39 protein-coding genes, 2 tRNA genes and 2 rRNA genes (2 of these 43 only partly in view) are annotated in these 57,671 nt (G+C 49.3%); 17 read left to right on the plus strand and 26 right to left on the minus strand.

What is annotated here, in order from left to right; translation table 11 throughout:
- The 5 genes from DFER_RS20835 to DFER_RS20860 form a co-directional block, all read left to right on the plus strand.
- Positions 1-596: ribosomal RNA gene (locus DFER_RS20835) — 23S ribosomal RNA — on the plus strand; it begins 2,223 nt to the left of the window's first position.
- Between the two features lie 139 nt (positions 597-735).
- Positions 736-847: ribosomal RNA gene (gene rrf, locus DFER_RS20840) — 5S ribosomal RNA — on the plus strand.
- A 440-nt stretch (positions 848-1,287) separates the two neighbouring features.
- The gene (locus tag DFER_RS20850; RefSeq protein WP_015813633.1) at positions 1,288-3,012 is read left to right on the plus strand and encodes a CsgG/HfaB family protein; all 1,725 of its coding nucleotides are present in this window, start codon (positions 1,288-1,290) and stop codon (positions 3,010-3,012) included.
- A 38-nt stretch (positions 3,013-3,050) separates the two neighbouring features.
- Positions 3,051-4,850 carry a C1 family peptidase gene (locus tag DFER_RS20855; RefSeq protein ID WP_015813634.1) on the plus strand — a complete coding sequence of 600 codons (1,800 nt, stop codon included), beginning with the start codon at positions 3,051-3,053 and terminating at the stop codon, positions 4,848-4,850.
- A gap of 52 nt (positions 4,851-4,902) precedes the next feature.
- Positions 4,903-5,487, plus strand: a complete 585-nt coding sequence (locus DFER_RS20860) for a hypothetical protein (RefSeq protein ID WP_041735368.1) — start codon at positions 4,903-4,905, stop codon at positions 5,485-5,487.
- Positions 5,488-5,925: 438 nt separating this feature from the next.
- On the opposite strand, the gene DFER_RS20865 is transcribed toward DFER_RS20860, so the two are convergent.
- The 7 genes from DFER_RS20865 to DFER_RS20895 all read right to left on the minus strand — a co-directional run bounded on the left by DFER_RS20865 (position 5,926) and on the right by DFER_RS20895 (position 11,413).
- Positions 5,926-6,429 carry a hypothetical protein gene (locus tag DFER_RS20865; RefSeq protein WP_015813636.1) on the minus strand — a complete coding sequence of 168 codons (504 nt, stop codon included), beginning with the start codon at positions 6,427-6,429 and terminating at the stop codon, positions 5,926-5,928.
- Positions 6,430-6,442: 13 nt separating this feature from the next.
- Positions 6,443-7,297, minus strand: coding sequence for a nucleotidyl transferase AbiEii/AbiGii toxin family protein (locus tag DFER_RS20870; protein ID WP_015813637.1), 855 nt, complete (start codon positions 7,295-7,297; stop codon positions 6,443-6,445).
- A complete protein-coding gene (locus DFER_RS20875) occupies positions 7,294-7,932 on the minus strand; it encodes a type IV toxin-antitoxin system AbiEi family antitoxin domain-containing protein (protein ID WP_015813638.1) in 639 nt (212 codons plus the stop codon). The genes DFER_RS20870 and DFER_RS20875 overlap by 4 nt, the downstream gene beginning before the upstream one ends.
- An 87-nt stretch (positions 7,933-8,019) precedes the next feature.
- Positions 8,020-8,664, minus strand: coding sequence for an SLATT domain-containing protein (locus tag DFER_RS20880; protein ID WP_015813639.1), 645 nt, complete (start codon positions 8,662-8,664; stop codon positions 8,020-8,022).
- 488 nt (positions 8,665-9,152) lie between these two features.
- On the minus strand, positions 9,153-9,680 hold the full coding sequence (locus DFER_RS20885) for a putative antibiotic biosynthesis monooxygenase (RefSeq protein WP_015813641.1): 528 nt from the start codon (positions 9,678-9,680) through the stop codon (positions 9,153-9,155).
- An 84-nt stretch (positions 9,681-9,764) separates the two neighbouring features.
- Entirely contained in the window at positions 9,765-11,036 is a 1,272-nt protein-coding gene (locus DFER_RS20890) for a relaxase/mobilization nuclease domain-containing protein (RefSeq protein ID WP_015813642.1), read from the minus strand.
- On the minus strand, positions 11,024-11,413 hold the full coding sequence (locus tag DFER_RS20895; RefSeq protein WP_015813643.1) for a plasmid mobilization protein: 390 nt from the start codon (positions 11,411-11,413) through the stop codon (positions 11,024-11,026). The genes DFER_RS20890 and DFER_RS20895 overlap by 13 nt, the downstream gene beginning before the upstream one ends.
- A gap of 526 nt (positions 11,414-11,939) precedes the next feature.
- Here DFER_RS20895 and DFER_RS20900 point away from each other — a divergent pair.
- The 4 genes from DFER_RS20900 to DFER_RS20915 are packed head-to-tail and all read left to right on the plus strand — an operon-like array spanning position 11,940 to position 16,554.
- Entirely contained in the window at positions 11,940-13,037 is a 1,098-nt protein-coding gene (locus tag DFER_RS20900; RefSeq protein ID WP_015813644.1) for a ComEC/Rec2 family competence protein, read from the plus strand.
- A complete protein-coding gene (locus DFER_RS20905; protein WP_015813645.1) occupies positions 13,030-14,136 on the plus strand; it encodes a trypsin-like serine protease in 1,107 nt (368 codons plus the stop codon). The genes DFER_RS20900 and DFER_RS20905 overlap by 8 nt, the downstream gene beginning before the upstream one ends.
- Complete coding sequence (locus DFER_RS20910) at positions 14,129-14,626, plus strand: hypothetical protein (RefSeq protein WP_041735370.1); 498 nt, start codon at positions 14,129-14,131, stop codon at positions 14,624-14,626. The genes DFER_RS20905 and DFER_RS20910 overlap by 8 nt, the downstream gene beginning before the upstream one ends.
- The gene (locus DFER_RS20915; RefSeq protein WP_015813647.1) at positions 14,614-16,554 is read left to right on the plus strand and encodes an ATP-binding protein; all 1,941 of its coding nucleotides are present in this window, start codon (positions 14,614-14,616) and stop codon (positions 16,552-16,554) included. Before DFER_RS20910 ends, DFER_RS20915 begins: the two co-directional genes overlap by 13 nt.
- A gap of 321 nt (positions 16,555-16,875) precedes the next feature.
- On the opposite strand, the gene DFER_RS20920 is transcribed toward DFER_RS20915, so the two are convergent.
- The 8 genes from DFER_RS20920 to DFER_RS20955 all read right to left on the minus strand — a co-directional run bounded on the left by DFER_RS20920 (position 16,876) and on the right by DFER_RS20955 (position 29,182).
- Positions 16,876-18,096 (minus strand): site-specific integrase, encoded by a 1,221-nt coding sequence (locus DFER_RS20920; protein ID WP_015813648.1) that lies wholly within the window; start codon positions 18,094-18,096, stop codon positions 16,876-16,878.
- A 251-nt stretch (positions 18,097-18,347) separates the two neighbouring features.
- A tRNA-His gene (locus tag DFER_RS20925) sits at positions 18,348-18,423 on the minus strand.
- Between the two features lie 116 nt (positions 18,424-18,539).
- Positions 18,540-19,145, minus strand: coding sequence for a superoxide dismutase (locus DFER_RS20930; protein ID WP_015813649.1), 606 nt, complete (start codon positions 19,143-19,145; stop codon positions 18,540-18,542).
- 64 nt (positions 19,146-19,209) lie between these two features.
- Complete coding sequence (locus DFER_RS20935) at positions 19,210-19,662, minus strand: nucleoside deaminase (RefSeq protein WP_015813650.1); 453 nt, start codon at positions 19,660-19,662, stop codon at positions 19,210-19,212.
- Between the two features lie 71 nt (positions 19,663-19,733).
- A complete protein-coding gene (locus DFER_RS20940; protein WP_015813651.1) occupies positions 19,734-23,894 on the minus strand; it encodes an Ig-like domain-containing protein in 4,161 nt (1,386 codons plus the stop codon).
- 77 nt (positions 23,895-23,971) lie between these two features.
- On the minus strand, positions 23,972-27,028 hold the full coding sequence (locus DFER_RS20945; protein ID WP_015813652.1) for a serine hydrolase domain-containing protein: 3,057 nt from the start codon (positions 27,026-27,028) through the stop codon (positions 23,972-23,974).
- 183 nt (positions 27,029-27,211) lie between these two features.
- Positions 27,212-27,922, minus strand: coding sequence for an ATP-binding cassette domain-containing protein (locus tag DFER_RS20950; protein ID WP_015813653.1), 711 nt, complete (start codon positions 27,920-27,922; stop codon positions 27,212-27,214).
- A 144-nt stretch (positions 27,923-28,066) separates the two neighbouring features.
- Positions 28,067-29,182, minus strand: a complete 1,116-nt coding sequence (locus DFER_RS20955) for an acyltransferase family protein (protein ID WP_015813654.1) — start codon at positions 29,180-29,182, stop codon at positions 28,067-28,069.
- Positions 29,183-29,414: 232 nt separating this feature from the next.
- Between DFER_RS20955 and DFER_RS20960 the strand changes: the two genes are divergently transcribed.
- Together DFER_RS20960 and DFER_RS20965 are read left to right on the plus strand one after the other, a co-directional pair.
- Positions 29,415-29,855, plus strand: coding sequence for a hypothetical protein (locus tag DFER_RS20960; RefSeq protein WP_015813655.1), 441 nt, complete (start codon positions 29,415-29,417; stop codon positions 29,853-29,855).
- A 112-nt stretch (positions 29,856-29,967) separates the two neighbouring features.
- Positions 29,968-31,104: an ATP-binding protein gene (locus DFER_RS20965; protein WP_015813656.1), complete on the plus strand. Its 1,137-nt coding sequence runs from the start codon at positions 29,968-29,970 to the stop codon at positions 31,102-31,104.
- Positions 31,105-31,173: 69 nt separating this feature from the next.
- On the opposite strand, the gene DFER_RS20970 is transcribed toward DFER_RS20965, so the two are convergent.
- The 5 genes from DFER_RS20970 to asnS form a co-directional block, all read right to left on the minus strand.
- Complete coding sequence (locus DFER_RS20970) at positions 31,174-32,841, minus strand: complex I subunit 4 family protein (RefSeq protein ID WP_015813657.1); 1,668 nt, start codon at positions 32,839-32,841, stop codon at positions 31,174-31,176.
- Between the two features lie 30 nt (positions 32,842-32,871).
- Positions 32,872-34,848 carry an NADH-quinone oxidoreductase subunit L gene (nuoL, locus tag DFER_RS20975; RefSeq protein WP_015813658.1) on the minus strand — a complete coding sequence of 659 codons (1,977 nt, stop codon included), beginning with the start codon at positions 34,846-34,848 and terminating at the stop codon, positions 32,872-32,874.
- 63 nt (positions 34,849-34,911) lie between these two features.
- Positions 34,912-36,123 carry a serine hydrolase domain-containing protein gene (locus DFER_RS20980; protein WP_015813659.1) on the minus strand — a complete coding sequence of 404 codons (1,212 nt, stop codon included), beginning with the start codon at positions 36,121-36,123 and terminating at the stop codon, positions 34,912-34,914.
- 97 nt (positions 36,124-36,220) lie between these two features.
- Entirely contained in the window at positions 36,221-37,351 is a 1,131-nt protein-coding gene (locus tag DFER_RS20985) for a fibronectin type III domain-containing protein (protein ID WP_015813660.1), read from the minus strand.
- Positions 37,352-37,436: 85 nt separating this feature from the next.
- On the minus strand, positions 37,437-38,876 hold the full coding sequence (gene asnS / locus DFER_RS20990; protein WP_015813661.1) for an asparagine--tRNA ligase: 1,440 nt from the start codon (positions 38,874-38,876) through the stop codon (positions 37,437-37,439).
- 127 nt (positions 38,877-39,003) lie between these two features.
- Here asnS and DFER_RS20995 point away from each other — a divergent pair, with 127 nt between their 5' ends.
- The 3 genes from DFER_RS20995 to DFER_RS21005 all read left to right on the plus strand — a co-directional run bounded on the left by DFER_RS20995 (position 39,004) and on the right by DFER_RS21005 (position 40,670).
- Entirely contained in the window at positions 39,004-39,708 is a 705-nt protein-coding gene (locus tag DFER_RS20995; protein WP_015813662.1) for a hypothetical protein, read from the plus strand.
- A gap of 18 nt (positions 39,709-39,726) precedes the next feature.
- Positions 39,727-40,506 carry an enoyl-CoA hydratase/isomerase family protein gene (locus DFER_RS21000; RefSeq protein ID WP_015813663.1) on the plus strand — a complete coding sequence of 260 codons (780 nt, stop codon included), beginning with the start codon at positions 39,727-39,729 and terminating at the stop codon, positions 40,504-40,506.
- Between the two features lie 90 nt (positions 40,507-40,596).
- Positions 40,597-40,670 (plus strand) — tRNA-Arg (locus tag DFER_RS21005).
- Between the two features lie 1,296 nt (positions 40,671-41,966).
- Here DFER_RS21005 and DFER_RS21020 read toward each other — a convergent pair.
- The 6 genes from DFER_RS21020 to DFER_RS21050 all read right to left on the minus strand — a co-directional run bounded on the left by DFER_RS21020 (position 41,967) and on the right by DFER_RS21050 (position 52,964).
- Positions 41,967-42,179, minus strand: coding sequence for a hypothetical protein (locus DFER_RS21020; RefSeq protein WP_015813666.1), 213 nt, complete (start codon positions 42,177-42,179; stop codon positions 41,967-41,969).
- Positions 42,180-42,383: 204 nt separating this feature from the next.
- On the minus strand, positions 42,384-42,809 hold the full coding sequence (locus DFER_RS21025; RefSeq protein ID WP_015813667.1) for a helix-turn-helix domain-containing protein: 426 nt from the start codon (positions 42,807-42,809) through the stop codon (positions 42,384-42,386).
- A gap of 216 nt (positions 42,810-43,025) precedes the next feature.
- Positions 43,026-44,573, minus strand: coding sequence for a RagB/SusD family nutrient uptake outer membrane protein (locus DFER_RS21030; protein ID WP_015813668.1), 1,548 nt, complete (start codon positions 44,571-44,573; stop codon positions 43,026-43,028).
- Between the two features lie 21 nt (positions 44,574-44,594).
- Positions 44,595-47,633, minus strand: a complete 3,039-nt coding sequence (locus DFER_RS21035; RefSeq protein ID WP_015813669.1) for a SusC/RagA family TonB-linked outer membrane protein — start codon at positions 47,631-47,633, stop codon at positions 44,595-44,597.
- Between the two features lie 609 nt (positions 47,634-48,242).
- Entirely contained in the window at positions 48,243-49,820 is a 1,578-nt protein-coding gene (locus DFER_RS21045) for a SusD/RagB family nutrient-binding outer membrane lipoprotein (protein WP_015813670.1), read from the minus strand.
- A gap of 18 nt (positions 49,821-49,838) precedes the next feature.
- Entirely contained in the window at positions 49,839-52,964 is a 3,126-nt protein-coding gene (locus tag DFER_RS21050) for a SusC/RagA family TonB-linked outer membrane protein (protein WP_015813671.1), read from the minus strand.
- A 415-nt stretch (positions 52,965-53,379) separates the two neighbouring features.
- Between DFER_RS21050 and DFER_RS21055 the strand changes: the two genes are divergently transcribed.
- The 3 genes from DFER_RS21055 to DFER_RS21065 form a co-directional block, all read left to right on the plus strand.
- Positions 53,380-54,822 carry an MBL fold metallo-hydrolase gene (locus tag DFER_RS21055; protein WP_015813672.1) on the plus strand — a complete coding sequence of 481 codons (1,443 nt, stop codon included), beginning with the start codon at positions 53,380-53,382 and terminating at the stop codon, positions 54,820-54,822.
- Between the two features lie 85 nt (positions 54,823-54,907).
- Positions 54,908-55,717, plus strand: a complete 810-nt coding sequence (locus DFER_RS21060) for a hypothetical protein (RefSeq protein WP_015813673.1) — start codon at positions 54,908-54,910, stop codon at positions 55,715-55,717.
- Between the two features lie 142 nt (positions 55,718-55,859).
- Positions 55,860-57,671, plus strand: partial view of a TonB-dependent receptor gene (locus DFER_RS21065; RefSeq protein WP_050774710.1) — the 5' portion only. 930 nt of this gene lie beyond the right edge of the window; 1,812 of the gene's 2,742 nt are visible here — the first part of the coding sequence; the start codon lies at positions 55,860-55,862; its stop codon lies beyond the right edge, outside the window.

The raw sequence follows: 57,671 nt of genomic DNA on the forward strand, positions 1-57,671 counted from the left end.
CTGCTCAACACGCTTGGTAACCGTGTGTGGAGTGCAATAGTACAAGCAGGCTTGACTGCGAGACCGACGGGTCGAGCAGGTGGGAAACCAGGGTATAGTGATCCGGTGGTTCTGTATGGAAGGGCCATCGCTCAAAGGATAAAAGGTACGCCGGGGATAACAGGCTGATCTCCCCCAAGAGCTCACATCGACGGGGAGGTTTGGCACCTCGATGTCGGCTCGTCACATCCTGGGGCTGGAGAAGGTCCCAAGGGTTCGGCTGTTCGCCGATTAAAGTGGCACGCGAGCTGGGTTCAGAACGTCGTGAGACAGTTCGGTCCCTATCTGTGGTGGGCGTAGGAAGATTGACGGGGGCTGACCTTAGTACGAGAGGACCGGGTTGGACCCACCGCTGGTGAGCCGGTTGTTACGCCAGTAGCATGGCCGGGTAGCTATGTGGGGAATAGATAAGCGCTGAAAGCATCTAAGTGCGAAACTAGCCCGAAGATGAATCTTCCACATAAGGGTCGTTGTAGACTACGACGTTGATAGGCTGCAGGTACACGTGTCGAAATACACTCAGCTGAGCAGTACTAATTACCCAACAGCTTGCACATTTAATCTTTATCCTTCATCTCTTCTACTTCCAATATGACATGAAATCAATGACCGAATGTCGTAATGATCGAATGACCGAATACAAGCTATTCAATCATTCAAAATTCAATCATTCAATCATTGAAACTCAAAGAGCTTGTTGGTGACTATTGGACTGGTGTTCACCTCTTCCCATCCCGAACAGAGAAGTTAAGCCCAGTTCCGCCGATGATACTTGGATCAAACCTGGTAAAGTAGGTAGTCGCCACAATTATTAAAAGAAAAAGCATCCTCATAAGGGATGCTTTTTTGCGTTTTGGCTTTTCACAGCATGATAGTAATGATTCTCTCCCTCATCATCGAATTCTTCGATTAATGATAGTCCAGATTCAGTCAGCAACGCTTCGTATTGCTCCGCTCCGAGTGATATCGATTCTACGGATGTAATAGCATCGTTCCACTTCATCTCGCGCGCAGGCGCCGTGAATAGTAGTTTTCCGCCTGGATATAGCGCAAACCTGTGATCGAAAACGAATCAATTCCGAGTTTCCCCAGTGGAAAATTACAGAATATCAAAGTCTCGTTTGCATTAATCCTTCGTAAGAAAAAAGCCCCGGTTTGTTAGTAAAAGGAATGATTCCGTTGGAAACGGATTGTTAGTATCGGGCGCTGATAGGACATTTATGTTTGAATAAACTCTATCAGTTCCTCATGAAAAGATTTTACCGAACCCTAACTGGACTCCACCAGTCGATAATTCTTTGCGCCTTCACTGTGGCGCTGCAAATCATCACACATGAATCCCTGGCTCAGAAAAAAAGCAAAGAGCCCGAGATAACCATCGAGGACGTCAAACAAAAATGCCAGAATCTGCCGCGTGCCCAGCGGGTCATCATCAAGGTGGCGCGGTTCAGTGTTTCCACCAAAGCTGCCCAGGCCAGATCTACTTTTGGTGACGAACTTGCTACCATGCTTACATCTGCATTGCAGCAAACGAATTGTTTTCGGGTGATGGAAACAAACAAGAATTTATCAGACGCCACTTCTGAGATGGCCTTTGCGCAGGATGGGTTCACCAACGGTTCCGGGCCGCAGGCAGGACAGATGCTCGGAGCGCAACTGATCGTGACGGGTGAGATCACCGATTTCAGTGAGGGCAGCTCTTCCAAATCTATTTTGGGGGTAGAAAGTAAAAGCAACCAGGCGACGGTGGGCTTCAACCTCAAAGTACTGAACCCGCAGACGGGCGAATTGCTGTTTTCCAAAGATGTAAACATGAAAGGGCATAATTCGGGAAAGGTGCTGGACATTTTTGGCGTGAAAACTTCGAGCAGCAACGAAAACCGCGCGGTACAGGACGCATTACAGAAGGCGATCATCAAAGCGGTTGAAATCCTGGCCGACGAAAAAGACAACATCGACATTCCTGAGCCCCAGAAGCCCAAGGAAATCAAACGCTATACCGCGCAAAATTGCAATATGTTGCGATCCGGATCGCCGAAGGTGATTATTCTGGTTACGGAGGCTACGACGCAGGGAACGACACGTCTGAATCAGGAGGATGATTTTGAGCGCCGTCAGCAAGATCTGTACGTAGAACGCGAGCAGGCGATCACAAAAGCCATCGGAAATCTTTTTACCGGCAAGAACCGCAAAGGGCGGCAGGAAGAACCCAAGCCCGAAACAACGACCCAAACAGCCGCTACGGCGCAGATTAAGAAGGTTGTGATTGAACAAACCGCTACGGAAACGGAGCTCACCCGGCTTTTTGTCGAGTCGGGATTTAAGGTGGTTGACCCCAAAATTTATGGTCAAATGAAGCAGCTGTCGGATTCGACCGGCGATCTTGGCCAGATGGCGGCGTTGGGCTTGAAAATGGGCGCGCAGATTATCGTAACCGGTCAGGCCATTTCGGAAAAGACGAATGGACAGGGTGGGATGACGGCCTGTCGTGCCAGGTTGGAAATAAGGGTGATTGCGACGGAGGACGGATCGATTTTGGCCACGAATACGGTTTCGGCTGGCGGGATAGATGTGTCCGAAGCAGTTGCAAATAAAGTCGCGCTGCGGAATGCGTCGGAGAGCATGTCGCAATACCTGATGGAGCGGCTGTGCGGGATGAACCTGCAATTCAGCAATATGGGCTCGGCCACTAAAACGGCCAATGCGCAGGTCAGGCAGGCGGCACCTGGCGCACTCACGGAAGTATCGGTTTCGAATGTGAGTTTCGCAAAACTTCAAGTCATTGCTACAAGCCTCGGTAAAAATCCCAAAGTTAAAAGCGTTAAAAAATCCATCAAAGGAGCGGAAGGTACGTTGCTGATCGAGCATTCGGGCAGTACGGACGAGCTGATTGAAAACCTCAGTAAAATTCCCGCATTGAAATTCGAAGTGTCGGAGCTGGAAGAAGGGAAGGCAAGGATTGCGGTGCAGTGAGGTAGGAGGTTTAAATTATGATCAAAGGGCTGTAAAAGATGGATTTCAAAGCTAAAATTTCACTATACCTTACATTTCTGCTAGGCCTTTTGCTCATTGTTTCTTGCAAAAAGGACACGAAGGAAGAGCAGGTGACTCCGGTGCAACCCATCGAATCCACCGCCCAGCGAAGCGGTTTGCTGCTGGCGGAACCGGGCGCTTATCAGCGCATTCCATTGATCGATGAGCCGTTGGTTAATGCCCGTACCTCTGAAAAAACCACACTTCCCGATGAATATATCATCCCGGGCCTCGTACCGGTGGGAAACCAGGGTGATATGGAAAGCTGTGTAGGCTGGGCGACGGCTTATGCGGCCCGGACCTTGCTTTACCAACGCGGCAAGCCTGTTAATTATCTCAGTAATGACGGCCAATTGCTTACCGAACTTGTTTTCAGCCCGGAATTCGTATGGACGTCTATTAATCAGGGTCAAAACAAAGGCGTGCTCATGGCGGATGCGATGAATTTGATCCAGCAAGTTGGTGTAGCGAGGTATAGGGATTTTCCTACGCGAAATCAGCCGGCCCCGAAACCGACCGGCGCTCAAAACCAAAGTGCGTCGACATTTAAGGTAAAAAACTGGGGACGTATAGCCCATAATGCGGCCACCTTCCGAAAGTTTTTATATTATGACAACCCGATCATCATTGCAATCAAACCGGATGAAAATTTCAAGAAACCTGCGCAAATGCTGCCGGACGGTAGCCTCGTTTGGGATAACTATGGAACACCGGGCGCCGGGCATGCGTGCACGATTGTAGGTTACAGCAAGGAGAGAAATGCGTTTTTGGTCCAAAACTCCTGGGGAAAGCGCTGGGGGGACAGGCTTACGGAGGAAGACGCGAAAAAGCCAATGGCGGGGTTCATCTGGCTCGATTACAACCTGTTGGAAAAGGTTGTCACCGAAGCCTATGTGATGATTGCCAATGATCCGGGCTATGAAAAGCCTGTGGTGAACACGTGGGCGGCCGGTTCCGAATCGGAAAATGAAATCACGCTGAACGGTTCAGTGGAAAAATTCGAAGACAAGGCCTTGTCGGAATATGGATTTTTGGTTTCTACGGATTCTACGGGGTTGGAATTGGGTGGGAAGGCGGAAAGCATCCAATTCCATACGATACTCGCGCCGCCGTATTCGTTTGCCAAAACCTACACTAGCAAAGGTGCAGGGAAGCGATTTTACAGAGCTTACGCCAAATCTTACTCGGAAGTATACTATGGAAAAATAGTTGCATTCACTGTCCAGCCCGAAATTGAGGATTCCGGAAGACTTTCTGGGAATATTGTGGTGAGCACGAACTTCGAAAACCGCTACACCAAAGCGGACAATGGGTATACGGAATACAATAGCATCAGGGAATACAAATTCGAAATTACATTTTCCGAGAAGCACCCGCGATACAGGTACCGGGCGCTCTACTTGTTTACCGCAAACGGTTCTTACTTCGCGGTGCGTGGAATTTCCGAAGGCCCCGAAAAGGATGCGGTAGCCTACCTCGACCTGAGTTACCGATCGTGGGAATTCCCGTTTGCCAATGGGCAAATCGGTCAGGGCAGCGCATTACCCGACGTGCCACTATACCGGATAGCCGATCTGGAAGAAAGCCCTAAAAACTGGACAATCGGCTCGAAGCTTATCAATGATTTGATCAGCGGGTTTATGGTAGTCATGTCGGATGACCCGGACTTCGAGAAGAATGTAATCGCAACCGACCAGATAGCCTTTCCCATGAACCTGAATTCAGATTCGTTCAAACCCACCGAAATCCCTCCGCAACCGCTTCATGTGGCCTTTTAGCTTAATCTTTAACTGTTTAATCATGAGTCACCTCTCTATTGTTATTTCTAAAATGAAGAAGATTTTTCTATTCACCGTCGTGTCGCTACTGGCGTTTTCTGCGGCACATTCGCAGAGCAGCATCGTAAAATTCCATCCGATACCATTGATCAACCGGACGCTAAGCCTGGGATTCGAGCAGAAAGTGAGCCAATCCGGGTCGGTTCAAGTGAATGTGGACTATGCGACCGAAACTGATTTCGGGTTCAAAAGCACCTGGTTCGGTATTGGTGCCGAATATCGTATTTACAATCTCGTTCGTGCTTTGAAAGGAATTGATGAAAATGCGCCAAATGGCTTTTTCGTCGCGCCCACGGTCGGAATCCGCTTTTTTAAGGACATCGACAAAGACGACCCGGACCCGGAATTCGACGAAAAATATTCATTCGCGCATGTCGGCGCATTGGCAGGCTACCAATGGCTTCCGAACCTAAACGGTAAAAAACCATTGGCCATCGAAGGTTCCGTCGGCCTGCTCGGAGGCCTGATGACAAAAGGCGAAAAGATCGACTACGAAGACTGGGCGCTATGGCCGCGGTTCGGCATCGGCTTCGTTCCGGCGATTAATATGAGTGTTGGGTTTGCGTTTGGGAAGTGATGAGTTCGCGAAGTTGATAATATAGAAGATTGGAGGATGAGAAATCGGGGTCTGTGTCCCGATTTTCTGTTTTAAGTTTCTAGGCTTGGGAGTCATATGCAACGACGCCATGAACTTTCGTAAGGAGGGAGACGGGTCTCGAACTTTGCCTTTAATCGGCTCATAATCAAGGTTTGCCTCCGTTATTTGAAGTGAACTACACGAAAGACTCACTATTTTTTATACATATAGTACAACAGTATATTTGTTATGTATAATTCTTTTAGCGAAAATTGACTGGTTTGAGCTATGTTTTTCGCTGGTTTTGGGGTGAGTTTTCGGGCGGTTTTGGGTGTTCAAAGTTTTGAAAATGCCTGAGGTTTTTGGCGGTGGTAACTGCGATGTTATTTGGGTAAAATTACTAATTTCTCTGCAAGGTCGGAACATTTACAATACAATCTATTCTGGTGGCAGAAATTCAAATTTTGGCTTTGGAATGTAAAATGTCGGATAAAAGAATGGCTCGCCCCCGTCTTTGTAAATTTTTATTCCGCCCTGGCTTTTTACATAAGTCCATGCTGCATCCCCCATATGCTCTACATTGAAACAAACCTCATTGGTATCAATCGGGATGCTTTCAAGGAATTCTTCTGACCCGTCATAATAGTAGAAGGGAACTCCTTTGACGACTACCTTTCTACGTTTGGGATGTTGTATAAAGTATCGACGATAAGCTGTCATGGTACGAACCGTGATAATTGTACTATCAGGCAGTATTTTGTCTATTGTGATATCGTTCAGAGTACCCTCGCAATGTTCTTCAGCTATAAACTGCTCGACAAGATGAGTAACTGAGCTGTCGAGCTGGATAGATGACTCAATTTTAGGCTTTTCGGTTTCTTGACGACAAGCACTTATTGTAACTATAAGAATGCAGATTATCCCGTATTTCATCAACTGCATTATAAAAGCTCGTTTAAAAATCGACTTTCAGTTTTGACACAAGGTCATGAAAATACTGCGGACTCCAAATATCCAAAACGCTGGCATTCGGTATAAATCTTCGAATATCATCCTTGATCCGCTGGAAGTTGACCGAATCGATTTTCGTACTCAGCAATTCGCGAAACTCATCTTCACTGATATTTTCCCGCTCCCAATCTCCGCTATCCTTCGCACGTAGCGCGAAGTGTTTAAGATTTAACGCAACGCCTTTTCGGATATACCATTCCATATCATACCAGTCGCGCCCCTTCACATTGTCTTTCCATTTTCTGAAAAGCAGCGCATGCATTTTACCCGCGAAGAGGTCGGAAATGCTGAAACACTTCACATAAAAAGAGAATGGTTGGAGTAGGAGCTTTTCTTCGGTATCAAATCCCGGAGGCGGCATGGTATCGACTTCCAGTTTAATTTTGATGTTAGCTATTTGTTCAAGCCCTTGCTGAGGCACAACGCCTTCCAAAACTAGTTCCCGCCAGATCGTTTCGGATTTCAGAAATGCGGAATCAATGCTGGTCTTTACTGCCTTCTGTTTTTCCTTGACCGATACATGCATTCCCAGCGCTTCGAATTCATCGATGATGCCGGGTATATACGTATTGATCGAAAAATTGGGGTTCATTTCGAGCAAAGAGAAGTCGAGATCCTCGGAAAAGCGATCTAGCCCGTAAAAAATGCGGAGTGCGGTGCCGCCATAGAACGCAGCCTTTTCAAAGAAGCCCTTGCGATAGAGCCCAGCCAACGCGACTTGCTGCATAATTTCACGCAGCGCCTGCGTTGCATCATCCTTGTTGGCAGGATTGTAACTTGCCAGCCATTCTTTGATCATAGTTCCTTGATGAATTTAATGACTTGCGCCAGGCTCCCGCGTTTTGGTGAATCGTTCAGCCACGTCTCCATTGATTGTACATCCAGCTGTTTCAATTGATCTTCGTCCATTCTCAGATTTTCAATCAGGTATTCGCTGGCTGTGATTTTACTCCGGAGCGTCAAACCCGCTGTACTGACTATTTTGTCAAACAGAGCTTTTTCCGGAGAAGCGATAAGTGCATTCTGATCTTTTCCGACCGCGACCTGCCGTATCCCGAAGCTGTAATAGGGTAGCGGCATTCGTGTAAAACTGAATGCGCCAGTTGGCGTGTCGAACCGGCGGGAAGCTTTTGTCGTTGCGGAGGAAACTTCAAACACCCGCTCGGGGATCAATCCGTAGTATGATAGCGCACTATCGAAAGACACATAACTCGGGCCAAGCATGTGGTTTGCGAGTAGAAACGGCTCTGTACGTGTTTCTGAAAGTTTTGTGGATGGTAAGTACAGGCCTTTCTTAACAGGCTCAATAATGCCTGCGGAGATTAGCTCGTGAATTTTATCGTTGGGGCGTTTGTAGTCTTTCAACAGCGAGGTGAGTAGCTGATGCGTTAATGGGTGGCTGGAAAGGTTTCTTATGCTCTGGGGTAGATCCATGTGTAAATGTAGCAAGATAATCGGAATTTATCCGATTATCTTGCTATAAAAGTACATTATGTCTGAGCTCTTATAAGTGTTAATCTCTTATCCCTTCTGTGCCAGGAATAAGGCAAAAACGCCGATAGGACTTATAATGATAGCATGGTACACAAAAAGTACTTTAAAATAGTACTGAACGTGATATTGAATGACCTGTCGAAATTTTAGTTCGAAATACTCATGGTTTAGCAGCAAAAATTTTTTGTAGTCGATGTCTTCGTGGTTCGCGTAATTGGCCAACACCTCTTGGTATCTATCTGCGATGCTATTGGAGAATTCAGCTTTTTCTCGTTGAGAACGCTCAGTCAAAGTTTTGAATGTCCTATGCTCGTTGTACAATTTGGCTAATTTCAATGCACATTCATGATATAATTGAGATTGACGTTTGTATTCTCGACTTGTTTCAATTTGCCCGAATAACAGCAATAGGATCGAGATCGATGTTGAGCCGAAAGCAATAACGTTTTCGTTTATCGCAGCCTCATTAGAGATTTGATAGACTGACAAGAGGCCTATTATAATTAGATAGGCGTTTAGGAGTCCTAACGATAAATTGGATAACTTGTCAATTCTGGCCAACCTGTGTGCAGCCTGGAAGCGAGCACCCTTTGTGGACCAGAGTTTGTAGCCCATTTCTTCAAGGAATGTTTTATTCAGGTGGTCTTTATGCGAAGGGAATTTCTTTTCCATTAGTTAGCATTGACATTCACTTCGATCGACATAGGTTTTATTTCCGTTGGAGTTGATGTAATAGCACCCGCCCCGTGGTCCCTTATTTAACTGTTGACCATTGTGTGTGCCACACGGAACAACCTCACCACAAGAGGCAAAGACACTGAAAGTAAAGATAAGGAGGAGACTGTAAAGAACTTTTTTCATGTTGGATGGAGGAAGTAGTTGTGAAATACAACCAGAAGTTTTTCGTCCATTGGTCTTACTTAGGAATCTTATTTAGCGGTATGTACATATCGTTTTTTACTTATTTTCAACTCAGCGCAACCGCTATTCTCACTCAAAGCAGAAAGTGACGGGGTTCACCCCTTGGCTGCAAAGCCATTGGCGGTTTAAGGAGCGGCGTAAGCCGCGGTAAATAGCCAATGGATTTGAAGCCGTCACTTTTTGCTTTGTACCTTTCGCTGCGCTGAGGTGCACAAGCGTGTTACCATTGGTCTTACTTACTACTTTTTGATCGCCGAGAGCCAAGGTTTAAACATTTTTGTAACCTGCGGCATCACAACCCAGGTAAGCAGCCCAACCATGCATCCCGCCACAATCAAAGTCCTGAATGCAGGATGCAATCCCTGAATGTATGGACCAATTACATAGGTCAAAAACAAACTGGTAGGATACACACCGCAAAGCGTAGCCACCGCCATTTTCCACCTCGGCGGAGGAACGGGAGAGCGGAACCAGGCTTCCAGGCCAGTAAGCTCCCGGTAGATCGGTTCTTCCGTCAACGTCGATGCATAGGCCTCCCAATCTTTAAATAGCTTCGAGTTGTAAAAAGCATCCCGCTCAGCCTGATCGGCGAAAGTCCGTAAAATGCCAATTTCTCGGCTTTCGCTGCCAGGCAAAGCAGTCATCATTGCTGCTCCGTGCACACCGCCATGCAAAAATGAATCACCAAGAAAGCGCCGAAGCGCATCTTTGAATTCTTCTTCTTTTCCGGGAAGGACTTTGCGGGTAATAGCGACGTGAATGGGCATGGGGTATTGTTGAGTTTTGAATTCGAGTAAGCATAAATATAGTCAATGAGGGTTCTCGCATTACACTCCGTAAATCACTTAACGTCAAAATCCCATCGAAAATCCTCTCTGCTTTTTCTTCTTCGGTTTTCTGAGTTCCTGAGGAGTATAGCCATTATCCTGTAAAGGCGAAAACAGCGCATCTACTGCCGTCCTGCCGTTTTTGAATTGACCTACTGGACTTGCTTGTTGAGTATTTTGCTGATTTTCGGCCTGCTCCGCATTTTTACCGATCATTTGAGATCTCTGCTGGTGAAGAGAAAGATCAGTATCCCTGCACCATTCTGTAATCCCTTTCGCGCCGAATTCCTTTCCCAAAGCACTGCCATTGAAAACGGCTTTGCTGCGGTGGTCTATGAAAGTAATGCCGTAGAGAACTCCCTGCTCATTTCTGCGAAGTACCATATCAATTCCGTCCCGGCGCAAATTTTTGCTCAGACCAGGTAGCGTCGGATTCTTTTGACCATACATAACCATACTGATGCTGTTTTTGATATTTCGATGTCCAATTTGACGGGTAACCTCATTTTCGACAAACAGTTTTTGGAGATTCTGCTGTGTCGGTTGAAAGTGAAAGTCGCTTGCTTTGATCGGAACGCCCACTTTGTTCCCGTCCTTATCGAGTATCCGGTAGAGAATTCCTTTATTTTTCCTGATCCTTGAATCTTGGGATCCGATGTCAGCGGCCACATTAAATAGGTTGAGCACAGCATTAAGTTCTCCGATCGTGGTGAACTTATAGTCTTTGATAACCCTGCTTAGCACATTTGAGATAGCCTTCTTTGTTTCGATCTTCCCATATTCCACTTTGATGCTGGCTGGTTGTATACGGAATTCCTGCCCTTTACTTTCCTGTGCTTTTACCAACCCAAAGCCAATCTCAATTTCCTTTCTGGTTTTCTCGGATTGATTTTTACCCAAGTTGTGCAGTGAGATCCGGCTGCCGTCTGCTTTAATGTTGGTCGTTACAATGTGCACATGCGGGTGACCGGCATCCCGATGCTCATAAACAAGCGCCGGTTGCTTTTCAAATCCGATGCCTTTCAAGTAGGCTTTTGAAATCTCAGCCAGCTTTTCCTTTTTCAGCTTCTCGGAGGGATCGAAGTTCAAAGAGATGTGAACCGTGTTAACCTTTGTCCGTTTGTTCAATGCGAGCTGCCGTTGAATACGGTTCAGCTTCTGCTCGAAAGTCAGCGCGTCGGCGTCTTTTGGATAGTGAAATGCACTGATGCATTCGGCGTGTCCCTGTTCCAGCTTGTTCTCGTTGTAATGCAGTACCGCCCGAAGTCGGCTACTGGTGTGTATCACTGCAACCATCGATCCGCCAGTTTGTCGGTTTGCACTTTGATCTTGTCCAGCATTGAAAACAGGAATGTCTTCTCCGCCTCATAACTTATGATCCAGTTTCTAAACTCGGCGATCTGATTAATGCTATGTAGCCGCTTGGTCGCCTGGTTAAAGTTGTTGCCAAGCCGGTTGAGCTCTTCGCGTAATTCGGACAGCTCCGAGATCATCTGGTCTTGCGAACCGTTTCTTTCGATTACTGTAACCGGCCTCCCAAATATGAGTTGCCTTAAAAATTCGCTGAGCTTTCTGCACGTAGTGCGCGCGCACTTGCCTTCAAGCCTTGCATACTCGTTGGGCGTAAGCCGGATTCCGACCAGCCTTGTTCTGGTTGATTTTTTCTCTTTCATCACGTTCCCTGTCTCACCTTACCTTTTCAAGAAAGCTTAAAGATCGGGCTTGTAAGGGATATGAAACAAGATGTTCATTTCGTGGACAGGTGAGTCATGAGCCCAAAATTGGGGAAAAGCTAGGTAACTGTTGTTGGCAAAATCCCCGAGCTAACTAAACTTTTCGACTCTATGCGAAGTCTACGAGTGATTGAGCCAACAGACTCAACTGACGACAGCTATTTTATCCTTGGGAAATCTTCAACAAACCTGAACCGACTTTGGAGGGGAAGGCCAGATCGGGCGCGGAGCGACCGGCGATTGTTTAACAATCGTACATCTGGCCAGACGCGCAAAGCAGGCGGCTTATTCGCATTTCAAGGTCTCCGAATCCAGGTCCTGAGACAATTTGTGAATCTAGTTTATTGAAATGGGATTTACCGATTACTGTATAAATTTGACTTAGGGTCACATTTTGCAGATTTCATTTTTTTATCTACTTTAACTCCATAAACCATGTTATTTGAGATAACAAAAAAACCTCTAAGTGAAAGAAAATCTACCTAAAACAAAAAAAACACAAATACATGTATTACCTGCGTACCACGGAGACTGCCTGATAGTAAGGACCTTTGATCACGAAGGAAATGACTTCAATATCCTGATTGATGGAGGTACAGCGAAAACATTCAATGCCCCCTTAAAATCAATCCTTAAAAATCTCTCTTTTATTGATATCGTAATACTGACACATATTGACTCCGATCATATCGGAGGGCTGATCAAATTTGTAAAAAGCGACTCCTTCAATCCAGACAAAATCGGGCAATACTGGTTTAACTCTAAAAATATCAAGTTCATATCGGCAGGGGAAAATATCAGCTATGAGCAGGCTAAGACATTCGAGGAACTACTCATTGATAAAGGAGCGATAAAAAGTAAGTGGTCGGATGATGTTTATATCGGGAAAACACCTTGCTTGCCAGAGGGGTTAGATATAGAAATTTTGTCTCCCTCAAACGAGGTACTTACCAAGTTAAATGAACATTGGCCTGAAATAAGTGATGACTATAAAGACAAACTTCAAGACATCACTATATCCGGTATTAAACCTTCACAGCTGGGACGGGGCAAATTGGAAGATCTGGCGCTTGCAGATGATACCCCTGAAAAAACTATTTTGGCTGACCTGGGCAATAGCTCTTCGATTGCCTTTGCATTAAGAACACCCGATTTAAGTATTCTGCTACTTGGCGATTCACATCCACATTTAATTCAGCAGTCCATGAAAATGGCTGGTTATTCAACTGAGAAAAAACTGAAGGTTGACATTGTCAAAGTGTCCCATCACGGCAGTAAAAACAATACAACGAATGATGTCCTGGATATGATTGAATGCGATAGATTCATCATATCTACAAATGGCGGAAATTCCAAGCATACCCACCCCGACAGGGAGACAATTGCCCGCATAATACATCATCCGGAAAGAACAAGGCTTAAGTACACGCCCACCCGGAAAATATATCTGAACTATCCAATAGCTACTGTGGAGGAAAAGGCCGGAAAGTTCATAGGCGAGGAAGACTTTACAACCGGAAACTGGGAGCTTATAGCCAGCGCAAATTTGTTAGAGCATGAATGAGGATTTACTGTATCGCCCATGCGTCAGGGTGTCGATTTATATAGACGGTGAGAAGGTAAGTCACGGCTCCGGTACGCTTGTAAAAGGAGCAGGTGGTTTTTTCGTTGTTACTGCTTATCACTGTGTTTTCGGGGATAACGATCAATACGCAGAACTGAATCTTGAATCAATAGTGGTACAGCAGCAAAAAACCTTCAACTCGACGTTCAATCAAATTAGCGTAACAGAAGTTACCGGCAAGAACAAGATTCAGGACTGGGCACTATTGAAAGTTAGTTACGATGAAGGCGAAGAAAGCTTTCCCACAATTTTAGCAGGTTGCTCTTTCGGAAAAGACATGCCAGTCCATTTTACCGGATTTCAGGAGCGCAATAAAGATGAGGCAAGACCCTTTAACAGTCGGGTCTTGAATGGTATTTCAAACGACGAATTTCGCATAACGCTTTCAGGGCAGGATGCATTCAAAGGCGGAACAGATGATGCCAAAGGCCTCTCCGGAAGCGGTGCCTTTATCACAGATAAAGGCAAGTTATATCTCATCGGAATACTAAAGAGTGTCAAAGGTGATGATGCATTGAATAATGACATCAAATGCTGTCCTTTAACGGACATGATAGCAAGTATCGGACTCGAGTCCTATGAGATTTCTACGGAGACTTTTGGCGATGATTGGGCCAGCGAAAAATTCGGGGCAATAAACATTACGGACCCAAGGGATCTGACTGAAAAATTAAGGGCTGTCAACAACACAATTTCAGATTTGCGCATCAACCGATATTGCCGGGATCTGGCACTTGGCAAGTCAGAGCTTTCGAACAACATATTAGACCGGGACCTTAGCGCAATCAAGTACAGGATTTTTGAAGCCTGCCAGAAGGAACTTGTAGAATTTATAGACAATACGGAACAAACGCAAATGACAAATGATGATATTAAGGAACTGTTAGCATCATTTACCAAAAAATCTATTGAAATTATTGAGATCAAATCAAAGACTCATAAGTATCCTATCATTGACAGCGACCTGATGGAAAAGATTGTACTTGATCTGATCAACGAATGTTATCTTTCATTTGACGAAGCCGGAATTTATGAATAGAAATGCTGCAAAGAAAAGGCTGATGTTTATTCAAAAGGAAGACTACAATTTCCTCGCGTATAACACAATAATCCTTCTGGATGCACTTGGCTGTACATCAGAAGATAAAAAATTCAAGGATTTCAGGAAGATAGCTTATCTGATAGATTTTATAAACGATGGGGGCGACCCTACAAAATTCGATCAAGTCCAATTAAGCAAGATCTATTCAAGGGCTCAGATTAAGAAAAAGCTTCTTCATCACCTGCTGATTATACTTAAAAACAAAAATTTCATCGGCGTGTCCGTGAATAGCACTTCCCATACTATAGACCTTTGGTTAAAGAAACCGGAAGTACCTGAAAGCTTCTTGGATAAGCATATTTTCAGCACCGAACTATCTAACATTCAATCTCTCAAATCTGCTGTACATTCTTTAAGAATTGTTACCATAAAAACACTATCTGATAAGATATTCGCAGATAACAATGTAATTACATGGGAAGTCTGATTATAAAAAAAGTTATTTACTCCGGCGATGCCTACTACTACGCATCCCCCGAGCTAAACAAAGGGATAAATATCATCGTCGGAGATAATGGTTCAGGAAAAAGCACATTCAGTTATTTTATCGAATACGGATTGGGCGGTAAAATAAAACCATTCAGCAAAAACGAAGACAATTCAAAGTATTCCTTGATCATCGAGGATACCAACAATTACGTCCAGTTAGACATACTTATAAATGACCTCGCATATTCCCTAAAAAGATTTATAGGTGCACAGGATATTTTTGTAAAGCACAATGAGGAAGTAGATTCATTTTCGCTTGAACGGGATAAAAAAACAGCTCCATTTACTTTCTCAGACTGGCTGCTGGGAAAACTAGGAATTCCGGTATTTGAACTGCATATTGGTGCAGCACACTGGTATTTCAACTTCAGCGATTTATTCCGCTTACTAAATTACGACCAGAATACGGAACCGAGGAAAATCTACAAAGAACCGGTAGCTGAAAACTTTATCGCGGATTCGATCATAATCCGGAAATCTATTTTCGAGATATTACTCGGAATGTCCTCTGCTGACTATTTCAAAAAATTAGATGCGGCAAGGGCTGCTTTGAAAGCAAAGGACATCGCGAAGAGCCTATTGGAAAGCTTCACCGAAAATCATGAGGTATCAGGAGACACCGATAAACTAAGCAATCGGAAAGATTTTGTGGAAAAGGAAATATCAGTGCTTGAACTCCAAAGGAATGACTTGCTTAAAATAAGCACTCGTTCAGACGATAAAACAGGAGAACTTGCGGAAATACAGTCAAAGCTCGTTGGACTGGAACTAAAAGCTTCTCAGGACAGAATCAAAATTACAAACCTTATTAGCGAGCAATCAAAAATTGCCATCCTACATGAGGGCCTGATACAAGAAATTAATCAGATCGAAAAAATCATATTTACCCATGAAAAACTGGACCTCTTTGCGATGGAGATCTGTCCGTTTTGCATGACTGAAAAAAATGTTGACAAAGGATTCTGTATATGCGGCTCAAAATTCAATGACGACGACTACGAGAAATTTGTATACAACACCAATGAATATAAAGATATTTTATCCCATAAACAGAAAAGTATAAAGGCGATTACCTTGGCGGTCGAAACCTATAAAGAGGAAGTCAAGCTTTTAACAGCAGATATTCAGGACACAGATCAGTCAATTGAGGAATATACCGAGAAACTAAAAAAGATAATTCTTACAGCTCAATTTGCGGGCAATACGACCCGTATTGATGAGCTTAATGATAGAATCATTAAGCTAAAAGACGAGTTGGTGCAACTAAATTTTGACTTAAGAAATATTGATCAGGAGCAAAAGCTGAAAACAGACTTTAATTTGAAGACCAAGGCATTTGTGCAGGCGCAAAACAGCCTGAAATCAGCTAAGGAAGCGTACGATAAAAACAATGCCAGTACTATCGGACTGTTTAATGAAGTCTACAGTGCTCTGCTTGCAGAATCTTCATACAAAAGTATCACCGCGTATATAGACGAAGACTATATGCCTTATATAGATAATGGCGTATACAAGGCTAACAGCAGCGAAGTACCCAAAAGGCTAATGTATTATTTTACCATATTGAGTCTGGCGTTGCAGCTGGAATCGGTAAAGCATCCAAGATTTTTACTGATTGACACACCTGAAGCATCCGGAATTGACACAGACCACCTGAATCAGAACTTATTGCTATTGGAAACGGCTATCGCTATGGGAATAGCAGCATCGGGTAAAGAAAAAGATTATCAGGTTATATTAACTACTGGATACGGGAAGTTACCGGAGGAGTTCGAAAAATATATCATAGAAAGATTTTCGGAGAAAGACAAGAATTTCATCCTAAAGCCAAAAACCGATCAATCCTTGATTTCGAAGACCGAATAATGTTTCAGGAGTGACAGAATAGGCTTCTCTTTTTTTTGGAATACAAAAGTCCGAATAAGGTTGCTTTTTACATTCCGTAAAAAGCAACCTTATTCGAGGGCATGGCACATTTTGCGATATTGTGATTCCAGCAATGCTGCAACTCCACTTTCGTGGGTAATAATGATTCACGTTCCAATGATATTAAATACCGCTAGCTACAATTTTCTTAATTTCTTCATACCAAATAATGTTACTTGTATAATTACATGGCATGCTAATATACTCCGTTTACAGTGAGCGAAACGCCAACGGTCTAACTTGACGCTTCGCTCTACCGTCCTATTTCCCCTTCAACCGCTCCCTTAATCCCTTCATATCCTCACTAATCTTCACATCCAGTATTTTCGCATAAATCATAGTCTGCTTCAAAGACCGATGCCCCAGCATTTTCGAAACCGTCTCAATCGGCACCTTGTTACTCAGCGTCACAGTAGTGGCAAACGTATGCCGCGCAATGTGAAAGGTGAGCGTCTTGGAAATCCCACATAGGTTAGCAATCTCCTTCAAATAAGCATTCATCTTCTGATTACTCAGAACCGGCAGCACAACGCCCTTATTGCAGCACTGAGGATGCTCCTTGTACTTCTCGATAATGTCAAGCGCAGTAGGCAATAACGGAATACGTGTAGGTGCGTCCGTTTTCTGCCGCGTGGTATCAATCCACGGTTCGCCATCCATGCCGACAACAATATCCGTCGTCTTTAATTGCTTCACATCTACATAAGCTAGCCCGGTGTAACAGCAGAAGAGAAAAATGTCCCGCACCTGGCTGATCCTTTCAACCTCGAACACTTTCTCAGTAAGCCGCTTCAATTCATCCCGAGACAACGGGTTCTTAACGACTTCCTTCTTAGTCAGCTTAAAGCCCTGAAACGGGTCTTTCTTCAACCACTTATTATTGACGCAGATCAGCACAACCTTCTTCAGGTTGCTCATGTACTTAATCGCCGAGTTGTGGTTGCAACCCCGCGCGCTACGGAGCCAGAAGTTAAATTCAGTAATGAACTCAAAATTCAGATCTTTGATCTCCATATCGTCCTTCTTGTACTTCCACTTGATAAAGGAAGCGGTATGCTCCTTCGCGGTCTTGTACCGCTTCAAAGTGAGCGGCGCGAACTCCTGACCGACCAATGCTTCCATCTGCTCATTATGACGCTCGAATACTTCAAGAATAGTGCGGGTTTCATTGCTCTTACCGAGCAGGATGTTTTTCAAGCCTTCTGCGGAAATTTCTTTGTCATCCTCGGTAAGAATTTTCTTGGCCTGGTAAACTTTGGCGGTGAGCATATCCAGGTACGCATTCAGCGTCTTTGCATCTTCCTTATTTCCGGCAGGTCGTCCGACTGAGGAATTCCACCTTTCAGTGTTCCATAGTTTCTTGGTGGATAGCTCGGCAACCTTGCCGTCGACGGTGATTCTCAGGTAAACGTAGCGAACTGTTCCCTTCTGATTTCTGGCGGGCTTTAAATAGAAAAGCAGGCCGAATGTTTTCTCCAACATAACACAAGCGTTTAAAAGTGGTTAAATATCGAGTTACCACGCTTGCCAGTCAAGATGTCCATGCGGTGAACATGTTGTCTATCAATTCGTTATGCCGTTTCCAGTGAGTCTTTTTCTCAAAGTGAGTGAACTACACGAAAGACTCACTGAAAACATGGGAATTTTTGCATTTTTTGACATAGTCTGGAAAACAAAAATGCCCGCAAATCATTGATTTACAGGCATTTTGTTTGACTTTGAACTTATTTCAAGGGAGGGAGACGGGTCTCGAACCCGCGACCTCTAGAACCACAATCTAGCGCTCTAACCAACTGAGCTACAACCTCCGTATTCTATGGGATAACCCCTTTCGAGGACACAAAATTAGAAAAAGGTTTACAGCTTGCAAGAGATTTGTATAAATTTTTTGCAAGCTATAAACCTTTTCCCAAGCCGGAGCTCAATTATTTAGCCGCAGTGTACAGTGCGTCAGCAGCTTTCCAATCTACAACATTCCAGTAGGCGTCGATGTAGTCGGGGCGCTTGTTTTGGTATTTCAGGTAATATGCGTGCTCCCACACGTCGAGGCCGATGATCGGCGTGCCTTTTACTTCCGCGATGTCCATCAATGGGTTGTCCTGGTTGGGAGTGGAAGTGATCGCCACGCCGTCGCCGGATTTGATCAACCATGCCCAGCCTGATCCGAAACGGCCGGTTGCAGCCTTTTTGAACTCGTCTTTGAATGCCTGGAATGAACCGAATTTAGCGGTGATGGCTTTGCCTAGCTCGCCGGTCGGTTCGCCGCCGCCGTTCGATGACAGGGATTTCCAGAAAAATGAATGGTTCCAGTGACCGCCGCCGTTATTGCGTACCGGTGCCGGTGCTTTGCTGATGCCAGCCAGCAATTCTTCTATGGTTTTGCCTTCCAGCTCAGTGCCTGCTACTGCTGCATTCAGGTTGGTAACGTATGCCTGGTGGTGACGGTCGTGATGTATCTCCATGGTCAATGCGTCGAAGTGTGGCTCCAATGCATTGTTTGCGTAAGGTAAGGGATCCAGTGTAAATGCCATTTTTAGTGTAGTTTTAGGATTAAACAATATGTTTTAACAGTTAGGCTAACAGCAGAAAACTGCTTTATGTTCTTAATTGCCTGAAAAATTTGAGTAGTAACTCCTGCGATTCCGTGGCCATTATGCCGGTTACAAGTTTGGTTTTGGGGTGTAAAAGCGGCTGTCCGACCCGCGAAAATCCGCGCTTTTCGTCCATCGCGCCCACTACCACGCGCTTCACCTGCGTCCAGTAGAGCGCGCCTGCGCACATCACGCAAGGCTCCAATGTCACGTAGAGTGTACAATCAGTAAGGTATTTCGAACCGAGATGGTCGGCGGCGGCGGTGATGGCGATCATCTCGGCGTGGGCGGTGACGTCGTTGAGGCGCTCGGTTTGGTTGTAACCCCGACCGATGATCCGGTCTTTGGCCACCACCAATGCGCCCACCGGGATTTCGCCCTCTTCATACGCTTTGTGGGCGAGCGCGAGGGCTTCCTCCATAAAGAAGTGGTCGGTTATGTCTGCCTGGATATTCATGGTATGTCAAAGAAAAACGGGACATCCATTGCATTGCAACAAATGTCCCGTGCTGTTGTAATTATGACTGATCAGGGTTTCATCACGCGCTGAACGGTGCTCAGGTTACCGTTCTTGATCCGCAGCAGGTAAAGTCCCGACGGATAGTTTGCGAAATCAACCTCTGTTTTTTGCTGTTTGATGGCCTGTGCTGAACGCGGGCGACCATTCAGGTCTACTACTTCGATCGTTGCCTGTTTGGCCGAAATAGTGCCGGTTACTTCCACCGTACATTTGCCATTAATCACCGTTGGGTAAACCTTGGCCCACGTTGCAGGGGCAGGAGGTTCTACGCCGAGGATCGGATCAACTTGTACGCGCGCCGTTCCTACGCCCGTGCCGATGCCGCAGCCATTGGTTACTTTGGTAATGGCGTAGGTAGTGGTGGTTTTCGGCGCAAGTTTGAAAACGTACGGCGTCGCATTCGCAGTGATGAGTGTGTCCTTCGTGCCGTTGTTCAATGTCAATGTCCAGGGAGATTTACCCGTGATTTCGGCTTTGAGGTCGGCGGTTTCACCTACGAGGATGGTTTGAGTGCCGGTGAGGGTGGCCACTGGAAGCGGGCTTGCATTAATAGTGATCGAGCTTACGCTGCCTTTAACGGAGAGGTCCGGATTGGTGCCCGAGCTGATCACCCGCAGGAAGAACGTACTGGCCTTAGTAGTATCCGGGAATATGGCCGATACCGAATTTCCGCTTACAGTGGACGGGATGGTGTAGAACTTCGCGTCCGCATTTTCGGTAGCTACCTGCAACTTGAAAGTATTGCCGGCAGGGAACTCGCCCGACGCCTGGAATGGCACGGTGAACGGTTTGCCCGCGCAGATCTCCGAAACCGAGGGGCTTCCCGAATTAATGGTCGGGATTTTCACGGTCACCAGCGCGCTGCCGATGGGAATACCTTTACCGCAGGCATTGGAAACTTCCGTGATGAGGTAGCTGGTGGTTGTGGCTGGGGTCACCGGTACCTGGTGGTTGGCCTGGTCGGTCGTGTCGGTGGTGCCGTTGGAGAGCACGTAAATCCACGGTCCGTCGCCGGTAAATTTGATATTGATCGTTGCGCTTTCGCCGAGGTCGATCGTGGAGTTGCCTGAAATCGTCGCCGAAGGCAGGGATTTAATGTGGATTTTGATCTCTTCTTTCGGGCTTTCGCAACCGTTGTTGCCGGTTTGCGTCACGTAGAACGAGTAATCCTGCACCTTTTCGGTAAACGGTGTGAATGGTACACCCTGCCATTCGGTCCCGTTGGCTTCGCGGTACCATTTCAGCACGCTTCCGGTCGCGTCGAGGACCGGCGCCGTTTCGTTCTGGCAGTATTCGAGGTATGTTTTGGTAGCAGGCTTGGGTGTTGTGTTTACTTTCACATCAATTTTCGCACGGTCGCCGATACATCCGGCCAATGTCTGCGCAACATAATACGAGGTCGTTCCACCTTCGGCAGTCGAAGGGATCGGTGCTGTTGGGCTGGAAGTCCCGCCTGTTGCATCTGTACCGAACCAGTTCAAAGTGCCATTGGTAACTGCCGTCGCTTTCAATGGATCAGCAACGATAAACTGGCAGTATTCGATCAACGGCTGCGAAACGCCTGGCACTGCCGGCAGGGGCTTTACAAGGACTTTCTGCGCAACACGGGTGGTGCTTTCGCAATTTTTGTTCGACACCTGTGTAACGTAGTATGTGGTTTCTTTGGCTTCTTTCAGGTTAATGGAAGGTGTCGCCGTGCCTCCCGTGCCCCCGTTGGCCGCAGTGTACCATTTCAAAGTATTTCCTTCCGCGGCTTGCGTCGGGAAAGTATAGCTTTTATCCGTACGCTCCTGGCAGAATGCTTCCGACAGCGCGCTAACAGCAGCCGGGCGGGCATTAACGACAACATTTACTCTCACGCGGGCACTTTCGCACACCAGTGAAGGGTAGCTTGTCGATAGCGACACGAAATAAGGCGTTGTGCCATCCTTGGTCGTGGAAGGCTTGAATGTTGAGGCCAATGGTGTGCCGCCCGTTTCAACAGCATACCATTTGTATGTGCTGCCGGATGGCGCGAGTACGCTCGCTGCTTCTCCCACACAGTACTCGATCGGCGAGACGGTCGGCTTGGCGGCTTCCCTTATGTTCACGACGATCTCTCTGCGGGCACTTTCACATCCGGATGCAGTACTTTTCTGGCTAACGTAGTAAGTAATAGATTTGGCTTCATCTGTCGGCGGGACAGGAGCGTCGGGTGATCCCGTTCCTCCCGAGGATGTGGAGTACCAAAGCAGCGTATGTCCGGCCAGGGGAGTAGCTTTCAATGCCGTTGCCACCGCAGGGCTTTGGCAGAAGGCCACTGGGCTCACTACGGTTGGACCAGCGAATGCTTTACATGTAACTGTTACCAATATTTCCGCACGATCACTTTCGCAGCCGATCGCATTGGTTTGGGTTACGTAGTATTTCGTCTCACCTGCTTTTACAGTAGAAGGTTTCGGTGCTGAGGGTAGCGGCGTCGTTGTGTTTGCATCAGCGTACCATTTCAGGTTGGTTCCTGTCGCTGTCAGCACCGGTGCATTGTCGCCGACTTCATATGTTTTGTTGGAAACAGTTGGCTTAGCAGGAGGCGTGCAGGCTGTGACAGTCACTGTAATTTCAGCCCTTTCACTTTCGCAGCCGCTGGCATTGGTTTGAGTTACATAATATCTCGTTGTGCCAGGCGTCGTAGTCGCGGGCTTAGGAGCGGATGGCAACGCAGTCGTAGTGGATGCATCGGTGTACCATTTGAGATTAGTGCCGGTTGCCGTGAGAACTGGTGCATTTTCGCCTACCTGGTATGTTTTGTTGGAAACAGTGGGCTTAGCAGGTGGCGTACAAGCAGTAATTGTCACTGTAATCTCAGCTCTCTCACTTTCGCAACCGCTGGCATTGGTTTGGGTCACATAATATTTCGTTGTGCCAACTGTCGTAGTCGCAGGTTTTGGAGCCGATGGCAGGGCAGTTGGAGTGGACGCATCGGCGTACCATTTGAGGTTCGTGCCAGTTGCAGTGAGCACAGGCGCATTGTCGCCCACTTCGTATGATTTGTTGGCTACCGTAGGTTTAGCAGGGGGCGTGCAGGCTGTCACCGTTACCGTAATCTCTGCTCTTTCACTTTCGCAGCCGCTGGCATTGGTTTGCGAAACGTAATATTTGGTTATTCCTGCTGTGATAGTCGAGGGCTTCGGTGCCGACGGCAATGCTGTGCCGGTAGTTGCATCAGTGTACCATTTGAGGTTCGTGCCTGTTGCCGTTAACACCGGTGCATCGTCGCCAACCTCATATGCTTTGTTAGCAACAGTAGGTTTCGCGGGCGGCGTGCAGGCTGTAACAGTGACGGTAATTTCCGCTCTTTCACTTTCGCAGCCGCTGGCATTGGTTTGCGAGACGTAATATTTGGTTATTCCTGCCGCAGTGGTCGAGGGCTTGGGTGCCGACGGCAGCACTGTCGTAGTCGTCGCATCGGTATACCATTTGAGATTTGTGCCCGTTGCAGTGAGTACTGCGGCATCGTCGCCAACTTCGTATGACTGGTTGGAAACCGTAGGTTTAGCAGGTGGCGTACAAGCAGCCACAACAACATCAATCTTGGCCCGGCCGCTTTCACATGCAGCAGGTTTTTGAGCTACATAGTAACTGGTAGTCCCAACAGTCTCAGTGGAAGGGACTGGCGCTGTGGCAGATCCGGTACCGCCGTTTGGACCATCATACCAAAGCAAATCGGCCGCGGGGGTTGCCGTCAGCGCAGTAGCGGTGGCGCCTTGGGTATATTCGACCGGGGAAATAACCGTCGGCGTTGCTGGCACCGCATTCACAGTCAGCGCAACACTTTCAGATCCCGTAATTTCAATGACTGCCGCCAACTTTGACACAACGCGGATTTTATAACCTGCGCCAGCGGTTGCATTCGCAGGAATAGTTGCCGAAATAGGCGTTGTAGCGGAACTGCCGATTTCCTCAGGATTAGCTCCGAAAGCGCCTGCCGCATCGGATAGCTGTGCTACGAAAATTACCGCCGGGAGTACCGTTCCGGTGGTAGTAAATGGTACGGAAACGCCACCTCCTACGCAAGCTGGTGATGGGGTAATGGTTCCCGTTGTAATCGCAGTCTGTCCAAATGAAGCTGCCAGGCAGAACACCGTGGCGAAAATGGTAAGTAAACTTTCTTTAATAAATGTTCTTTTCATGTATCTGTCTAAATATCTTTCCGCTAACCGTTTGACTGGTAAAGTTAGAGATATTTTTCAAATACGCTGAAGGTGATTTAAGGAAGCTGGCTTTTCCGTTGAATCAAAGAACCATACACTACATCCTGGATTTTTCTTCGTGTACGATGGGTCGTAATGGCCGTATTCTCCGGGTCGGGGTTCACGCGGTTGGAAAGGAATATGAATACCAGGTCTTCCTCGGGATCTACCCACACCATTGTACCGGTGAAACCCGTGTGGCCGAATGAGTTGACGGACGCCAGCGGTGATACGAATGAGCTGTTGCCGTCCGCAGGGGCCTTGTCCCAGCCCAGTCCGCGGTGATGGGATTCGTCGTACATCCGCGAGAAGAATGGCACCGTGGCTTGCTCATAATAGCGTTTTCCTGCGTAGTTGCCCTTCCAGAGGTTCATTTGAAGTAAAACCGCCAGGTCGCGTGCGGTGCCAAAAAGGCCGGCGTGGCCCGATACGCCGCCAACAATGGCGGCCATCTGATCATGGACTGTTCCTTGTAGCAGCTGCCCGCGGAACCGGTAATCCTGCTCGGTAGGCGCAATCTGCTTTTCAGGAAAACGACGCAGCGGGTTGAAACCCAGGTAGGGCAGCCCCAGCGGCTCGTAAATGTTGGCGGCCACAAAATTGTCGAGCGACTGGCCGGCCACTCTTTCGACAATTTTTTGGAGTGTCAAAAAGCCGAGGTCACTGTACAGGTAACCGTAGCTGCCGGCGCGGTCGCGGCGGTTGTTCATGGGCGATTCCACCACCCACTTCCATACCGAATCGCGCAATGCACCTTTGGCGAAGAGTTTCGGGGCTACCTGCAGGTAGTAGGCCGTGTCTTGTTTCGAACTGTAATATTCCGGCAGAAGACCGCCTGCGCTGGTTTTGGTACGGTCCCACAGCGACGGGTAGAACGAAACCAGTCCCGAACGATGCAGCAGCAAATCACGGACGGTGAAGTTTTGCTTATTGGTACCCGCCAGTTCAGGCAGGTATTTGGATGCCTTTTCATCCAAACTGATCTGCTTGCGGTCATAAAGGAGCATCACAGCCTGCAATGTAGCCGAAACCTTGGTAAGCGACGCCAGGTCGTAGATCGTCTCGGGCGTTACGCGTTCGTTGGTGCGATAGCTTAACCCACCGAATTGTTTTTCGTAAATGATCTTACCCTGTCTGGCCACCAGCACTTCGCAGCCGGGGAAAACATGGTCATTCACGGCCGCAGTGGCGATTTCATCGATTTTTTTAAGAGAAATACCATCCATTCCCACACTCTCCGGCGTGCCGAATGCAATGCGATTGATGGACGTGGTGCTTACACCGCCGCCACTTTTGTGGGCCAGTACCGACACCGGCAGGCGGCCCTTCGAGCCCAGCGCGCCGAAAATGATCTGCGGCACGATCTCCTGCTGGTCTTTGCCGTCCTGGTTGGCGCAAATGAGCACATCGGTGTCAGGGAAAAACTGAATGCTATAAGGCGTTCCGAACAGGCAGAGGATCACTTTTTTATTCTGCTGTTTGAGCTGGTTAACAAACTCCACCATGCCCGTGGTAATGCCATAATTCCGGCCGGGCTTGGAGCTAATGCCGTGGACGTCGACGATCACTGTATTGTAAGGTTGCAGGTAACCGAGCATTTCGGTAATCTGGTCCTGCGACGACGGCGCGTCGTAAAACGAGTAGCTCCGCATCGGTTTGTAGGTGGAGAGCATCTTTTGGAATGCCACACCGCTGCCCTCGCCCATGCTCACGGACGCTATGTTGTTGTCCATCACCGAGCCGATCGGGATCAGGTTATTGTCGTTTTTAACAACGGTTACGGAAGCCTCAGAGAGCTCGCGGTTCAGTTCCTTGCTCTTCTCGCTGTTGAGGTCGTTGTAAAGATTGTTGATGTCTATCGGCTTATATTGGTTCAGCCCGGCCCAGTATTTGGCTTGCAGAATGCGTTTCACCTTGTCGTCGATGATCTTTTCACTGATCAGCTTCGAATTGATGGCATCCTTGATGCGCGAAACGGTTTCGGCGATGCTTTCCGGGTAAAGCAGCACGTCGTTGCCTGCTACCAGCGCTTTCAGGTTCACGTCGGCCGGCTTGCCGTTTTTGAGCACGCCGCGCATATTCATGGCGTCGGTAAACACGAGGCCGCGGAAGCCCAGGTCTTTGCGGAGCAAGCCATTCACCACTTTATCAGACAGCGAGCTGGCCTGGTTGGGCGTGTTGTCCAATGCGGGAATGTACAAATGCGCATTCAGGACGCCCATCAGGCTGTCGGCGATCATTTCGCGGTAAGGGTACAAGTCGGAATTCAGCTGTTCCAGCGAATGATTAAGCACCGGGAGTGTGAAATGCGAATCGGCATCGGTATCACCATGGCCGGGGAAATGCTTGGCAGTAGCGATAATGCGATTGTGCTGTAAGCCTTTCATGTAGGCGATCGACTTCCGCGCGACATTCTCTTTGTCCTCACCAAACGAACGTATACCGATTACCGGATTGGCCGGGTTGCTGTTCACATCCGACACCGGCGCGAAGTTGATATGAATGCCGAGGCGTTTGCATTGGCGCGCAATGTCGTCGCCCATGCGGTAAATCAGCCGGTCGTCCTGGATCGCGCCGAGCACCATTTGTTTCGGGAAGGAAATCGTGCTGTCGAGCCGCATGCCCAGGCCCCATTCACCGTCGATGCCGATGAAAAGCGGAATGTTGGAATGCGCCTGATAGCGGTTGGTGAGCTGCGCCTGGCTTACGGGGCCGCCCTGGAAGAATATCAGTCCGCCGATCTGGTAATCGTTAATCAGCTTGTCGATGTAACGGTAATGCGATTCGTCGCGGTTGGAAAAAGTAGCTACCATGAACAGCTGACCGATCTTCTGCTCGATGCTCAGGGATTTGAGCGTACTGTCCACCCATTCATTTTCCGGAAGAACCAACACCGGGTCACGGCGCTTTTTGGGCGCCTTATGCTTGGGCTCGGGTGCGGCAACAGCGGGTTTGTTGACGGCCGTGGTCTTAACCGACATCATTTTCCACGCAACGGAAGCCACGGAGGTCAGCACCACCAGCGCCACAACAATCACTACAACACGAAACCGGCCGAACAACCAATTTTTCATACCTGAAAACACTGACTTAACGAGGGAATGTTAGGTTTAATATCTGCAACAACTGACATTGAGATTGATCAAAAGTTACAATGATAACAAAATTCTCGCGCTTTAAATCCTGGAAAATATCGTTTTAATGCAATTCTAATATTTGCCTTGCCGAATATGATCCTGGTAACTAATGTCGGAACATTAAGCCTGCTGGGTGAGCTTCTTGAAAATATCTTCCAGCGAATCACCCGTTTGGCGCAGCTCCTGCAACGAGCTGTCGCTCACTACTTTGCCTTTGTTGATAATAATCACACGGTCGCACAATGCCTCCACTTCCTGCATAATATGGGTGGAAAAAAGCACTGTCTTGTCCTGGCCGGCGGTACGGATCACCTCACGGATCTCCTGGATCTGGTTAGGGTCGAGGCCCGTGGTGGGCTCGTCGAGGATCAGTACTTCGGGGTTGTGCAAAAATGATTGCGCAAGCCCGACGCGCTGCCTGTAACCTTTGGACAGTTGCCCGATCTTCTTGCGCCGCTCCGGTTCCAATCCGCACATCGCGATCACTTCGTCCACCCGCGACTGCAATGCCGCGCCGCCCATTCCGTACAGTTTTCCGGAGAAAAGCAGGAACTCCGTTACGTACATATCCAAATACAGCGGGTTATGCTCGGGCAGGTAGCCGATCGCCCTGCGAGCAGGCATCGGTTGCTGCGTCACATCGAAATCCGACACTTTGGCCAGGCCTTCGGTCGGTTTCAGGTAGCCGGTAAGAATTTTCATGGTCGTCGATTTCCCTGCACCGTTCGGCCCGAGAAAACCCACGATTTCGCCTTTCCTGAGCGTAAATGAAATCCCATCGACCGCGCGCTGCGTTCCGTAAACCTTTGTCAAGTTGGTGACTTCGATCATGGGTTAATTTTGAATGAGTTAATGAGTGAATGAGTTAATGAGTGAATGAGTGAATGATTGAATGATTGAATGAGTGAATGAGTGAATGAGCTGCTGTGGAACAGGGAATGAGTGAAAGTGTCAATGACTATTCCTGACCATCCTTTACACTTTCAAAAACAGTTTATTTCTGTAAAGTAAATACATAAACGCCCATTGTACCGCTATAAATGCAATTACTTCGCCTACTGCCTCGGCGCCGTGGGGGAAATAGCTGAGTATGCCGCCGAACAATGCGCGGGCAGTGTAACCGAAGTCGATGAAGCGGCCTACCATGTAAATCACAATCGAATTCATGCCGATCACGACAAAAAACAGCGTCCATTTACGGTAATTGAGCACATCCACAATCCAATAGAACAGCGCCAGCAGCAAGGTGCTGAACCCGCCTGCGCAGAGTACGAACGAACTGGTCCAGAGATTTTTGTTGATGGGGAAAAAGTAATCCCACACCAGGCAGACCAGCAAACTCACCACACCTGCAAACACAAGGTAAATGACTTTGCTTTTCTGGGAAAGTACCTCGTGGCTCGTCCGCAGCAGCTCTCCCGCGAAAATGCCCATAAGGCCGGTAGCGATGGCCGGAATGGTCGAAACGAGTCCTTCGGGATCGTGGATCGTGAGGTGCAGGCGGCCGGGAATGATCAGGCTATCGAAGTAGCTGGCGGGGTTGCAGTCGATCGTGAGCAGACCGGCGCCGCATCCGGGAACGGGGTAGAACATCATGAACAGATAATAGCCGATCAGCAGCCCGCCGAACCAGATCCAGCGCGCGCGGTAACCGAAATAGAGGTAAATGATCTGCGCAAACATCCCCGCAAGCCCGATCCGTGCGAGTACGCTCGGGTAGCGCATCTGCGACCATTCGGTTTCGAAAATGCCGTTGTTATAAATAATGCCCAGAAAAACGAGGATGATGCCGCGCTGGATCACCTTGCGGACCAGCTGCGATGGCGGCACACCTTTTTCGAGCCGACTGCCGAGTGAAAACGGCGTCGAAACGCCCGCCATGAAAAGGAATGTGGGAAAAATCAGGTCATAGGCCCGGAAACCATTCCAATCGGGATGGGTAAACTGGTGGGCCAGCACGATCGCCCACGACCAGCCGGTCACTTTGGCGAGGACATGGAAAATCTCTTCGCCACCCGAAATCCAGAACATATCAAAACCACGCAACGTATCCAGGGACAATAACCTTTGTGAAGGAGCACTATCTTTCATCTGATAAAACAGGGGGTAGGGAAATAAAATTTGGGAAATAGAATGCAGTTTGAAATAAAACCAATAGCAACTACTGTAAAGATTGCAAAAAATACTATCAGAGCTTTCGGGGAAAACTACATTTATTTGAATAAGCCTATTTGTCTCGCGGATAATGAAAAAAGCGGCGCGGCATATACTACCTGTGCAAAACGCCGTTATAAGCATCGAATTTCCAACCCATGATCACCCCATGAAAAAAATCCTGATGCTCTTTTTCGCCCTCGGCCTGTTGCTGGGTGGTTTAGCCTCTTCCGATTCCATTGCGCAGTCGCGCCGTAGCGACGGCCGCAGCAGCGACCAGCGCAGCATCAGCCGTGACGACGATGATTTCGAAAATGACGCGGCCAACAGCAAGCTCAACAACCGGCGTCTGGAAAAGAACATGGACAAGTACGCCGACGAGCTGCAACTCACGAAGCGACAGGAAAAGCAACTCAAAAAGATCGACCGGCGGTATGCAAGGATGGAAAGGAAAATGAAGCGCCGGGGCGCAAAAAGAAGCGACCGCAACCGCCTGGCGAAAGAAAAGCGCATTGAAATCATCGAAATCCTCACACCCGACCAGCAGCAGACGCTGGAAGCATTATCAAAAAAGGGACGGTTTAGTCTGGATCAGTTGTTCGGGCGGTAGCGTTTTGTGGAGGTCAAATCATAACATTTTGGGATTCAAATCCAAAATAATCATGATATTTTTGGATTTGAATCCTGGAATATCATAATTTTAAAGGATAAGACCTTAAATTATGATAAGGAGAAGTCAACAAGATGCTGCGCTAGGTTATTTGTTCAAAAGCAAAGCGCTTATTATTTATGGTCCACGGCAAGCGGGAAAAACGACGTTTTCGGAGCAATTGCTGGAAATGGTGGATAAAAAGACGCTACGGCTTAATGGGGATGACGCCGATACGCGCGAAGCTTTTCTAAAACCGAATGCAACGCTTATCGAGAGAATAATCGGGGATCATGAAGTGGTATTTATCGATGAAGCCCAGCGCATTCAGGATGTAGGGCTCGTGATCAAGATCATTGTTGACCGGTTCAAGCATGTGCAAGTCATCGCGACAGGCTCTTCCTCATTTGAATTGGCGGGCAATATCAACGAACCGCTCACGGGAAGGCGCTACGAAATGCAGTTGCTTCCTGTTTCGTACGCGGAATTGGTTAAATACACCGACTATCTCACCGAGCAGCGGCTTCTGGAACAACGGCTGATATACGGCTCCTATCCCGAAATCGCTACCGACCCTGTGAATGCTGAAAAGCACCTTAAACTGATTGCTAACAGTTATTTATATAAAGACTTATTGGTCCTTGAACAGGTGAAAAAGCCAGTTTTGCTGGAAAAGATCGTCAAGGCAATTGCATTGCAGGTGGGAAGCGAAGTGAGTGTTACCGAAATCGGGCGGCTGGTGCAGGCGGATAACAAGACGGTGGAAAAGTACATCGATTTGCTGGAAAAGGCATTTGTGCTATTCACCGTTCCCGCGTTTTCAGGGAACGTGCGCAATGAAATCAAAAAGGGGCGCAAGATTTATTTCTATGATAATGGGATTATCAATGCAGTGATCAATAATTTCAACCCTATCAAAAACCGAAACGATGTGGGAGCATTGTGGGAAAACTATTTGATCAGCGAGCGTAAGAAATTTCTGAATGCGAATGAGTTAGACGCAAAAATATACTTCTGGCGTACTACCCAGCAGCAGGAGGTGGATTACATAGAAGAGATAAAAGGGAACCTGCGCGCGATTGAATTCAAGTGGAATTCCGAAGCGTCTGCAAGATTTCCGTCAACGTTTTTAACCAATTATCCCAAAGTAAAAGCGACCCTCGTGACTCCCGCTAACCGCGACCAGTTTCTGACTTCATTGGAGTTCTAAGAATCAACCAATAGCGTACACTAACAAATCCTGACCCATTCCTGACAACCGTTGACAAACCCGACCGAATCACTTCAACCCCTCAAACCAGGCTTCAATCGCAGGCCCGGATAAGTTGAACAGCAGCCCGGGCAGGATACCGACGAGGATGGTGAGGATGGCCAGCGGCACCAGCATGAAAGTTTCGCGGCGGGTGAGGTCGTTGAGGACTTGGGTGGTGGCGTTTTTGTACCAGAATGAGCCGAAAAACATGCGTTGGTAGGTCCACAGGAAGTAGCCGGCGGCCAGGACGATACCTAATGTGGACAATGCGGGAATCCAAACTGGCAGGGCGTCGGACTGGAATGCGCCCATGAGCGTGAAAAGCTCGCCTACGAAACCCGAGAAGCCCGGCAAGCCCAGCGATGCGAAGAATGCGATGCCTGTGAGGACCGTGTATCGCGGCATGACGCCCACGAGGCCGCGGTAATGATCGATGCGACGGTCGTGGGTGCGGTCGTAAATAACGCCGGTGAGTAAGAAGAGCATTGCCGATAAAATCCCGTGGCTAACCATCTGATAAATGGCGCCGTTGAAACCCTCGGGCGTGAATGCAGCGATTCCAAGCAGTACAAAGCCCATGTGCGAGACGGACGAGTAAGCGATCATTTTTTTCAGATCGTTTTGTCCCAATGCATTGAAACCGCCGTAAACGATGGAGATCATACCCAGCACGGCGAGCGGAATGGCACTGTATAGCGCTTCGGCCGGGAAGAAACCATCCACGATCCGAATGAAACCATAACCACCGATTTTAAGCAAAATACCCGCAAGCACCACCGAAATGGGCGTAGGCGCTTCTACGTGCGCATCGGGAAGCCAGGTGTGGACTGGCACAACCGGCAGTTTTACGGCGAAACCGATGAACAGGAACCAGAATGCCAGCAAGCGAACGGGAATGTTGCCGATAAAAAAGTCGGAAGCGGTGTTCAGGATCGAGCCCGGAATGTAGTTGCCGGGATCGGCGAGGTAGCTGAAACGGAAGGTGTGGATGAGTTGCTCGGGGGCGATCTTACCATCGAACAGCCATTGCTGGATCTGCGGGATCATGTCCGGGTGAATGGCGTCCTCGGGGCCGATGAGGCCTACCGCCCGCGCCGTTTCCACCGGATCGATTACCGAAAGGTACAGGCCGATCATTACAATCAGGATCAGCAGCGAGCCGAGGAATGTATAAATGAAGAACTTCAAAGCGGCATATTCACGCCGCGGACCGCCCCAGAGGCCGATGAGAAAGTACATCGGAAGGAGCATAAATTCGAAAAACAAATAGAAGAGGAACAGGTCTTGAGCCAGAAAACAGCCCATCACACTGCCGCTTAGCAGGAGGTATAAGCCAAAATACGCCCTCGATTTGTGGTTGACATTCCACGAACTCACCACGCCGACCAATAGCACCACCACCGCCAGCAGCACCAGCGGAAAGCTGATACCATCCACGGCCAATGCATAATCAATCGAAACAACTCCCAGCGAACCGATGGGTAGCGTGATCCAGTCCCTCACCTCGGAAAGTTGCTGGCCGGGGTTCTGAATGTCGAATGAAAGGTACGAAACGGCTGTAACGACTACTTCCAGCAGCAACGCGACGAGCGTGATGAGGCGGAAATTGTGCTGGCGATCGACCGGCCAGAAAGCGACGGCCACGGCGCCCAGTAATGGTATGGCAATTAAGAAGGTGAGTATATGATCAATCATCAAGCATTAATTTAACCGGCCGGGCCTGCATTACATCGCAACCAGCCACAATATCAATAAAAAGATGCCCATTACCGTCACAATGTAATAGGACTGTATGCGGCCACCCTGCATGTTCCGCGCCGCCTGACCGGCCGAACGGATCGAGAAAACGGTCAGGTTGACGGCGCCGTCGATAAACGTTCTGTCGAACCAGGCAATGAGATGTCCGAACACCAGGCTGCCTTTCGCAACGAGATCGACGAGGGCGTCGACCACATTTTTTTCAAAAACTTTGAGATACTTCGTGATGTACTCGAATGGAATGAGGAAGTAATGTTCGTTGGAATAGCCGCGCAGCCAGTTCCACGGGCTTTGAGCCGGCTCTCCGACGGGTATCGGATCGTTTACTTTAAAAGGATTGGCACTGCCCGTTTCGCGGTAGGCCAGGAAAATTGACACAAACGTAAAGGCGCTCGCTACAAATGGAACCCATATCAAATGTTCACCATGCTCTTGTCCGATCCATTGCAGGAACCACCCCTCGGCATTGAAAGGATTGATCGAGAACCAGCAAAACACCGACAATGCCGAAAGCAGCGCCATCGGCAGCCACATCGCCACCGGCGACTCGTGCGGGTGTACTGCCGCAGGAAAGCGTTCATTTCCAAAAAATATCAGCCACACCTGACGCGTCATATAAAAGGCCGTTAACCCTGCCGACAATACGACCAGCACAGGGAACAAGTAGCCCAAGGCCCCAAACTCCGAAGCCCAGAGGAAACCTTCGGTGATAATGGCGTCTTTGGAAAGGAAGCCCGAAAAGAATGGCAGCCCGGCCAAGGCAGCTGCACAGATGGAGAAACAAATGAATGTAATCGGCAATGCCTTGCGCAAGCCGCCCATCGTGCGCATATCCTGCGGATCGAACTGAGGTTCGGCACCGGTATGCTCTTCATGCGGCGTTACGGCGTGGATCACCGAGCCGGCTGATAGAAAAAGGCCTGCTTTGAAGAATGCGTGCGTGGCGAGGTGGAACATGGCCGTTTGCCAGCTTCCAAAGCCGACCGCCATGACCATTAGCCCAAGCTGCGACATGGTGGAATAGGCGAGGACTTTTTTAATATCCCAGCCATTTAATGCCTTCACAGCGCCGATGACCATCGTAATGGCGCCGATAACGAGGATTACCAAACGGGCATCGACGGTTAGCAAAAAGGATATTCTTGCGAGCAGAAAGATACCTGCCGCCACCATGGTGGCCGCGTGGATCAATGCCGAAACCGGCGTGGGGCCTTCCATCGCGTCGGGAAGCCAGCCCGAAAGCGGGAATTGCGCCGATTTACCCACACAACCACCGAAAAGACAAATGCCGATGACCGTGAGAATGCCCTGAGGAATGGTGCCGATTTCGAGCGCCAACACTTCCAGGTCAGTAACTCCGACGTAGTAAAAGAGCATCAGAATGCCCGTCAGAAATGCCGCATCACCAATGCGGTTGAGCACAAATGCCTTTTGCGCTGCCCATACAGGCCGTTTTTTGGTATACCAAAAACCAATCAGCAGGTATGACGACAGCCCCACGAGCTCCCAGAAGATGTACATCATGAGCAGGTTGCTCGCGAGCACAATGCCGAGCATCGAGAACAGAAACAGCTGTATGAATGCGAAATACCGGTTTACGTTCCGGTCGGCGTGCATGTAGGCGGTGGAATAAAGCTGCACTAGCAGCGCCACGAAATGCACGATCACGAGCATTAATGTGGAGAGCGTATCAAACCGCAGCGAGAGATCAATGTAGCGCTCGCCCACGGCAAACCAGGGCAGCGGAACCTGCAATAAGCTGTACGGAATGCCGAGGTTGGGAATATATGTGAAACTGATCAGCAGCCCGGCAACGGTTACCAATGCGCCGATCCAGCCTGCATATTTATTTAGACTTGTTCCACCCAGCCATAGCAATAAGAAGCACGAAAACGGCAAGCCCAATAGCAGATAAGCAGGTAAATGGTATGCAGTATCGGGCATAAGGTGCGGGAAATCGTTTAATTTCGGCAAATATCCTGAATTCGCGGCCGAATTCAAACAATGCTAGATGTCTTTCTCAATATCGTCGATCTTCACCGAACCATGAACGACTTCCAGCAGTTCCCGCAAATCGTAAGTCGATCGGTTGTAAGTGTTGCCGAGCACGATGATCACCGCGTCGTCTTCCGGGCACACCCATAGCATGGTATTGTAGCCTTTCCACCAGCCGCCGTGGTAGATAAATCGCGGCGTGTTATCTTCTTTGGTGTGCATGCGGAAGCCATATCCGTAGTTGCGGATGCCGGCCCGTTCGAAGCTGCGGGGCTTAAAGGCCTCGTCGAGCATTTTCTTTTCAATGATGAGGCCTTTGGTGAGGCCGTTGTAGAACCGGTAAATGTCCATGGTGGTGGAATACAGGCCTTTATCGCCCACCACTTCATCGTAATAATCCTTGTCGAGCCTGCGTCCGTACTGATGGCCGTCGGTCCGGTTTTTGGTGGCGGCAATGGTCGTATCGGTTACCAGGTAAGTATTTTGCATTCCCAACGGCGTGAAAATCTGGCTGTTGAGGTATTTGCCGAACGAGTCTCCGGTGACTTTTTCGACGATTGCGGCCAGGACACAGTAATTGGTATTGCAATAGTTGAACGACCTGCCCGGGCGGTTGTAAGGCTGCGGGGTAGGGATCACTTTGGCATACCAGTCGAGAATGTCGAGGTTATCGGGATACTTCCGACCGTGGCGGACGCTGTCGTTGAACGAGTAAATGTAATTGGGCAAGCCACTCCGATGGCTCAGGAGCATATCCACCTTCACGCCGTGGTAGGGGAAATCGGGAAAGAAGCGTTGCACCGAGTCGTCGAGCGCTACTCGGCCTTCCTGGATGAGTTTCAAAACCGCCACCGCCGTAAATGGCTTCGAAAGCGACGCCAGCTGGAAACGCGAATCGGCGTCCAGGGTGTCTTTCGCCTTCATGTGCGCGAAGCCGAACGAGTTTTGGTAAAGTATTTTGCCTTTTTGAACCACCAGCACATTGCCGTTGAATCCGGCCCTGCGCTTACGCCTGAAAATGTCCTCGATCTTGGCGATTTTGGCGGCCATTTCGGCATCAGGGTTCGTCACCGGCACGGGATCGAGGTTCTTGACGGATTGCCCAGTCACGGCCACGTCCGGGGAATCGGTTTTGTTTTTTCTGACTAATCCCCAGGAAATCAACAAAATAACCAGGACAGCAGCTGCCGTCCACCACACTTTCGGCTGCACTTTTTTCAACATAGGCTTTTTGGCCTTTAATATTCAGAACGTTGTGATGCTAACGATGCGCAGTTAGCATTTTTTATACTTTACCATTACAAATTAAGCGCAGAATGCCTTACGGAACCAACACTTTCAAATGTTCTTTTCGACCATTCTTTACGTATACTGCAAAATAAATGCCAGCCGCGAGCGGTCGGAAGGGTAGCAGCCGGATGTGCCCAAGGGTATCGTCCTCGCGGCGGAAACCGATGGCCGTTCCCGAGGCATCGTGCAATGTAACGAGCGCGTCGCGGGCTCCAATGAGGGTGATCATTTCGGAGGAGGCAGGGTTGGGCACCACTTCAAGGCTGGTTATGTGCAAGGGATTGAATACGCAAACCGGTTTACAGATTGAAAACCGACCGTCGTTGTCCATAAGTTTTAACCTGTAATAATTGTTACCTACCGGAGGATCATTGTCAGTGAATGAATAGGAAGAGCGTCCGCTCGTTTCGCCCGAGGCCGCAACAGAACCAACCGGCATGAACGATTTCATGTCGGTGCTTCTTTCAATCACAAATTCCTTCGAGTTCTTTTCCCAGGCGGTTTCCCATTCCAATGCAACCTGCCCGTTTTCCGCGTGGCCCTTTAAATAAGTGATGTCTACCGGCAGTACAATGGCAAGTACGTCGCCATTGACCGATATTTCATCAAACCACAATGTGCCGTAAATGTCTACCGAATTATGGGCGTAAATGCGAACGGTGAATGTGTTGCTGGAAAGATTGTTGAAGCTAACCGGAATGTTGTAGGTATTAAAAATACCATTGTTACTGATCACGAACGCATTTAGATCGGCGGCAAAGCCATCCATGCTGGTTCGCACCTTGATGCTGTTCGGCCCGTTAGGCGAGCGTCGGAGACGCAGGCCGATGGAGGTAATGTTGTATTTGAATGAATTGGCCGTAAATGTGAATTCCATGTACCGCAAGCCAGAAAAGCTTACCGGCCACGGCCTCACAATGTAGCCCACCACCACGGCACCGCCGCCACCGCTGTAAACCGTTGGTAATGTGAATGTATTGGGCCCGCCGGCCAGTGTGGCGGCCGACGGAGTAAAATTGGGATGATCCGAAACGCCCGCCTGGGTGTAATCCATCGTCCATTTGACGTGAAACGGCTCTTGCGCGTTGGCATTGAAAACAAAAAGCAGTACCGCGGCCAGGGCCACCGTACTGCTTTTCAAGGATTGCATATTCTTTTTCATGTGCGTGTTGGTTTAAATTAAAACTTACACTAACTGCTTTACTCTTTACGTAAAGCCATGAAAAAGGTAACAGCTTGTAGAATAATTAAAATTCTGCGCTCTTAGGGTAACGTGGGAATGGGATCACGTCGCGGATGTTGCCCATGCCAGTCACGAACTGCACGAGGCGCTCGAAGCCCAGTCCGAAGCCTGAATGCGGTGCAGTGCCGAATTTGCGGGTTTCGAGGTACCACCACAGGTTTTCAGGATCGATACCGATTTCTTTCACGCGGCCGAGGAGCTTTTCGTAACTCTCTTCACGCTGGCTACCGCCGATGATCTCGCCGATGCCGGGGAACAGCACGTCCATTGCGCGCACGGTTTTTCCGTCTTCATCGAGTTTCATGTAAAACGACTTGATCTCGCGCGGATAGTTGGTCAGGATCACCGGTTTTTTGAAATGCTTCTCGACCAGATAGCGTTCGTGCTCGCTCGACAAATCGATGCCCCAGCCGGTTACCGGAAACTGGAATTTGCCTTCTTTTTGCGGTTTCGATTTCAGCAAAATCTCGATTGCTTCGGTATAAGTCAACCGCTCGAACGGGTTATCCACTACGAATGCCAGTTTTTCCAGCAAAGGTAGCGAGCGCTCGTTTTGCGGCTTGTTCTTTTCTTCTTCAATGAGGCGGTTTTGAAGGAAATTCAGGTCGTCTTTGCAGTTGATCAATGCATAAGTGATCACTTTTTTGACAAAATCCTCCGCCAAATCCATATTGTCTTCCAGCTCGAAAAACGCCATTTCCGGCTCAATCATCCAGAATTCAGCCAAATGGCGTGTTGTGTTGGAGTTTTCGGCGCGGAATGTTGGGCCAAAAGTGTAAATCTTCGAAAGCGCCATCGCGCCCAGCTCGCCTTCCAGCTGGCCCGAAACGGTCAGGTTAGCTTCGCGACCGAAGAAATCTTCTTTAAAATTAATCGCACCTTCTTCCGTACGCGGCAGGTTATTCAGGTCGAGCGTGGTCACACGGAACATTTCGCCAGCACCCTCAGCGTCCGAAGCCGTAATTACCGGCGTGTGCAGGTAGAAAAAGCCTTTTTCATTGAAATACTGGTGCACTGCGAACGCCAATGCGTGACGGATACGCAGGATCGCGCTGAAAGTGTTTGTGCGCGGGCGAAGGTGGGCGATCTCGCGCAGGAATTCGAGTGAATGCTTCTTCGGCTGCAGCGGATATTCCTCAGGATCAGCCGTTCCGTACACCTCAATGTCGGTGATTTTTACCTCCACCGTTTGTCCCGCACCCTGTGACGCGATGAGCTGGCCGGTTACTTTAAGGCACGACCCGGTGGTTACTGTGAGCAGCAGCTCGGCAGAAAACTGACCGGGTTCAGCCACTGCCTGAATATTATTGATGGTCGACCCGTCATTCAACGCGATGAAAATTGCGTTTTTGCTTTCTCGTTTTGTTCTTACCCAGCCCTTTACAACAACCGATTGGTTTTCAGGCGCAGTTTGTAAAATTTCTTTGATTTGCAACGGTCCCATTTTGTTCAATTCAATCTTTAAAATGTCAGCCGGGAAATGCCCGGTTTTTTACGAATGAGGCGCAAAATTACAAATTCGCCTACGAAAACCTATTGTGGCGCTGCAACTTACTTTTCTGGGGAACCGAATGATTGTACAGTCTGGTTTTCAACGTAATTTTGCCCGCGTCAACCTGATTAAAGACCCCATTACCTTGAATAACCGACTTGCCATCCTGTTATCGGTGGTTTTCCATCCGCTGATCATCACTACATACCTGTTTGCATTGCTTTTCATTCTCGCGCCCGACCTCGTAGGTGTGAGCGCGTTCGAACTGCCGGCGCTGGGCAGCCTGCTGATGTTGCTATGGCTCAACACCTTCATCGCGCCGGCGATTATGATGTTCTATTTCAAAAAAATGGGCATGATCACCTCCCTGTATGTCGAGGATGCCGCAGAGCGCCGCATTCCGTATGTTGCCTGTGTGATCATTTATGGGTTGGCCACCTATCTTTTCGGCTGGCAGCTGCAACCCATCGGCGAGCTCGCCCCGCAGATTTCCGTTATCCTCGCCAGCGTAACCCTATCGCTTGCATTAATTGCCATGGTGAGCTATTTCTGGAAAATCAGCGCCCATGCCACGGGTATTGGCGGGGTGATCGGCATGCTGTCGGGCCTGATGATCCGGTTTGACGAAAGCGCGTTGCTGATGCCGCTCATCACCACGATCCTGATCGGCGGCTGGCTGATGAGCGCCCGCCTGCAACTGAATGCGCACACGCCCGCGCAAATTGTGGCCGGCGTATTTTGCGGGCTAACCGTCAGTAGCGCCACCGTGTATTTCTTCTTTTGAAGGAAAACACTTCACGGCATGTACCAAAACCTGATTTTCGAAAACCGCGACGGCATTGCGCGAATCACGCTCAACCGTCCGGACGTTTTCCACGCATTAAGCCCGGCGCTAATCAGCGAAATCACGCAAGCGATCCGCATTGCGGCCGAAGATGCCTCCGTGCGCGTGGTGCTCCTCACTGCCACCGGCGAAAAGGCCTTCTGCTCCGGCGCCGACCTAAAAGAAGCGAGCGCCTCGGGCATGAGCGCCGGCGAGATCCTGCGCGACTACTACGAGCCGATGATCACCACCATCCGCGACATTCCGAAACCGGTCATCTGCCGCCTGAACGGCGTAGCCGTCGGTGCCGGTTGCTCACTCGCATTGGCCTGTGACATGGTGATAGCGGCCGAAGACACATATCTGAGCTTCGCATTCGTACAAATCGGACTGATGCCCGACGCGGGTGCGACGTTTTTCCTCCCGCGCATGATCGGCCTCGCCCGCGCCTTCGAACTAGCCTCAAGCGGCCGGCGCATTCCCGCCACCGAAGCAAAGCAGATCGGCCTGATCACGCATTCGGTCCCCCGGGAGTCCCTCGACGAAGAAACCGGGAAACTTATCGCCTGCTACCGCCACGCCCCCACGCTCGCCATCGGCGCAATGAAGCGTGCATTCAACCAATCGATGCATTCAAATCTGCCTCAAATGCTGGAAACGGAGCGGGAAAGTCAGGAAATGCTGTTTGGAACGGATGATGTGCGGGAAGGAATTGCAGCTTTTTTAGAAAAGCGAAAGCCTGATTTTCAGGGCAGATAGCCGTTTTGGAGAAAAATTTTTGCGAAATAACTTCATCAGAATTTGTTCCTGCAAATTTCATCCCTACCTTTGCAGTCCCAATCGGGAATTGGTTGCGTAGCTCAATTGGATAGAGCACCTGACTACGGATCAGGAGGTTTGGGGTTCGAATCCCTACGTGACCACAAGAAAAGGCGCCTTTCGTAAGATTGGCGCTTTTTTGTTGCATTTGCTTCTGAGCAGTCCGCCGCCATGGATCAGGAGGTTAGGGCCGGGCGGCCGGTGCCGTTCGAATCCCTACGTGACCACAAGAAAAAAGCGCCTTTCGTGAGATTGGCGCTTTTTTCTTGCGCAAGATGAATTTCAGTTGTCACACGCTGCTTGCGACGTATGTTATGTCATCGGAAGAAGTGTTGTTTAGCGGAGGTGCCTACCTCATTACTTCATGCAACCATGATCCAAGGGTTTGCCATAAGTCCAAAATTGTCAGAAGTACTAACACTCCAACAGCCATAATCGAAAGCCCAGCCCAAAATGAATTTCCTTTAAGTGAACCTTTGCTATTTGGAAGAATGGTTGCCCGAACGACTGCGATAAACAGGCTGAACGTGATAAAAGACAAGAAGAAAACAGTGAATTTTAATAAACCTCCTATTTCCAAGAACCAAGGGAATATGCATATGAGCAAAAAGCCTATTGAAGAAAAGTATCTGATTATAGACAGGAAAAGTTCTTCCCTTTTGGATTCGTCGATCTCCCGGTAGATATACCTTACATTCAGGTCTGAAACTTTACTATACGGGATTATAAAGCAGTGCCCGGGAATGCCGACAGCTTCCTTTTTCGATGCCGAGAACCGCCTCGCGTCAGTCAAAAAGATCGTCTCAAGTTCGCCGGTCTTTGACGAATGGAATAGTCAGAAAGAAATCCGGAAACCATTTTATGTTTTCCCCCTTCCTCCATGTTTAGTATTATGTCTACGTAAGTTTCGATAACCTTTCCTTTTGGAAGGGATCTGAAGTTCTTTGAATAAATAATGTCGCCCCTGAAGAAATAGTACCACTGATTATTAAAGCGCAGTAAAGAAAATCGGGAATCCAAACGGAGCGCTCTAACCAGCAAATGGGCGACCTGGCCTAGCGTGGCAGCAACTACCAAACTGGTTATCAAGTAGCCAAAAGCTACCCACAAGTGTTGCGAGGTGACTTCATGAAATTTAGCAGTTGTGACAGACTCATATGCCATAGTCGCTGGCTTTTTTATGGTCTCAAAAGTGAAGCCATATATTTTGCCAAGGAGTAAAAAGCTAACGATCTGAACTAATATGCCAAGAAAGATGCTGGTGATTAGCCGATCAGCAAAAATCCCTATCCCGAACTCTTTAGTGAAATGTCCCTGAAAGTAGAATCTTTTAAGAACTACCCCGGGGACAATTAATAGTACGACAAATATGACGCTGGTTGCCGAGACAGGAAATTCCATTAACGACTAGAAATGGTCATAGGTCCTGTGGAAAGCGTAATTGTGTCAGACTTGCCAGGTTTCAGTTTTTCCACGGCATCGACGTAAATTTCCCTATCTTTGGGATTGGCCATAATCTCCTTCGCCTCAGAACTCACCACATCCGTATCCGAAGAGAAAATCGATTCCAACACTGCCAGGACCGAATTCCAAATTTCTTGATATATTCTCATGGGTGTAAAGGTTACTTTCAAATCGATTTTCAATGGTAACGCCAAATGGATAAATTTTATTCCAACGTTGATGTGTCACGAGGACACGGACAGACTACGTAACATCGCTATCTGCAATGGTTGTACACAGGTCGAACCACTAGGCAATTTACTTAAATCTCAAGAATTTTCCATCTGTCGATACCTAGCCATTCTCTGCAGACATTACCCTCTGCCAATCAACCGTTCCAACCTTTCTAGCATCTCATCTTTCTCCCTCAACATCCGCTCGTAGAGCTCTATTTTTTCATAGTGTAACTTCCTTATTTCCTCAATAGGATTGACATTAAAAGTTGCCTGCGGATTTCCTACGTAATAAGCTTCGCTGTTGAATGTATTCGAAATAATATTCACCGCCTGCTCCTCATCAAAATTCCTTATGGCCTCGGCCGGGATTTTCAAGATCGCAGCCACTTGCTCCAAAATTTCCGAATCAATCTTCTCCTTCTGTTCGAGCGTGGAAATTCGCTGTTGGTTCCATTCGTCGCCTAGCTCGAATGCGAGTGCATCTTGCTTGATGCCCAGCATTTCGCGGAAGCGTTTTACGTTGCGGCCTTCGTGGATTTTGGGATTAGGGGCAGTATGTGTCATGCGCAAAGGGTTTTGATTGAAAAGGCAATTTATGTAAATCTGTCGGGAAGTGCTTGGATAAGTTACCGGCACTCGCATGTAATTTACCGAGCCGCATTGGCAATCGTGCATGGCTGGTTTTGCGGGGCTGGGCGGCCTTCTGCGGATTGGGCTAAAAACAAGCAGGGGCTGCCCCACGTTCGAGGCAGCCCCTGCTGTTAATGCTCTGGAATGAAATTAATAACCCGGGTTCTGTTTGAGATTCGAGTTGACCGCAATTTGCTGGCTCGGGATTGCGTATACCAATGTTTTAGGATCGGCGTCCGCCGGGCGGATCTGTCCTGCCTGCATGAATTTGCCGAATCGGATCAGATCCTGGCGTCTCCAACCTTCCCAGTACAATTCTCTTCCGCGTTCGTCCAGCAGGTTGTCCAGCGTCAGAGCGGTCAGGTTGGCCGCGCCTCTGTTCGTGCGGATCGAGTTTACGATCGTCAGGGCGTCGGCTGCGGTGCCCGGAGTGCCGCCGCGGAGGATCGCTTCTGCTTTCATCAACAATACGTCCGAATAGCGGTAAACGACCCAGTCGTTGTTGCGCTGGCCTTTGGAAGCATAGTCAAACGGATATTTGATTACACGGATACCCGCAGTCTCCAGCGTGGTTCCGCTGGTTCTGATGGTGAGTTCGCGGCTGAATACCAGCGGCTGAGTGGCCGGGTTACGGGCATTCAATGGCTTGTTGGTCACCCAGCTGTACTGCTGTCCTTCGAGGAAACCGACGTTTTGGCGCTTATAGTTTTTGGTGCGGTTGGACGTCGTGTCGGACGGATAGTTGTAGTAAATTCCTCTTCTCTCGTCGTTAGCCGTAAACTTGTCGTAGAAGTTGGAAAGCGTTGCCCATCCGTTCCATCCGCCGGGCGTCATGTTGTAATGCGATACCGTCCAGTAGGCCCGGTCCACGCCGCCACCTCTTACGCCTTCTTCGTTGTAAAGCGTGAAGATGTTTTCAGTCGATTTTACATTGTTATCAGGCGCGAAATTATCGAAATACTTACCGGGGGCCGAAATGGTGTAACCTGTGATCTCATTCGCCAGCGCTACGACCTTGCTCATGTCGGCCGCATCGAACTTCGGGTTCTGACGGTCCAGAAATACGCCTTTGTTCAAATAAACCTTCATCAGCAACACCCTTGCCGCATTCTGGTTGGCCACGTAGGCAGCGCCCGAGGTGGGCAGGTCCGGCATCACCGCATTCATTTCAGAGATAATGAAGTCGATGGCTTCCTGGGGCTGGAGTGTTTTGGGAAGCTCGCGGAAATCTTCCAGGCTCTCGCGGAATGGCACCACACCCCACAAATCGAGCACATCCAGCATCGCCAGCGCCCGGATGAACCGCGCTTCGGCAGCCTGTTGCTTCGATGGCGAGTAGCGCAGTACGTTGGACGACTGGTAAATGGCCGTGAGCAGGCCGCCGAATGTGTTGCTCATGTAAGAGTTATCGGCATTCCAGGTATGCAGGTGAATGGCCCGGTGGGTACCATTATCGTCCCAGTCGCCGCCGCGTGTTGGCGCGATGGCCGCGTCGGTGGAAAGCTCCTGCAAGCACCAGCGGTTATCGTGCTGGTAAGGGCCGTTCAGCGAGGTGTAGGCGCTGATCAGCAACTCGGCCGGATTGATGTTACCTGTCGTACTTTCTTCCAGGGCACTCCCGAGGTTTTCATCGAGATCGGTGCAGGAAAGTAGCAGTGAGCAGCTTAAAAGTGCTGCGCAATATGATTTAAGTCTCATGAATTCTCTGTTTTAAATGAATTACAACGAAAAGTTTACGCCCAAAAGGAATGTTCTTGCCGATGGATAAGGAATGTACTCGATACCAAGGGAAGGAATTCCGCCGCTTGAACCGTCGGTGTTCACCTCGGGGTCGAAACCTTTGTAGCCTGTGAGCACAAACAGGTTCTGGCCCGTCAGTGAGATGTTCAGGTTTTTGAAGGCTTTTCCGATGTTTCCGACGCGGTAGCTTAGCGTAACGTTAGACATTTTCATGAAATCGCCCTTTTCCAGGTAGCGCGTCGATGGCGCTGCGGAGTTGGACGTTGCTTCTTTGATATCCGTGTTGAAAAATTCCTTGGCGATGTTCTTCGTCGACAGGTTGTTGATACCCAGTACAGTCGCGAAAGTGTTGTTGAACAAATAATGTCCGAATGCGCCATTCATGTTCACCACTGCCGAGAACTTCTTGTAAGTCACGTCCGTAGACACGCCCAGCAGGTATTTAGGGTTAGGGCTGTTTACGTAAAACTTGTTCTGAGCAGGGTCCACGGTGGTGCTGGCGTTACCGTCCGCTCCTTCGTACATGCTCGTTCCGGTTGCCGGATCAAGACCGGCGTATTTGGCCAGGTACCACACGTTGAGGGGCTGTCCGCTCACCATTCTTTGTCCAAGCACACCCGAGAAGCCTTGTCCTCTCAGCTGGGCAGTTTCGTAGAAGCCGGGCAGGCCGGAAACGCTGTTTTTCAGGTAAGTCGCATTGGCCGAGAGGTTCCAGGTAAAGTCCTTGTTTTCCAGGATCGTACCAGTCAGGGCAATTTCCACACCTTTGTTGATCACCTCGCCGTCCAGGTTTACCCAGATTTTACCGCTTGGCGCAGGCTGGGCCAGTGTTCTCTCGAACAAACCGTCGGTAGTTTTCTTGCGGAAAACGTCGATCGAACCGACGATCCGCGATTGGAACAAGCCGAAATCGATACCTCCGTTGAATGTCTCTGAGCTTTCCCATCTCAGGTCGGGGTTACCGAAGTTCGCCTGGCTCACACTCTGCACGTCGAAGATATAGCGGTTTCTCGATGCACCTGAGTCGAACTCACGGTTACCGGTTTTACCCCAGCCCAAACGCACTTTCAGGTTGTTGAGCGTGCTGTTGCCTTTCAGGAATGCTTCGTTCGACACATTCCAGGCAAGCGCCACCGCAGGGAAGTTTGCGTATTTGTTATTCTCCCCGAATTTGGTCGAACCATCTCTCCGGACCGTTCCGGTGAAGAGGTATTTATCCATATAATTCAAACCAACCCGTAGGAACAACGATTGCAACTGGTTGGTAGGCGATTTGAAAGAGTTTACACCCCGGTTGCTGGCCACCGAATAGTTGAGGTAATCGTAAAAATCCAGGCCGACATCCGTAAATCCGCTACCGCTCAGGGCGTTCCAGCTATTGGCATAATCCAGGAATTCGTAACCTGCTACTGCATTGATATTCAGGTCGGTGCTGATATCCTTGTTGTAGCTCAGCGTATGGGTGAGCTGCTGGTTCGTTTCGGAGTTGTTGCCGATGAATGCAAAGCCGTTGCGGATCTGTGCCGGGTCGATGAGGCCGCGGATGTAACGTCCCTTTCTCGTACCTGTCTGGCGGGTAATGCTGTACACGAGTTTGTACTCGAGGTCGTTGGTGATCTTGTACGAAGGCGCAATGCTGGCCACCGTGGTATTCACCACCGCAATGTCCTTGTAGGCTTGCAGCGATGCGAGCGGGTTGATCGTCGAAGGGCTCACGTAAGTCAGCGAGTCGGAATTCACGCGCAGTGGGCGGGTGGGGTTCCAGGTAAGCGCCTGAGAAATTACGTTTCCTTCAAAACCGACACCTACGTCAATCGGCGCAAGGTTTTCGTCCGTTTGCGTAAACAATACATTGAAGTCCAGTCCCAGCTTTTTGCTTTCAAGGAACTTGAAACTCGTGTTCAGGCTGGCTGTGTACTTTTTCAGGCGAGATGTTTCGATGATCCCTTTCTGGTCCATATAGCCGGCCGATACCCGGTATTTACCATTATCCGTACCGCCGGTGATCGCCATCGAGTAGTTCTGAACCGGTGCTACGCGTGTGATTTCATCGAATGCATTCACATTTCCACCGAAATCAGCGCCTTTCAGATCATTGGGTGCGTAGAACTGAACGGCTTGTCTGAACTCGTCGGCATTGAGCACCTCCGGCTTTCTAAGCAGGCTGGATACGCCGGTGGAAGCATTGAAACTCACGGTAGGCGCTCCGGAAGCTCCTCTTTTGGTGGTGATGATCACCACACCGTTGGCACCACGTGACCCGTAAATGGCCGTTGCCGAGGCATCTTTGAGGATGTCCATGCTCGCGATGTCGTTCGGGTTGAGGTAAGCGAGCGGGTTACCGCCGTCGGAGCCGAAGCCGCCGCTTCCGCCAGGACGGGCCGAGCTACCCGAAAGCGGGATTCCGTCGAGTACGAACAGCGGGTTGTTACCGGCGCGGATCGAGGAGTTACCACGGATGCGGACGGTGGTTGCACCGCCGGGCTGGCCCGTGTTGTTGATCACCATCACACCCGGCGTCCGGCCCTGAATGAGCTGGTCCGGCGCTGTGATCACCCCTTTGTTGAAGTCTTTCGGTTGCAGCGAAACCACGGAACCCGTCACATCCTTCTTCTTCACGGCGCCGTAGCCAATCACGACCACCTCTTCGAGCGCTTTCACGTCGTCGCTGAGCACCACGTCGATCGTCGTTTCATTGCCTACTACGACGTCTTTGGATGAAAAACCGATGAAGCTGAATGATAATGTGGATGCAGGCGGCGCGGAGATCGCGTAGCCACCTTCCATGTCGGTGGAAGTTCCTTTGGTAGTTCCCTTAATGGTGATGGAAACACCCGGCAGGGCATTTCCCTTGGAGTCGGTCACTTTGCCTTTGAGGGCGACGTCCTGGGCATGTGCATTATTGAAAAACAGGGTGCATAAGAGTAGCAATATGCCCAATCCGCACATCCTCAGGGACGCGGGTCCTTGCACGTTCTTCTCGTAGGGACGATCAAAACGTAGAATTGATTTCATCATAGAAAAAATTAGTTAGTGTTGATACAAAACGAGGAAAATTCAGGCCGTGAATCGCATTCAGGCCTCTGGGCGGTAGTCAAATCGGATCATACATTAGTCTGGAGTTTTGGTTTTAGTTAAGGCATTATACTCTGTTTTTGGTTTGGCAATACGTGTTCTTCCGACAGCGCCTGTCAGGAAATAACCTGCTGAAATAAATTGGAATTGTACAATTTTACTTCTCGTTTCTCGCACCTCTACACCCCGATGGAGAACCAGGATTTCCGCCAGGTAAATTGCATATTCAAAAGAATGAATAACACTATATTATTTAACCGAAGGTAAATTACCATAAATAGTTCTGATAATGCAACAAGAATATTTCAAAAACTGTACCCGCTACGCACAAATTCGGACTTGTCCGATTTTATCAAACTATTGTACAAAATTGACATTGGAGAAATGCAAAACCGCGGCCCGTTCTCGCAACGGGGAAATCAACCTGCGGCATTGCGACCGCGGTTCGCTGCGCGCCACGTTCGCGGAATGCGGAGATGAGCCGGGCGGGCACAAAAAAACCGGGATGGCTTTCGGCCATCCCGGTTTTTACTTAATATACCAGCGGTGATATTAAAAGTTTGCAACTTTTCCGGTATCCCACCACAAGCGCGTAGCGATGTCGTCTTTCGCGCCGGTGCCCATTTTGCTTACCGCATCGGCAACGGCGGCGGTATTGCCGTTCCGCTCCGCATTCACGAACGGCATTCTTTTGATCCATTCGGTCGCCGGAATCACGCCCCAGTCGTTGTTGCTGTCGTTTTTGGCAACGTGCGGGATTTTTGGATAGCCGGTACGTCTGAAATCAACCCACGCTTCCTGCGTATTGGTGAATGTGTTCAGGTATTTCTGCGTGATGATTTTTTCCAGTTTCAGCTCGTTCGAATCCGCATTGTTCCAGGCCACGGTGATCGTGGAAGTTGCAGTGAAATTGTTGCGTGCGTCCACCGGGTCCACGTAGCTGATGGGCTTGCTCGTGCCATCGACCAGGTAGGCGTCCACGCCTCCTGCACCCCAGTCGGCAAACGACAGCTTGATACCCTCTTCATAGTTCGTTTTAGGATCACCGGCGCCCGCCCAGCCTCTGAGCCCGGCTTCCGCTTTCAGGAATGCCACTTCCGCGGCCGTCAAGTTCCTTCTGGTTTGAACGGTCTGAAAATCCTCGCTCACTTTGGAGAACGGCACGTGGTCTGCCTTCGCTTTGATGAACGCCCCGTTGCGCACGCCTTTGTAAGGCACGGAAGGGTGGTCGGCGTACAATGAGGCGTTGGTGATCGGCGCGAAATATTTGGAAATCCGGCCGTCTTTCAAGCCTACCAGGAACGATTCCATCACGGCACCCATGCGGGTATCATCCCATTCGTAGCAGATTTGCGCTACCGGTATTTTGTTGCCATTTAATGAATTAATGAAATTGTCGGCATTGGTCGTAATCAACCCGGCCGGATCGGCCAGTGCTTTTTCACCCTCGGTTTTAGCCAGTGCAGGGTCCACTTTCGAGAGGCGCATGGCCAGTCTCAGGCGCAGGGAGTTAACCAGCTTCTGCCACCGCGGAATGCTGCCGCCGTATTGGGTAGGGTCAAACTTTTTATACCCTACATATTCCTTGTTGGCATTGAAATCGGTCTGGATAGAATCGAGCTGCTTGAAGAACAGCGGGTACAGGTCCGACTCTTTGTCGTATCCGATCGAGTTGGCCGTAGTGCCATATTGCGAGTAAATCACCGGCCCGTGCACACCTGTCAGTTTGGATACCGCGAAAACGCGGATCAGTTTGGCCCAGGTAGCGAACATTGGCAGGTTGTTGTCTTTGGCAAGCTGGATCACCTGTTTCGAAGGCGACATTACACTGCCGTACACGCGGTCCCAGTAGGTGTTCCAGCGGATGTAGTAAGTGGTATTGTTCACGTTACCCACAAAGTCGGTAGGCGTTCCCATGTATCCCATCCAGTTGTCGGCACACAAATCCTCTTCGATCTGGTGACCGTTCAGGTTGAAGATCATGTTGGAAAAAGGCGAGCCCACGAGGTTGAAATCCTGCTTGAGCAGTTCATCCGAAATCTGGTTCGGGTTCTGGTTCGTCTCAATGAAATTATCCGTACAAGCCGCGAATGCAACCAGGGATACAAGTGCTATAACTATTTTTTTCATGTCAATGATTTTAAAGTTTTAGAAAGTAACCTTAAGGTTCAGTCCGTAGGATCTTGTGGATGGCAAACCAAACACGTCGGCCGACTGCAGGTCGTTGTTGGTAGTCATAGCCTGCTCAGGATCGAAAGGTGCTTTTTTGTAGATAAAGAACAAGTTCCTGCCTACGAAAGAGAGGGAAGCATCTTTGAATATGGGGTTAGCGGCTTTGCTTTTGAAGTTGTAGCCGATCACAAGCTGACCTAAACGCACGTTGGTTCTCGAATACACATACGGCTCCATGATCTTGTTCCGGTCGCCGATGGCCGAATAATAGGTGTACGGAGCAATGGAAGTAATGGCTGCGCCCTCCGGCGTAACGGCATTAATAGGCACGGTACCCGCGTCTCTGGCTTCCGCCGATCTTTCACTCACACCATAGGAATCCAGGAATGCTTCTGTTTTGGAGAATGCCACGCCGCCGAACTTACCGTTTACCAGCACATTGGCGAAGAAGTTACCGTAGTTCAGGTTGTTGGTCCAGCCAAGCAACAGTTTCGGGTTCACATTGCCTACTTTGGTTTGCGTTGCAGCCTTGGTAGGTACGCCATTGCCATCCAGGATGATCTGTCCGGCATCATTCCGCGCGAACTTGTAGATATAAACGTCATTGAAAGAACCGCCCGCTTTGATAATCGACGCGAAGCCCTCATTGTCGCCGCCTACCTGGTAGTTAGGGTTCGATGCGATGAGTTCGATGATCTTGTTTTTGTTTTGAGACGCGTTGAGGGTCGTGTTCCAGCTGAAACGGTCGGTGCGTACGGCTTCGGCATTCAATGTAAGTTCAAATCCATTGTTTTCGATCCGTCCCGCATTCACATAATAAGTAGTGTATCCCGAGCCCGAAGGTGCGTTCAATGCCAGGAATTGGTTGGTACTCACGCCATTGTAGTATGTGAAATCAAGACCGAGTTTGTTGCGGAAGAACTTCGCTTCCACACCGTATTCGTTGGCCACGATTTTTTCAGGTTTCAGGTTGGTAAATGGCACCTGCGTTGGCCTGTTGATACCGCCTATGCCGCTCGGGCCGCCCGCACCACCGATCGAGCTCAATGGAAGGACCCTGTTGTAAGGAACCTCGTTGGCCGTTTGCGAGAATGATGCACGTACTTTCAGCAGCGAGATCGCCTGCGGCAGGTTGAGCATCTGGCTGATCACCGCCGATCCGCCGATAGACGGGTAGAAATACGATTGGTTGCCGGTAAGCGCGAGGGTAGAAGCCCAGTCGTTACGTCCCGCCAGGTCCAGGAAGAGGAACTCCTTGAAGCCGAGCGACAAGTTGGCGAATGCGCCTTGCTTGATGGTATTGCTGTAATCCGGGTGGTTCTGGAAAATCACATTGTAAGGCATGTTCGAGAATGTAAACACGTTCGGATATTGCAACGACACCGTACCGTTGTTCACAGCCATTCCATCGAAATACTTATTCTTCTGGTAGCTCAAACCAGCCAATGCATTCAGGCTGAAATCGCCCAGGCTCTTGTTGTAGGTAAGGATACCATCGGCGTAGATCGACTGATCGTTGTATCTCGCATAAGCCCATGTACCATTCGGGCTCACACTCACCGAGTTACCAGCCGCCGCATAGCGCTTGTCGTCCAGCACGTTGTTGTAGTCAAGGTTGGCCCTTACGTCAAACCGCAGGTTCTCCACAATGTCGTAGGAGAGTTTTACATTGGCGATGAGTCGTTTGTAGGTCTGCAACTTCGGGTTTCTGTTCAGTTCCCAATAAGGGTTATTCTGCTTTTCCTCCGTTGAATACCAGTTCATCTTATCCATGTTCCGCTCCGTGTTGAACACCGCGTAATTGTCTTTGTAGCTGTTGAAATCGCGGTCTCTGGCGAAGAGGTACAAGCCGGTGAGCGGGTTGTTGTAATAACCTGCACCCGGGCGATTTTTGGATGTTTCGGCGGAGAGGATAATGCCGGAGCTGATCGTCATCTTGTCTTTCAGCAATTTCGTGCTCTGTCTGAAAGAAAAGTTGTTTTTCCGGTAGGTATTGGTCGGCATTACACCTTTGGAGGAAATGTTGGCGTAAGAGAAGTAAACGTTCGTCTTCGCATTTCCACCGGTGATCGCCACCGAGTTGGTGAAAGTAGCGCCGGTCTGGAAGAAGTCCTCGATGTATTTTTTCTGATAATTATCCGATTTTACTTCCGGAGTTCCGACGGGCGTCCAGCTGTAATCTCCGCCCACGCTTCCGTAGCGGTATTGAAAATCCGGCAGGCCGGATACTTTTTCGAGCACCGCACTGGAGTTGAAATCAACGGACAGTTTTCCTTCCGAGCCCTTTTTGGTAGTAATCAGGATCACCCCGTTGGCGCCCTGGCTACCGTAAAGAATCGACGCGTTGGCACCTCTCAGGATGCTGATACTTTCGATGTCGGCCGGGTTAATGGCCGAGAGGCCGTCACCACCATCGGTACCGCCGTAAGAACCCGGTTGGGCACCTTTGTTGTTCACCATCGGGATACCGTCGATCACATACAATGCCTCGCTCGACCCCTGCAAGGATTTATTACCGCGGAGAACCGCTCTCGTGGAACCACCCGCACCGGAGCTGCTCACTTTAATGTCGATACCGGCTGCCTTACCATTGAGTGCATCCACAAAGTTGGTGTTGGCTGCGGCTCTCAGTTCCTGCCCGCCGATTTGCTGCGTTGCATAGGTAAGCGCTTTCTTGTCGCGCTGGATACCGAGTGCGGTCACCACCACCTCGTTGAGCGTAGCTGCGGATGTTTCCAACACCACATCCAGCACACTTTGCGCTCCCACGGTTACTTCTTTTTTGTTGAAGCCGATCGAGGAGAATATCAGCACTGCCTGGTCGTTGGGCACGTCGATGGAAAACTTGCCGTCTGCGTCGGTGATCGTACCGGTTTCGCTGCCTCTGATCACTACCGTAGTACCGGGTACGGCCTCGCCTTTGTTGTCGGTTACCCGGCCTGTTACCGCTCTTGCGGCCTGCGATGTAATGGAATGCTTCGCTGTGCCTCCGGCGGCCATTGGCATGGCGTAGGTGGCGCCAGCCGACGCCGATAAGGCGAGAAATTGGTAAAAAGTAAGTTTCATCCAAAGCGGACACTTTACTTCCTGCTTTCTTTTCATAAGTTCTAATGATTAACTGTTAGGAAAAATTTGGCATGAGAAGCCCGTTCATCCCTCGAAGATGATTTGGCGTGGAAGCCTGGCAATGTGCAGAATAGGTGGCTTCGTTCTCGTGATGGGGTTGGATGTAGAGGGTTACGACATAGGCACTACTTAAATTTATTGTTTAAGGTAATTAAATTTTGGATTTATTGTTCCAAACAGGTGTTAGGTTCTGAATTTTTTTTAAAAATAATAATTTTATTAGGCAAATGAATAATTCACCGGAGGTTTATTTCGAACATTTAACTTAATGGATCATCTTGCTGTACAATGTGGCTTAAAAATGAATAAATTACATTATTTCAATACCTGTTCGTGAGTTTTGAAACCGGGTTGGATTGGCTTATGTTTACAGTTCACAGACTCGCAAGAAATGGAAAGAAGAAACTTTGTAAAGCAACTGGCGTGCATCGGCATCGGGTCCGCAGTCCCTCTTCATGACATACTGGCCCGCACCGTTTTCGCGTCGCCGAATTACGAAATTGAACAGTTTGAAGTGAAAGGGCTTGCGCACTTTTCGTACGCGGTACGGGCAGGAAGCAAGGTCGTGGTGATCGATCCGCAGCGGAACCCGGGCGTTTATTACGATTACGCCAAAAAGAAATACGGGGAAATCATCGGGGTCGTGGAGACGCACCCGCATGCCGATTTTGTGAGCGCCCACCAGGAAATGCATCAAAAACTCGGCGTGCCCGTTTATGCCAGCAGCCTCACGGAAGCGGCCTACCGGCATACCGACTTCGATGAAGGCAAAGTGATCAAGCTCTCCGACCATGTTACGCTGAGGGCCTTGTACACGCCCGGCCACGCACCCGACCACATTTCGGTGGTGCTCGCGGAGGATGGCCGTGATAAGGTCGTTTTTTCCGGCGACGCGCTGTTTATTGGCGACGTGGGCCGCCCCGACCTGCGCGAATTCTCTCAAAAAACGGAAGCGCAGCGCCAGCGACTGGCAGAAATGATGTACGACACCGTTCACACGAAATTTGCCAAACTGGCCGACGACGTGGTGGTATACCCGGCACACGGCGCGGGATCGCTTTGCGGCAAATCCATTCGGAAAGCATTGAGCTCCACGATAGGTGAGGAAAAGCAAAGCAATTATGCCTTCGAAAAACGGTCTAAAGAAGAGTTTGTAAAACTGCTTTTGAGCGATCAGCCGTTTATCCCTGCCTATTTTAAATATGATGTGGAACTGAACATGGCCGGTGCGCCCGACGTGCAGCCCGCTTTGGCCGCCGTGAAGCGGTTGCCCCAAAATCACCGCCCTGAGCCCAAAGCGATGGTGATCGACGCCCGTCCGGCCGATTTGTTCAAAGCATCATACATTCCCGATGCGATCAACATTCAGGGCGACGGCGCGGGATTTGTGACGTGGCTGGGCACCGTTGTTCATCCTGACAAGGCATTTTACCTCGTGGCGCAAAACGACCAGGCCCTAAAAATGGCTTTGGAAAAAACCGCGCTGATCGGTTATGAATCGAAAGTGAAAGGCGCGTTCGTGTACGATGCAAAGGACGGCGAACGGTTTACTATATTCGACAAGACGGGGTTTGACCCCAAGGCGAAGCGTTACACGTACATCGACGTGCGGACTACGAAAGAAGCCCAGCAAAAGCCACTCTTCGATGGCGCGATCAATATTCCCCTCCAAGATCTTGAAAAGCGGTTTTCGGAAATACCGACAGACAAGCCGATCCTGGTAAGCTGCGCATCGGGCTACCGTTCGGCAACGGCGAGCAGCCTCATACGGAAACGCCTGCCGGATGCGAAGGTTTACGATCTCGGCGCGGATGTGGTGGAGTACCTGAAATAGCAACGGTGTTGAGCGATACTTAACATTTAACACATTCATAACAAAGCCAATCCATTTTTAACAGTGCTATAATCTACTTTTGAATATGGCGCCCGGGCTGTTGCCGGGCGTCTTTGTTTCATTCGAAGGCAGTGTAGTAATGAAGAAAATCGGAACGGGAAGTAATGCAGTTAACAAAGGGGTAGGGCAAACGCCCTTCGAACGGTCGCTCGCCCGCCGGATCGCGAAGGCCCGCCTAGTGCTGGATCTTTCGCGGAAGGCTGCCACGCGGGAGAATGGCCGCGAGGCCGGGCTGATCATGGAGCTGCATACCCAGCTCGAACGATTCGGGGCGCTTAATAGTACATATATATATACGCTCGAAAAATACGTCGAAACCTCGCTCGTCCGACGTGCATTGTTCAAAGGCCAGACGGACAGTATCAAGCACGTCGCGCAGGCGCTCAAAGAGGCCGTCATGCGTGATAAGTCACAGGACGCTAACCGCGTTGCGGAGGTCCGGGCTTTGTACGCGCCCGTTTTCGCGCAAAACCCACTGGCGCCTCCGTACGACATTACCAGGCCCGGGTTCGAGCGTGAACTGGATATCTTCATGTTGTCCTACACGATTATACTTGATGCATTCCGTGCGCTGGTGAAAAAAGCGGCGGAATCGAATATTGCCTTACCATTTGCAAGTGATGTTTGCGAAAGTCTGATCGTACGTTCGGGGACTTTGGGGAAACAAGTGGAAAGCCTGCTTCAAAAGGTGTATGTGCTGAATGACGAGCGTTTGCAGGTTTTCGACCGCATTAAGGAGCTTTGTAATGCCATTTGCAGCCGGTCGCGTTACCTGTTCGGATCGCACGATCCCATTTATAAGGAAATTAATACGCTGAAATACGCGATCATGTGACCGGGCGACTTAACAATAACTTAATATTAAAGAAATACGGGAATAATGTTGCCGCCGTAGTTTCGTGTCAAAATATTAGACACTGATTATGAGACATTTGGTTACAGCGATTTCCCTCCTTATTTTAACAACCAGCGCCTGTTTGGCGCAATTCGGCTCTATTAAGGGTACAATCAAAGACGGCAAGAATAACGAAGCGATCATCGGAGCGACTGTTCAGGTGGTAGGTACAACTGCACCGCTAGGCTCGGTAACCGACGTAGAAGGCAACTTCGAAATCCAGAAAGTACCTGCGGGCTCTTATAAAGTACAGATCAGCTACGTTTCTTACCAGACAAAAGATATCGAGAACGTTCGTGTTGAAGCAGATAAATCCACGCTGATCACCACAGCGCTGGTGGAAGACAACAAAACCTTACAGGAAGTGGTGGTGAAAGGCCAGCGCCAGACCAACACCGAGGTTTCGGTAATCACTGAAATCAAGCAGGTGCAGCAGATAGCGGTGGGTATTTCGGCCCAGCAAATCCAGCGCACACAGGACCGTGACGCGTCCGCGGTGATCCGCCGTGTGCCCGGGATCTCCATTTTCGACGACCGTTTCATTGTCGTACGCGGATTGAACGAGCGTTACAACACGGTACTTCTCAACGACATTATCACTCCTTCTACTGAGGTAGACACTAAATCCTTTTCCTTTGACCTGATCCCATCTTCGGCGATAGACCGGATGCTCGTTTTCAAATCGGCTTCGGCTGACCTGCCCGGCGACGTGAGCGGTGGTGCGATCAAGATTTATACCAAAACGATCCCCGACGGCAACAGCTTTTCTGTGAACTTCTCAGCTGGCTATCGTGCAGGAACGACATTCAACTCGGCTACCAGCCACCAGGGCGGCGCATTGGAATTCCTTGGAATTGAGAACGGTACACGCACATTGCCTAATAATTTCCCGAACAGGAGAGGGGTGATCCTGAACGCCAAGTCGCCATCCATTATCCAGAAATTCCAGAACCTGCCTGATTATTACGCGCCGAAGCAGATCAACGTTTCGCCGGATTGGAGGGCGGGTATCAATTTCAGCCGCCGTTTCTATGTAAGGGACATGGAGGTTACGAATACTTCTTACATCAACTATTCCTTCTCACGTATAAACAACAGCGTCAGCCAGAACCGCTACAACTTCGCAGGAGAGAAAACGGAGCTGATGAACGACCAGTTGTTGCAGGAAAACGCCCGTTTGGGAATTATGTCGAACTGGGCATTCATTCTGAACCCGAAGAATAAAATCGAATTCAGAAACCTCTTCAACCAGATGGGTAACCGGGAAACGGTTCTTCGCGGTGGTGGAAACATTGAAAACAACCTCGATTACAACAACGGCGCGTTCCGTTACGAAGCAAGAAGCATTTACTCGGGCCAGCTGAGCGGTACGCACGAATTGACCGAAAAATCAAAACTCCGCTGGATCGGCGGTGCAGGTTACACCTACCGCAACGAGCCTGATTTCAGAAGATATACTTCCACACGCCAGACGGGCACCAACGATCCGTTCCAGATCAACCTGCAACAATTCGAATCACCTACGTTGCAACAGGCCGCACGTTTCTACTCCCGCCTGGGCGAGATCGTCGGAACGGGAACTGTGTCTTTCGAGCAGATGATCGGTACGAAAAAGGAGGATGCCGAGCAGCAGGCGAAACTGAATGTGGGTACTTATGTGGAATACAAAGACCGTAAATACTCTGCCCGCTGGTTTGGTATCGTTAACCCGAACCGCGTAGGCGACGAGATCCTGACGCAGACGCCCGAGCAGTTTTTCCAGAACTCTAACCTGGCTTCTGACAAAGTGTATTATACCGAAGGAACGAACTTCGACGACAAATATGCCGCACAAAACCTTCTGGCAGCCGGTTACGCATCACTCTACTGGCCTATCACGGAGCGTTTGAATGCA

The sequence above is a fragment of the Dyadobacter fermentans DSM 18053 genome, from assembly GCF_000023125.1.
GTDB classification, from domain to species: domain Bacteria; phylum Bacteroidota; class Bacteroidia; order Cytophagales; family Spirosomataceae; genus Dyadobacter; species Dyadobacter fermentans.

Bases quoted from the DNA above. Each gene is read 5' to 3' on its own strand.
- DFER_RS20850 (WP_015813633.1), top strand. From the start codon at position 1,288: ATGAAAAGATTTTACCGAACCCTAACTGGACTCCACCAGTCGATAATT.
- DFER_RS20855 (WP_015813634.1), top strand. From the start codon at position 3,051: ATGGATTTCAAAGCTAAAATTTCACTATACCTTACATTTCTGCTAGGC.
- DFER_RS20860 (WP_041735368.1), top strand. From the start codon at position 4,903: ATGAAGAAGATTTTTCTATTCACCGTCGTGTCGCTACTGGCGTTTTCT.
- DFER_RS20865 (WP_015813636.1), bottom strand. From the start codon at position 6,429: ATGCAGTTGATGAAATACGGGATAATCTGCATTCTTATAGTTACAATA.
- DFER_RS20870 (WP_015813637.1), bottom strand. From the start codon at position 7,297: ATGATCAAAGAATGGCTGGCAAGTTACAATCCTGCCAACAAGGATGAT.
- DFER_RS20875 (WP_015813638.1), bottom strand. From the start codon at position 7,932: ATGGATCTACCCCAGAGCATAAGAAACCTTTCCAGCCACCCATTAACG.
- DFER_RS20880 (WP_015813639.1), bottom strand. From the start codon at position 8,664: ATGGAAAAGAAATTCCCTTCGCATAAAGACCACCTGAATAAAACATTC.
- DFER_RS20885 (WP_015813641.1), bottom strand. From the start codon at position 9,680: ATGCCCATTCACGTCGCTATTACCCGCAAAGTCCTTCCCGGAAAAGAA.
- DFER_RS20890 (WP_015813642.1), bottom strand. From the start codon at position 11,036: ATGGTTGCAGTGATACACACCAGTAGCCGACTTCGGGCGGTACTGCAT.
- DFER_RS20895 (WP_015813643.1), bottom strand. From the start codon at position 11,413: ATGAAAGAGAAAAAATCAACCAGAACAAGGCTGGTCGGAATCCGGCTT.
- DFER_RS20905 (WP_015813645.1), top strand. From the start codon at position 13,030: ATGAATGAGGATTTACTGTATCGCCCATGCGTCAGGGTGTCGATTTAT.
- DFER_RS20910 (WP_041735370.1), top strand. From the start codon at position 14,129: ATGAATAGAAATGCTGCAAAGAAAAGGCTGATGTTTATTCAAAAGGAA.
- DFER_RS20915 (WP_015813647.1), top strand. From the start codon at position 14,614: ATGGGAAGTCTGATTATAAAAAAAGTTATTTACTCCGGCGATGCCTAC.
- DFER_RS20920 (WP_015813648.1), bottom strand. From the start codon at position 18,096: ATGTTGGAGAAAACATTCGGCCTGCTTTTCTATTTAAAGCCCGCCAGA.
- DFER_RS20930 (WP_015813649.1), bottom strand. From the start codon at position 19,145: ATGGCATTTACACTGGATCCCTTACCTTACGCAAACAATGCATTGGAG.
- DFER_RS20935 (WP_015813650.1), bottom strand. From the start codon at position 19,662: ATGAATATCCAGGCAGACATAACCGACCACTTCTTTATGGAGGAAGCC.
- DFER_RS20940 (WP_015813651.1), bottom strand. From the start codon at position 23,894: ATGAAAAGAACATTTATTAAAGAAAGTTTACTTACCATTTTCGCCACG.
- DFER_RS20945 (WP_015813652.1), bottom strand. From the start codon at position 27,028: ATGAAAAATTGGTTGTTCGGCCGGTTTCGTGTTGTAGTGATTGTTGTG.
- DFER_RS20950 (WP_015813653.1), bottom strand. From the start codon at position 27,922: ATGATCGAAGTCACCAACTTGACAAAGGTTTACGGAACGCAGCGCGCG.
- DFER_RS20955 (WP_015813654.1), bottom strand. From the start codon at position 29,182: ATGAAAGATAGTGCTCCTTCACAAAGGTTATTGTCCCTGGATACGTTG.
- DFER_RS20960 (WP_015813655.1), top strand. From the start codon at position 29,415: ATGAAAAAAATCCTGATGCTCTTTTTCGCCCTCGGCCTGTTGCTGGGT.
- DFER_RS20965 (WP_015813656.1), top strand. From the start codon at position 29,968: ATGATAAGGAGAAGTCAACAAGATGCTGCGCTAGGTTATTTGTTCAAA.
- DFER_RS20970 (WP_015813657.1), bottom strand. From the start codon at position 32,841: ATGATTGATCATATACTCACCTTCTTAATTGCCATACCATTACTGGGC.
- nuoL (WP_015813658.1), bottom strand. From the start codon at position 34,848: ATGCCCGATACTGCATACCATTTACCTGCTTATCTGCTATTGGGCTTG.
- DFER_RS20980 (WP_015813659.1), bottom strand. From the start codon at position 36,123: ATGTTGAAAAAAGTGCAGCCGAAAGTGTGGTGGACGGCAGCTGCTGTC.
- DFER_RS20985 (WP_015813660.1), bottom strand. From the start codon at position 37,351: ATGAAAAAGAATATGCAATCCTTGAAAAGCAGTACGGTGGCCCTGGCC.
- asnS (WP_015813661.1), bottom strand. From the start codon at position 38,876: ATGGGACCGTTGCAAATCAAAGAAATTTTACAAACTGCGCCTGAAAAC.
- DFER_RS20995 (WP_015813662.1), top strand. From the start codon at position 39,004: ATGATTGTACAGTCTGGTTTTCAACGTAATTTTGCCCGCGTCAACCTG.
- DFER_RS21000 (WP_015813663.1), top strand. From the start codon at position 39,727: ATGTACCAAAACCTGATTTTCGAAAACCGCGACGGCATTGCGCGAATC.
- DFER_RS21020 (WP_015813666.1), bottom strand. From the start codon at position 42,179: ATGAGAATATATCAAGAAATTTGGAATTCGGTCCTGGCAGTGTTGGAA.
- DFER_RS21025 (WP_015813667.1), bottom strand. From the start codon at position 42,809: ATGACACATACTGCCCCTAATCCCAAAATCCACGAAGGCCGCAACGTA.
- DFER_RS21030 (WP_015813668.1), bottom strand. From the start codon at position 44,573: ATGAGACTTAAATCATATTGCGCAGCACTTTTAAGCTGCTCACTGCTA.
- DFER_RS21035 (WP_015813669.1), bottom strand. From the start codon at position 47,633: ATGATGAAATCAATTCTACGTTTTGATCGTCCCTACGAGAAGAACGTG.
- DFER_RS21045 (WP_015813670.1), bottom strand. From the start codon at position 49,820: ATGAAAAAAATAGTTATAGCACTTGTATCCCTGGTTGCATTCGCGGCT.
- DFER_RS21050 (WP_015813671.1), bottom strand. From the start codon at position 52,964: ATGAAAAGAAAGCAGGAAGTAAAGTGTCCGCTTTGGATGAAACTTACT.
- DFER_RS21055 (WP_015813672.1), top strand. From the start codon at position 53,380: ATGGAAAGAAGAAACTTTGTAAAGCAACTGGCGTGCATCGGCATCGGG.
- DFER_RS21060 (WP_015813673.1), top strand. From the start codon at position 54,908: ATGGCGCCCGGGCTGTTGCCGGGCGTCTTTGTTTCATTCGAAGGCAGT.